The 49020-nt window shown below is 62.0% G+C and carries 51 protein-coding genes; 29 read left to right on the plus strand and 22 right to left on the minus strand.

The window, feature by feature from the left end; translation table 11 throughout:
• The first annotated feature begins 842 nt into the window (after positions 1 to 842).
• The 8 genes from R2676_RS25760 to R2676_RS25795 all read left to right on the plus strand — a co-directional run bounded on the left by R2676_RS25760 (position 843) and on the right by R2676_RS25795 (position 6440).
• The gene (locus R2676_RS25760; protein WP_206271939.1) at positions 843 to 1202 is read left to right on the plus strand and encodes a hypothetical protein; all 360 of its coding nucleotides are present in this window, start codon (positions 843 to 845) and stop codon (positions 1200 to 1202) included.
• Positions 1203 to 1304: 102 nt separating this feature from the next.
• Positions 1305 to 1949, plus strand: coding sequence for a hypothetical protein (locus R2676_RS25765; RefSeq protein ID WP_206271940.1), 645 nt, complete (start codon positions 1305 to 1307; stop codon positions 1947 to 1949).
• Positions 1950 to 1988: 39 nt separating this feature from the next.
• Positions 1989 to 2393 (plus strand): hypothetical protein, encoded by a 405-nt coding sequence (locus R2676_RS25770; RefSeq protein WP_206271941.1) that lies wholly within the window; start codon positions 1989 to 1991, stop codon positions 2391 to 2393.
• 13 nt (positions 2394 to 2406) lie between these two features.
• Positions 2407 to 2856 carry a DUF4304 domain-containing protein gene (locus tag R2676_RS25775; protein ID WP_206271942.1) on the plus strand — a complete coding sequence of 150 codons (450 nt, stop codon included), beginning with the start codon at positions 2407 to 2409 and terminating at the stop codon, positions 2854 to 2856.
• Between the two features lie 35 nt (positions 2857 to 2891).
• Positions 2892 to 3329: a T6SS immunity protein Tdi1 domain-containing protein gene (locus tag R2676_RS25780; protein WP_206271943.1), complete on the plus strand. Its 438-nt coding sequence runs from the start codon at positions 2892 to 2894 to the stop codon at positions 3327 to 3329.
• 585 nt (positions 3330 to 3914) lie between these two features.
• A complete protein-coding gene (locus tag R2676_RS25785) occupies positions 3915 to 4481 on the plus strand; it encodes a hypothetical protein (RefSeq protein ID WP_206271944.1) in 567 nt (188 codons plus the stop codon).
• 407 nt (positions 4482 to 4888) lie between these two features.
• Positions 4889 to 5089, plus strand: coding sequence for a DUF2750 domain-containing protein (locus R2676_RS25790; RefSeq protein WP_206271945.1), 201 nt, complete (start codon positions 4889 to 4891; stop codon positions 5087 to 5089).
• Between the two features lie 847 nt (positions 5090 to 5936).
• Complete coding sequence (locus R2676_RS25795) at positions 5937 to 6440, plus strand: hypothetical protein (protein WP_316857685.1); 504 nt, start codon at positions 5937 to 5939, stop codon at positions 6438 to 6440.
• Between the two features lie 30 nt (positions 6441 to 6470).
• On the opposite strand, the gene R2676_RS25800 is transcribed toward R2676_RS25795, so the two are convergent.
• From R2676_RS25800 to R2676_RS25835, 8 genes are all read right to left on the minus strand, one after another.
• Positions 6471 to 6872 (minus strand): type II toxin-antitoxin system HicB family antitoxin, encoded by a 402-nt coding sequence (locus R2676_RS25800; RefSeq protein ID WP_206271946.1) that lies wholly within the window; start codon positions 6870 to 6872, stop codon positions 6471 to 6473.
• A gap of 60 nt (positions 6873 to 6932) precedes the next feature.
• Positions 6933 to 7115 (minus strand): type II toxin-antitoxin system HicA family toxin, encoded by a 183-nt coding sequence (locus R2676_RS25805; RefSeq protein WP_102066951.1) that lies wholly within the window; start codon positions 7113 to 7115, stop codon positions 6933 to 6935.
• Positions 7116 to 8944: 1829 nt separating this feature from the next.
• Positions 8945 to 9883: an SOS response-associated peptidase family protein gene (locus R2676_RS25810; protein ID WP_206271948.1), complete on the minus strand. Its 939-nt coding sequence runs from the start codon at positions 9881 to 9883 to the stop codon at positions 8945 to 8947.
• 49 nt (positions 9884 to 9932) lie between these two features.
• Positions 9933 to 10226, minus strand: a complete 294-nt coding sequence (locus tag R2676_RS25815; protein WP_206271949.1) for a hypothetical protein — start codon at positions 10224 to 10226, stop codon at positions 9933 to 9935.
• Between the two features lie 10 nt (positions 10227 to 10236).
• The gene (locus tag R2676_RS25820; protein ID WP_206271950.1) at positions 10237 to 10575 is read right to left on the minus strand and encodes a hypothetical protein; all 339 of its coding nucleotides are present in this window, start codon (positions 10573 to 10575) and stop codon (positions 10237 to 10239) included.
• 153 nt (positions 10576 to 10728) lie between these two features.
• Positions 10729 to 11454, minus strand: coding sequence for an Nmad2 family putative nucleotide modification protein (locus R2676_RS25825; protein ID WP_206271951.1), 726 nt, complete (start codon positions 11452 to 11454; stop codon positions 10729 to 10731).
• 14 nt (positions 11455 to 11468) lie between these two features.
• A complete protein-coding gene (locus R2676_RS25830) occupies positions 11469 to 12314 on the minus strand; it encodes an Nmad3 family putative nucleotide modification protein (RefSeq protein WP_206271952.1) in 846 nt (281 codons plus the stop codon).
• Between the two features lie 397 nt (positions 12315 to 12711).
• On the minus strand, positions 12712 to 13104 hold the full coding sequence (locus R2676_RS25835; RefSeq protein WP_027677559.1) for a nuclear transport factor 2 family protein: 393 nt from the start codon (positions 13102 to 13104) through the stop codon (positions 12712 to 12714).
• Between the two features lie 132 nt (positions 13105 to 13236).
• Here R2676_RS25835 and R2676_RS25840 point away from each other — a divergent pair, with 132 nt between their 5' ends.
• Together R2676_RS25840 and R2676_RS25845 are read left to right on the plus strand one after the other, a co-directional pair.
• The gene (locus tag R2676_RS25840; protein ID WP_206271953.1) at positions 13237 to 14967 is read left to right on the plus strand and encodes a dipeptidase; all 1731 of its coding nucleotides are present in this window, start codon (positions 13237 to 13239) and stop codon (positions 14965 to 14967) included.
• 22 nt (positions 14968 to 14989) lie between these two features.
• A complete protein-coding gene (locus R2676_RS25845) occupies positions 14990 to 15301 on the plus strand; it encodes a cupin domain-containing protein (RefSeq protein WP_206271954.1) in 312 nt (103 codons plus the stop codon).
• Positions 15302 to 15643: 342 nt separating this feature from the next.
• Here R2676_RS25845 and R2676_RS25850 read toward each other — a convergent pair whose 3' ends face one another.
• Positions 15644 to 15829 (minus strand): hypothetical protein, encoded by a 186-nt coding sequence (locus R2676_RS25850; RefSeq protein WP_027677557.1) that lies wholly within the window; start codon positions 15827 to 15829, stop codon positions 15644 to 15646.
• A 119-nt stretch (positions 15830 to 15948) separates the two neighbouring features.
• Positions 15949 to 16599: a transcriptional repressor LexA gene (lexA, locus tag R2676_RS25855; protein WP_027677556.1), complete on the minus strand. Its 651-nt coding sequence runs from the start codon at positions 16597 to 16599 to the stop codon at positions 15949 to 15951.
• Positions 16600 to 16852: 253 nt separating this feature from the next.
• Between lexA and R2676_RS25860 the strand changes: the two genes are divergently transcribed.
• The 9 genes from R2676_RS25860 to R2676_RS25900 all read left to right on the plus strand — a co-directional run bounded on the left by R2676_RS25860 (position 16853) and on the right by R2676_RS25900 (position 23686).
• The gene (locus R2676_RS25860; protein ID WP_027677555.1) at positions 16853 to 17629 is read left to right on the plus strand and encodes a ferredoxin--NADP reductase; all 777 of its coding nucleotides are present in this window, start codon (positions 16853 to 16855) and stop codon (positions 17627 to 17629) included.
• A 137-nt stretch (positions 17630 to 17766) separates the two neighbouring features.
• On the plus strand, positions 17767 to 18759 hold the full coding sequence (locus tag R2676_RS25865) for an asparaginase (protein WP_206271971.1): 993 nt from the start codon (positions 17767 to 17769) through the stop codon (positions 18757 to 18759).
• A gap of 93 nt (positions 18760 to 18852) precedes the next feature.
• The gene (gene rpsF / locus R2676_RS25870; RefSeq protein WP_039595966.1) at positions 18853 to 19221 is read left to right on the plus strand and encodes a 30S ribosomal protein S6; all 369 of its coding nucleotides are present in this window, start codon (positions 18853 to 18855) and stop codon (positions 19219 to 19221) included.
• 41 nt (positions 19222 to 19262) lie between these two features.
• On the plus strand, positions 19263 to 19589 hold the full coding sequence (gene priB, locus R2676_RS25875) for a primosomal replication protein N (RefSeq protein WP_027677552.1): 327 nt from the start codon (positions 19263 to 19265) through the stop codon (positions 19587 to 19589).
• A 12-nt stretch (positions 19590 to 19601) separates the two neighbouring features.
• Positions 19602 to 19880 carry a 30S ribosomal protein S18 gene (gene rpsR, locus R2676_RS25880; protein ID WP_037022304.1) on the plus strand — a complete coding sequence of 93 codons (279 nt, stop codon included), beginning with the start codon at positions 19602 to 19604 and terminating at the stop codon, positions 19878 to 19880.
• Between the two features lie 24 nt (positions 19881 to 19904).
• Complete coding sequence (gene rplI, locus R2676_RS25885) at positions 19905 to 20357, plus strand: 50S ribosomal protein L9 (RefSeq protein ID WP_206271955.1); 453 nt, start codon at positions 19905 to 19907, stop codon at positions 20355 to 20357.
• 142 nt (positions 20358 to 20499) lie between these two features.
• Positions 20500 to 21888 (plus strand): replicative DNA helicase, encoded by a 1389-nt coding sequence (locus R2676_RS25890; RefSeq protein ID WP_027677550.1) that lies wholly within the window; start codon positions 20500 to 20502, stop codon positions 21886 to 21888.
• 146 nt (positions 21889 to 22034) lie between these two features.
• A complete protein-coding gene (locus R2676_RS25895; protein ID WP_206271956.1) occupies positions 22035 to 22661 on the plus strand; it encodes a DUF47 domain-containing protein in 627 nt (208 codons plus the stop codon).
• A 14-nt stretch (positions 22662 to 22675) separates the two neighbouring features.
• Entirely contained in the window at positions 22676 to 23686 is a 1011-nt protein-coding gene (locus R2676_RS25900) for an inorganic phosphate transporter (protein ID WP_004626498.1), read from the plus strand.
• A gap of 81 nt (positions 23687 to 23767) precedes the next feature.
• On the opposite strand, the gene R2676_RS25905 is transcribed toward R2676_RS25900, so the two are convergent.
• The 12 genes from R2676_RS25905 to R2676_RS25960 all read right to left on the minus strand — a co-directional run bounded on the left by R2676_RS25905 (position 23768) and on the right by R2676_RS25960 (position 35642).
• The gene (locus tag R2676_RS25905; RefSeq protein ID WP_206271957.1) at positions 23768 to 24517 is read right to left on the minus strand and encodes a C40 family peptidase; all 750 of its coding nucleotides are present in this window, start codon (positions 24515 to 24517) and stop codon (positions 23768 to 23770) included.
• 141 nt (positions 24518 to 24658) lie between these two features.
• Positions 24659 to 25084 (minus strand): hypothetical protein, encoded by a 426-nt coding sequence (locus R2676_RS25910; protein ID WP_027677547.1) that lies wholly within the window; start codon positions 25082 to 25084, stop codon positions 24659 to 24661.
• A gap of 119 nt (positions 25085 to 25203) precedes the next feature.
• Positions 25204 to 26931 (minus strand): PhoH family protein, encoded by a 1728-nt coding sequence (locus R2676_RS25915; RefSeq protein ID WP_206271958.1) that lies wholly within the window; start codon positions 26929 to 26931, stop codon positions 25204 to 25206.
• Between the two features lie 466 nt (positions 26932 to 27397).
• Entirely contained in the window at positions 27398 to 27862 is a 465-nt protein-coding gene (locus tag R2676_RS25920; RefSeq protein ID WP_206271959.1) for a peroxiredoxin, read from the minus strand.
• 94 nt (positions 27863 to 27956) lie between these two features.
• Positions 27957 to 28850, minus strand: coding sequence for a 4-deoxy-4-formamido-L-arabinose-phosphoundecaprenol deformylase (locus tag R2676_RS25925; RefSeq protein WP_206271960.1), 894 nt, complete (start codon positions 28848 to 28850; stop codon positions 27957 to 27959).
• 22 nt (positions 28851 to 28872) lie between these two features.
• On the minus strand, positions 28873 to 29931 hold the full coding sequence (locus R2676_RS25930) for a bifunctional UDP-4-keto-pentose/UDP-xylose synthase (RefSeq protein ID WP_102067067.1): 1059 nt from the start codon (positions 29929 to 29931) through the stop codon (positions 28873 to 28875).
• Between the two features lie 16 nt (positions 29932 to 29947).
• Complete coding sequence (locus tag R2676_RS25935) at positions 29948 to 30889, minus strand: formyltransferase (RefSeq protein ID WP_316887556.1); 942 nt, start codon at positions 30887 to 30889, stop codon at positions 29948 to 29950.
• Positions 30886 to 31881, minus strand: coding sequence for a glycosyltransferase (locus R2676_RS25940; protein WP_027677542.1), 996 nt, complete (start codon positions 31879 to 31881; stop codon positions 30886 to 30888). The genes R2676_RS25935 and R2676_RS25940 overlap by 4 nt, the downstream gene beginning before the upstream one ends.
• 7 nt (positions 31882 to 31888) lie before the next feature.
• Positions 31889 to 33049 carry a DegT/DnrJ/EryC1/StrS family aminotransferase gene (locus R2676_RS25945; RefSeq protein WP_206271962.1) on the minus strand — a complete coding sequence of 387 codons (1161 nt, stop codon included), beginning with the start codon at positions 33047 to 33049 and terminating at the stop codon, positions 31889 to 31891.
• Between the two features lie 39 nt (positions 33050 to 33088).
• Positions 33089 to 33460 carry an SMR family transporter gene (locus tag R2676_RS25950; RefSeq protein ID WP_012761830.1) on the minus strand — a complete coding sequence of 124 codons (372 nt, stop codon included), beginning with the start codon at positions 33458 to 33460 and terminating at the stop codon, positions 33089 to 33091.
• A gap of 126 nt (positions 33461 to 33586) precedes the next feature.
• Positions 33587 to 35257, minus strand: a complete 1671-nt coding sequence (locus R2676_RS25955; RefSeq protein WP_206271972.1) for a glycosyltransferase family 39 protein — start codon at positions 35255 to 35257, stop codon at positions 33587 to 33589.
• Between the two features lie 4 nt (positions 35258 to 35261).
• Entirely contained in the window at positions 35262 to 35642 is a 381-nt protein-coding gene (locus R2676_RS25960) for an Mth938-like domain-containing protein (RefSeq protein WP_206271963.1), read from the minus strand.
• Positions 35643 to 35939: 297 nt separating this feature from the next.
• On the opposite strand from R2676_RS25960, the gene R2676_RS25965 reads away from it, so the two are divergent.
• The 10 genes from R2676_RS25965 (at position 35940) to clpB (ending at position 48312) form a co-directional block, all read left to right on the plus strand.
• Positions 35940 to 37181, plus strand: coding sequence for a pyridoxal phosphate-dependent aminotransferase (locus R2676_RS25965; protein WP_009277534.1), 1242 nt, complete (start codon positions 35940 to 35942; stop codon positions 37179 to 37181).
• A 100-nt stretch (positions 37182 to 37281) separates the two neighbouring features.
• A complete protein-coding gene (locus tag R2676_RS25970; RefSeq protein ID WP_206271964.1) occupies positions 37282 to 38601 on the plus strand; it encodes a homoserine dehydrogenase in 1320 nt (439 codons plus the stop codon).
• A 15-nt stretch (positions 38602 to 38616) separates the two neighbouring features.
• Positions 38617 to 40062, plus strand: coding sequence for a threonine synthase (gene thrC, locus R2676_RS25975; protein ID WP_206271965.1), 1446 nt, complete (start codon positions 38617 to 38619; stop codon positions 40060 to 40062).
• Positions 40063 to 40066: 4 nt separating this feature from the next.
• The gene (locus R2676_RS25980) at positions 40067 to 40684 is read left to right on the plus strand and encodes a uracil-DNA glycosylase family protein (RefSeq protein ID WP_206271966.1); all 618 of its coding nucleotides are present in this window, start codon (positions 40067 to 40069) and stop codon (positions 40682 to 40684) included.
• Positions 40685 to 40765: 81 nt separating this feature from the next.
• Entirely contained in the window at positions 40766 to 42025 is a 1260-nt protein-coding gene (locus R2676_RS25985) for a molybdopterin molybdotransferase MoeA (RefSeq protein WP_206271967.1), read from the plus strand.
• A 12-nt stretch (positions 42026 to 42037) separates the two neighbouring features.
• Positions 42038 to 42295 carry a molybdopterin converting factor subunit 1 gene (gene moaD / locus R2676_RS25990; RefSeq protein WP_009238308.1) on the plus strand — a complete coding sequence of 86 codons (258 nt, stop codon included), beginning with the start codon at positions 42038 to 42040 and terminating at the stop codon, positions 42293 to 42295.
• 16 nt (positions 42296 to 42311) lie between these two features.
• Entirely contained in the window at positions 42312 to 42833 is a 522-nt protein-coding gene (locus R2676_RS25995; RefSeq protein ID WP_147213567.1) for a molybdenum cofactor biosynthesis protein MoaE, read from the plus strand.
• A gap of 15 nt (positions 42834 to 42848) precedes the next feature.
• Positions 42849 to 43229, plus strand: coding sequence for a fluoride efflux transporter CrcB (gene crcB / locus R2676_RS26000; RefSeq protein WP_147213568.1), 381 nt, complete (start codon positions 42849 to 42851; stop codon positions 43227 to 43229).
• A 146-nt stretch (positions 43230 to 43375) separates the two neighbouring features.
• Positions 43376 to 45553: a D-(-)-3-hydroxybutyrate oligomer hydrolase gene (locus R2676_RS26005; RefSeq protein ID WP_206271968.1), complete on the plus strand. Its 2178-nt coding sequence runs from the start codon at positions 43376 to 43378 to the stop codon at positions 45551 to 45553.
• Between the two features lie 170 nt (positions 45554 to 45723).
• Positions 45724 to 48312, plus strand: a complete 2589-nt coding sequence (gene clpB, locus R2676_RS26010; protein WP_027677531.1) for an ATP-dependent chaperone ClpB — start codon at positions 45724 to 45726, stop codon at positions 48310 to 48312.
• Positions 48313 to 49020 lie beyond the last annotated feature (708 nt).

Raw genomic sequence — 49020 nt, forward strand, 5'->3', positions numbered from 1 at the left:
AAGTACTTCGGGTCCGGCATGGCAAGGACTTTGAAACGCTCAAGGTTGAAACGCCTAGTGGTCAGGTTGGGTGGGTCATAGTTGGAGAGGGAATCAAAGTCATATCGCGAGCCAATTGACCACCTTCACCGATGACCGCTCCCGGCCACGAGCAGTCCATGGCCAATGGCCAATGTCCAAGATTGCCAGCCGGACTCAAGTCAGAAAGGCTCCCTTTAACCCGCGATAGTCCTAGGTGGAAATGGTGGGTGTGACAAACCGAGACATTGAAAAGCTGCGTGAGCACTTGCAAGAATGGGTTGGTGGGAACGTATCCTTTAACGCCTTCCATGACGACCATGACAGGCTAATTCTGCGACTTGGGCACCCATCGAATGTCAAAGAATCGGTAGGACTATCTCTGTTTTACTGCACCTATGTGGCCGGCCCTGTGAGATGGACAGATTCCTACCTTGAGCCGAGCCTTTGGGTCCAACCGGACGGAGTTATCGGATTGGAACTCGCCGATGAAAAATCCGGATTCGTTGTGCGGTGTGCGGCGGCCACCTTGTACGGGCAACCTGAAATCACGATTCCACAGTCCTGACCGACATTAGGCGTCGCGGCACATCATGAGCCGACATGCTCGTGGTGGCTCGGCCACAGGCCGCTTCGGGCCAATTGCAGTCGCTCACGTGGGCCAAAGCATCGAGAGCGAGATGACAGCACACCAAACGGCAGTTCCAAGCAGCGAAAGGCGCTTGTTTTTGCTCCAGATGTATTCAGTCATACTTTCCGGTGGCTCGGGTCGATAGGTCGACCACCGGCTGCACTCCAATCACTTAAGTTCGGAGCTTGTACGAATGCTCAGCAGAGAAGACGAAATTTGGAATCGCGCAGCCATGAAGGCAGGTGGTCAGAATCCAGCTGAAGGGGACTTCCATCTTGCGTCAGCCTTACGCCTGCACAGTTTGGCGATGAACGGCGGCGTGCTCCATGCGCTGCAGGTCTTAACGGACCAGCAACGTCTGGCTGCGATAGACGGGTACAGATACTTCGGCTTTCACAAGGTCGCCGACCTCCTTTCGGAGCCTTTTGCGGATACGGATGAAGATGACAAGCGGTTAGAGAATGCTTATTGCATCGAGATTCCCCTGGACGAAACGCTCTTCAATGCGTTCTGTGCGAAGTATGCTGTTGATTCTGGGGCATTTGCTGCCTGACGCTTTTGGCCCGGCCAAGCGCATAGCTGATTTTGGAAATCACGTCAGAGCACGCTCCGGCGAGCGGTTCAAGGCGACCGTTGCTGTATAGACATCCCCAACATGACCTTCACACGCTCGCTGCTCATTGCAATCGCGGCAATGTTCCTCATGCTTACCGGTTGCCGGCGGAACTCGCCCGAAGCCGATTTCTGGCAATGGTTTCAGAAGAACGAAGCATCGCTCTTCGATTTTGAGCGCGACCAACGGGCAGTCTTCGATCGCTTGTCGGCTGAGATGCATAAAGTGGACCCCAGTCTTACATTTGAGTTTGGGCCAAAACAGGGTGGCCAACGTGAGTTCGTCATCAGTGCGGATGGCGTTCGCGCCGCCTTTCCGAGAGTTGTAAGCCTTGCCTCCTCAGCTCCCCCGCTACCTAGGTGGAAGATCATCAAGTTCCGCCCTCGAAGGGAGCCAGCCGATATTCAGTTCCACGGTGTCACTGTCAAAGCGCAGTCCGTCTCGGTGGAAATCCATCCTGACGGCGAAAAGGCTGCACTGACGGTACTCATTCCCGGCTACTCCGCGTCGCAGCGGCAGACGTTTGGAGGCATCGCATTCCTTTTTCTGGACCAAGCGCTAGGGGAGTTTGATGTCGAGACTCACGTAGGAAACGTCGACGTACGGGCGCCGTTACCAGACGATTCGAATGCTATTCCTCTCGAGGCCTTGCCGCGGGCGTTTGATGCTGCTGTTTTGAAGCGATGACGTTGCAGAACCCCTCTCGCTACTCGACCCCAGCCACTGATGCGAAATCCTTCTCTCCCGTATAAATTGGTCTACTGCGTGACGGCGGTCGCCTGCGGCCTGAGTAGCGCTCCCTCTATGGCGGAGCCGATCGACTGGCCAGAGCTACCGAAGACGGGCTTCGTCAGTCGGCGTCCCGCAACCGTGGATGACCTGAATCGTGGCTGCTCCGCCTTCTTGATTGGCGGTCCCGAGAAGTCGGCTGGAACGCCGCTCAATATCCAGATCCCTCAGTATGCGTTTCATGTGGATGGCGCCTCCGGTAAGAAGACCCCTGTCATAGTGGTGCAAGCCGAGGAGCAATCCGGGATAAAGGCCGTGGGCTACAAGGAAGTGAATACGTCAAGGACCGGCGCGGCACTCTTGAGTGAAATGCAGTTGTTGGGCACCAACAAGCCCCACTAACGTAGGAGCAAAATTGCTACCCGTTGAAGCTCAGTTCGCTCCTGGCCTGAAGGCGTTGGGGTTCAAGAAGAATGCAAGCACCTGGACGAGGGAAACGTCAGACGCATTTCAGGTCGTCAATCTGCAGAAGAGTGCGTTCGGCGAGCAGGTGTACGTGAATGTCGCGGTCTATTTGAAGGCGCTGGGCGACGAGACGTCTCCGCCTGAGCATCGGTGCCACATTCGTGCCCGACTGGAGCGTATTGCGCCGGAGAGCGTGTCCGAAGAAATCCGGTCGCTAAACGCTTCGCTCCCGATGCCGGCCTTACTCCTGTCGGCGCTGCTCGACCGCGCCGTGGCCTGGCTAGAACGTGTGTCCAGCCGGCCCGGGTTGGATTCATTTGTTGAGTCGGCAATGGCGAAACTCTGCTTTGTCCACGTCAAAGTGCGTGCTCATTTGACGACATTCACGCCGGAAGGCTGACACTGATCGGATTCTTTTCGGCGGGAGGCCGGCAGATGCAGATCCTTGAAACTGTCCAGAGCGCTTGGGGTTGGACCGGCATCAAGCCGGCGGAACTGATAGACGAGAACGATTTCGGCAATCTCATCATCAAGGACGTGCACGGACAGTACTGGCGTCTTTGCCCGGAAGATAGCTACTGCGAGGTAGTTGCGGCAGATCAACCAGCATTTGAGGTACTGGCCGCCGATAGTGAGTTTTTGGTGGACTGGCAGATGAGTGCGCTGGTGGATCAAGCAACGCAACGGCTTGGTCCGCTCGCGTCAGGGCGAAAGTATTGTCTCAAGATCCCCGGAGTGCTCGGCGGCGAGTACGGCGGCGATAACCTCGGAACAATCTCGACGGAGGAGCTCATACGCTTCTCTGGCGACATAGCTCAGCAGATTGCCAGTCTCCCGGACGGTACGCCGATCAAGCTTTCGGTTGTTGACTGATTGCGCTCGTAGGCCTCATTGCAAACCATCGCCATGTCAGACACGCCAATAGCCCAGCGGCATCGCAGTATCCGACGATTCTGGAATCCGATAGAGAGCAGATATCGGATCTACGAACGCCCGCCAACCATCGAAGTCTTGTGCGACCGATGTGGCCATCCGCTCGTGTTTCGTCCCGACCCGATTCCCACCCATCGTCATGATTCCGAAAGCGGTGGCTACGAGGTGCTACCAGGGAAGATAGGCGGTGTCATCGCGGGCCGCGGGGCCTGCGGAAATTGTGGAAGAGTCTCCAGTTCGACTCAATGGCCGGAGGCGGCGCGTATCAAGATCAGAGTGCCGGAAGGCATCTTATGGTCGTGGAACACAGAGCAGCTATTGGCGATCCGTGCCCTTGTCGCCGGCGACAAGGTTTCGCTGCGAAGGCTGCTGCTATCTGACCGGCGCTTGGCGAGAGTCGTTGGGCGTATTCCAAAGTTCGCTACTCTGAAACGAAACCGCGCCAGAATTCTCCGTTCGATCGATGCACTGCTGCGAGAGTAGGATGATCGGCAAGATTCGATATAAGCCCCGTGGCTGAGCGACATGGACCTGAAAATAGAGGGAAATGCCCATCTCGATGAACTCACAAGCGTCGAGAATCTTCTTCTCGTTACGCTGCGCGGAGATGGCGAAGAGTTTGGGTTTCAACAGAATGAAGTTGGCGAGAAGTTCGTGAGCCGGTTGGTTACAGGGGCATGTCTTCTAACGTCTTCGGAGGCTGCCGTAGTCAATACAGGCAACATGAGTTCTGTGATGGCCAGGCTAACACTTGGCAAGAAGTACGGAGTTCTGTTGCATGGAGGGGAGGCTCTGCATCAAGCCGAACGGGAGATCGCGGGGTATCTGTCAAAGAAGAAGCTGCATGACTTGAGGAAAACGAAGGGACTGGAAGCGGGACCATTGCAATCGCCCCACATCTTCTCGTTTCTCTTTGATGGAACTTCATTTGGCCAAATGGTGCAGAGGATGTTGTCGATATGTGACTATATTTCTATCTGGCCCAGGTATTGGGGGAGATGGGGAGAGCATTGCTATGTTTTGGCAAACGCCCCCGAAACTACGTCCGGCGTCATCAAAAGATTGTGGTTTGCCGTTCTAGAAGATAAATAAGTTTGCGGGCTCTTTTGTCAAGTAGTGGAGTGCCAATGCAATCTTGTCGTTTCGGGTGTCCAAACGACAGCGACAAGGAGTGATGCGTGATGGGGCAAAAAACGGCCTCCCCCGAGTTGGAGTTGTGCAGAAGAGTGGATGAGGTTCTGTACTATGCCTGGGACCCAATTGGAGTGTCATGGTGTCCCGCCGCCCGCGATGAATACCAGGCGTATCTGCCAACGGTGTTGGCCCTGTTGCAGGACGACGTGGGGGCGCCTTCTGTCGCCGCGTACCTGGACGAGGTAGCGACGGCCAGAATGGGGCTGGAAGCGAGGCCAGAGCATTCCCTGCGCACCGCCCAATTACTGCTCGAATGGAAGAGGGAGATCTACAGCAGACAATAGTAATGCCGTGGCGGACCGCTCGTGCAGCCAGCGGCAAGCCATCGTTACGCTTATGCGGACTTCCTGCCCGTTGCTATCTCATGGGCGGAGTTCTGCGAACGTTGGGTGCCCGGCCTGATCCGAGATGGGCTGCTTGCCGGCGTCAATCGGTCTGCGCCCAATGCGATGGGCTTTGACGTCGCTTCCGAGGACCCGCAGTCCAATGTAGAACATCGCCGTTAAGCTAGGGGTCTAACGTGCTTTCTAGAGAGAAACTGGCTTTTGTAGTAGCTCCACTATTTCCGTCGTTTTTTTTGCTGCTTGTATTCCGCGTGGCTGATATAAGACTGGCAGCATTTTTTCTTCTTTTCTCAATCCCGTTTAGCTACCTTCCTTGCCTTCTGCTGGGAATTCCGCTGACAAGGTGCTTGGGCAGGAGGAAATCTCTGACAGTGATAACAGTGACGCTATGTGGGATGCTCTTTGGAGTGCTGGTGTACTACGGCGCCGGATTTGCTATTGCTACCGTTCTCGGGTCGCAGAAATATTTTGTTCCAACATTGATGGACTGGGCGCCCGGCGCGCTGTTTGGATTCCTGGTGGCTCTTCCCTTCAGCCTTATTTCTGGGTTCCCGCTGAGCAGTCCGAAGAGATAGTGCTCCCACGGTGCGGATAGGCAAGCGATGGCGTTACCTTGGTAAGACATCATGTGGCAACCAATTGAAGAAGCAAGGCTGTGGACTCGGGTTCAGGCTGACATTCTGGGGCTGTCGCCAGTTGCGCGATCGCTGGTCCCGACGTTGTCTCGGCCTCTGGCTGCTTTGTATTGCGAGAGAACGAAGGGAAGCGCCGAGTGCCTATTCGTGATCGCTCGCGTAGGCGAGAGGGTCTTGGTGTATGACGACGTAGAGGAGGAATATGCAATCGCACATGTTCCTGAAGGCGGGCATCTGCGCAATTGGGAACTTTACGGTTCTCTCGAGGCGGCGCTCCTTGCGCTCTTTGCTAAACCGTAAGTGTTGCCGTCAACACCTACGCATATTTTGATGGCGGCCGCGCGCTGACGATAGACGCCTCAATTGGAGCATCAATGAAACGCTTGCGGTGGCTCTTCGTGTGCGCCCTTTGGAGTTTGGCCTCCACCAGCGCGCACGCCCTGACACCAGCTGCTGCGCTTTCGCACGTTTCCGACGTGGGTGCCAAACAGGCCGTATTGGACTACTACGAAACCCCGCAGTGGGACCACGTTGTTCGAGGTATCGCCTCGGGTGACAGCGATTGGCTGAAGGTGTACACGGCTTTGCGGGAGGCAGCAGATGCGGGAGCCGGCGAGGACCTTGGGGACGCGATCTACGACGCAGTTCCCAAACGCCCCTTCAATGTTTTGCCTCTGCTTGCGGAAAGCACCGGTAGATCCGCAAGGCAACTTTGCACCTTCACTTTCGAGTCCAAGTTGCCTGAAGGCGGGATCGGTGCATACCTCGACCGCCTCGATCGCGCCCTGGCTCAAGCGTTGAACGGAGAGCAGCGAAGAATGGCGGCAGCCTGCCGCGAGGGTATCAAGGCCACTAGGTGGCAGTTTGAGGCACCGTAGGCTGCCGACGCGACCAACCGGCCGCCCGTCCTACCCATGCGCCATCAGCTCCATGGCCGCGCGAGCCAGAAGCCCGCTGCGTGTTTCATGCCGTTTCTCGGCAAACCGATCCAGCTTTCTGAGCACGAAGCGGGGGAGTGACACGTTGATGCGCTCCGGGGTGCGGTCAAGCTCCTCGTCGTCGATTTCAACGAACGCCCAGATGGCACCCGCGTACTCGTCTTGCTTGGTCAGGTCTTCAATTGTCGAGCAGGTTGCGTCTACGTCTTCGCCGAGCGCTGCCAGTGTCTGCAGATGACCCGCGATGGCCTCCCGCGTGTTGCGGATGGCTTCATCGACGGTATCGCCCCACGAGTGCACGCCGGGAATATCCGGCACCGTGACGCCATAGACGCTCCCCTCGTCTTTGTGAATCGCGATGGGGAATTGCATGGCTTTTCTTCCTAGGTTGTTACGCGACCGGTTTTGCACCTCTGCGAAAAACCGCCGGCCTCACTTCAGGCCGGCGGCTTTCTGGATGCTTCGAACTGTTCCGATTGGCAGATCCTTCTTCGGGTGTGGCACCGTCACAAGGCCCCGCTTTTCCGGATGTTTGTAGTGATGATGGCTGCCAGTGATGCGCACCAACTGCCAGCCGTCATCGAGGAGCATCCGGATTAACTGCCCAGACTGCATGGGGGTCTCCGGTTGTTCTGTGTGTAATTCTACACACGGATGTGGCGGAGGCAAGAGGGAATGTGTAGTTATGTGTGGCTGGGGTGTTTGGGGCACGAGGCGCGGTGGCGGTACGCAGGCGGGCGGCGCGAATGACCCTCAGTTGAGCTGAGAGCGGCCGTCACGCGTTGGCGGCTAGGTGACGGCACGATGACAATTGCTGTTCTGTTTTAATTAACAACAGAATTCAATGTTAGTAACATCACTCTATGGAGCGCGCCGATCACGGCCTGTAGGCTTGTGCGTGACGGTGCAATCTCGCTCTCTCTCCACGTCTCCCGCACCGTCTTCCAGCGCAGCTCGGCTGCGCTTTTTCTTTTTCGCGCACGACGCGGCGACGGCCGATACCGTCGCATCGAGAGCGTCGCGGCGGCAGGATCGCGGAATCTCAAAGTGACATGAAATTGTCACAGATGTGCATTAAGCGCCTCGTGGTTGATTTGTGGGCGTCCCGTGCACAAAATGACTGCTAGGGGATAGTAGGCGGGGAACGTCATGCAAGGTTGGTCAATCCAGCAGTTCAAAGGCTGCTCGATACACGTGCTCGCTGTGCTCGGCCGCGGGTCCGAGTTCAGGTATGCATACACTGGATTCGTGTGCGCTCCGAAAGATGGAGGCACGGCATATCCGCAGATGCAGCGGTTCCACCATACATCTGCTGACTTCGATTCTTTCGACGCTGCGATATCTGCCGGCATGCGCGAGGGTCGCGCAATCGCCGAACGATGGTTTTCTATGGCGCTTGAGGATCAGAGCAAGGCTTTGTGACGCGACACCAGGCTGCTTATCGACGACTGCCGCGTCGCATGGACGTCGCCTGGTTGGTCAGGCGGTATGGACCGCTGTACCAGCGCACTCACTTGTGCACGCGCTCAAGACGCTCCCAATTTGCAAAAAAAAAGCGCCCCTGCACACACGGGCGCTGACGCCCCTACTATCGTAGGAGTCGTCGGAAAACGCGGCAGACGCAAGAGTTGGGACCAATGTGCTGCGCGCGCATCGCCATTTTCGACAGATTTAAAGAAGACTGAACCGCCCATTAGGAGGGGGAATTGACTTTTTATCTAATCATTAAGCGTATGAAATGGTTGTGCGTTAAAAGCGAAACGGAAACGAGTTTAAATGAGGAGCCGCTGTGCCGTTGAAGCTGTCCTACTTCTGATAGCGTGACCTCACCGGAGAACTCCGTAGCTACGGCGAATGCCATGTGGCGTACACGGTGCCCGCCATCGATCCACCCGATGACGGCTTCTATGTTGGTTATCATCAAGCCGATTGGCGTGTGTCTGCGCTGCCGGCCGACGGTGATGCGGGGCATGCTTGAGGCTCCGGCGCAGCAGTAGCGTACCGTTTCGAGAATTGCCCAGAATTTCGCCCGCCATCATGGCTCCCGCGCAGAACCATACGCCTCACCAGCCGGCTACCCCTAGTACGGAGCTTCTCCCTCCATTCTTAGCGTGTGCCGACGCGTGTGAACGCTTGGCTCGGTTGCCGGGCATCTCCGAGGAAATTGCCCTTGCCGCGCTGGAATGTAGCCACGCGTGCTACGTAGCCGCCGCGGTGCGGGCGCCTGATGAGAGGCAGGTTGCAGCGCTGATTTTCCGACAATGTATGCAGCGCTGCGTGGCCCTGGCTTTGGCCTGCGCTTTAGTCAGCGACGCAGCCCAATGCGTGGCGTTGTGTCGGGAATGCGAAGCGCTCTGTCGCGAGCGTTCCCAGCCTACAAAGCGCTGAGCCCGAGCCGCTTAAATACGATCATCGGAGAGAGGAGCAAGGCCTTGTGGCGACACTCATGTGGTGACTTGCCGATGCGCGTAATACGGCCGCAGCTTGTCCTCAAGAATCGCCTCTGACGCGTCTAGGTCGCGCGCTTCCGGGTTCAGCCACGCATCGATGTTCTCGGGCTTGATCGGAATGAGCACGCGGTCGTGGCCCGTCGCGGCAATCTCCGGTGGCGGATCCTCGGTGATGATGGCGAACGACAGCAGATCCTTTTCGCCGGGCTTGGTCGCGCGCCAGTGTGACCACACGCAGGCGACGAGCAGCGTCTGCGGCGGGTCGGGGCGGAATTCGAGCACGACGTTTGTGCCGTCCGGCTGCTTCACTTGTTCATAGAACGCGTCGACCAGGATCAGGCCGTGTGTGTGGCCGTATTGGCCTTTCCAGAAGCCGCGCAGGTTGTCGCGGCGGGCGCAGTAGGTGCCGGGATATTGCGTGTCGTAGAACGCAGGCTTGCCGGCAGGGCGGCAGTGGTAGCGCATCGGTTTGACGATGCGCCGGCCGTTCTCCATGACCATGACGGGCGCGTACCAGCCGGGGAAGATGCGCGAGTCGCGCGGGGCCAGATCGGTGCTCTTGAGTTCTTCGAGCTTGCCTTCGACCCAGGCGACCTTGTTTGAGGCCTTGCGCAGTTCTTCTGTCGCTGTTTTGGTGGCCTTCCGGGCGACTGCCGCTTCGGCCTTCGCCTTTCGCTCGCGCTGCTCGGCCAGCTGCTGCAGTAGCGCCACCTCATCTGCGGCCATGCGCGCGCGGATGACCTCGGCGATTTTCTTTTCTTCGTCAGTCTCGGGCGATTCGAGGAAGTGTGCGGTCATCGCCCTCGGGACGCGCATCTTCGGGTTGGCGAAGTACTCGACCACCATTCGCGTGAAATCGTCGAGCGACATGATGGCGCCGTACTCGTGTACGAACCGTCGATAGTCGGCTTCGATTTGGGCGGAGTAGCACATGGGCGCGGGGCTCCCGAGTGGGCTGTCTCATCATACGCTGCAGGGCGGCTTATCTTCGGTCACCTGGTGGTCGCTCCCCCCTGACCTTGACGATCATCTCTGACAGCCAGCTCTCTTGTTGCAGTGCTGCCCGCAAGGCCAACACCGCAGCGCCGAGCGGGTTGTCCGGGTAGACGAAATACTCTTCCGTTTCGACGCGCCAGGCGTGGTAACCGAGGACGTGGAGCGCGCGGATCTCCCAAAGGAGCCGCATGACGGTTTCGTTGTCGCGGTGCTCTTCGGCCAGCTTGTGGAGGTCGGCAAAAGTGAGCGCGGGAAAGCGCTCGCGGATGGATTTCGACATGGGCGCACCGTCACCATTTGCGAGCGTTACGCCTTGCCCGGCGGTCATGCGGGGAGGGCTCGGCCGGGCGGGACGCGCGTAACGCCTCATCCCGTGCAATGTCCTCGTGGAACCATGTCTCCGCGGCGAGTTCACGGTGCAGCGCTGCGACGGCAATGCCGAACCCGTCTGTTCGTCCGCCCGGGCCGGCCGCCTGAGCGACCTGGTGCACGCGATAGACGAGGTTGCGCAGGGCCTGCACTTCCATCACCAGCCGCCGCACAACGGGGTCGTGGCCATAGCGATCGCCGATGGCCTTCAGTTGCTCGGTGCTGAGCGCGGGGTATTCGATGCGGAGGGGGTAGGGCATGGTACGAGTACTGTATGTTTATACAGTATCGTAGGCCGGATGCTACGCGTCAACGTAGACAATGCAGACGTGGAGCGGGGCGCACTGTGCTGCGTATGCGCTTTGAGACACTTTGCACTTGCCGCTCGCCGGCGGGGTGCGGTTGCTCCCGCCTTACCTGCTGCACGAACTCAACTTGCGGCCCAGTTTCGGTTCTGTGGATGGAACAGTGCTCAGTCTCTTTATGGAACGTAACGCGAGCACGTTTGCTTGCCTAGCCGCGCCTTCCTCCATGAGAGATGGAAGGCCGTGCAGTCCTTCTCCTATGCCTTCCACTTCAAAGTACCGTAGGATCTTTTCGGCGAAGCCTTCGGGGCAGTAGAACGTACGGCCTTCAGACAAAGATGTTCCTGTCACAGCTGCCCAGCCCCCCTCGGGAACAAAGCAATTGCGGCCAAAGTAGTAAAAGCGTTTCGCAATCAGCACGTTCCGGCCAGAGGTGTCGCGCTTCGCATCTTTTCGCGTGTGGAAGCGGTTTTCCAGTTGGCTGTACTGGCCGAGGTGGTCGAGGTAGTAGATGTTGTCTCCGCACAGGTCGATAGCGTTGGCCGACTCGCGCGGCGGTCGCTTGACTGCGAAGCGACTGTCATCAAAGTACTCGTGCAATGCCAAGACCTCACTGATCTGCATTAGGTAAATGAGCCCGCCGCGCGGGATGTCTACCCCCTGCCGCCTGGCAGTGTCTACGAGTTTTTTTGAGGCAAAGCCAGCCACCCATTCGCCTACGCTTCGCTTTGCCCGAATCCTTGGCTTACAGGTTGCAAGGGTTAGAACACCGTGGAACGGATTAGGAGCGAACCCAGTATCGTGGGTCATCTTGTATCCCATCGTGATGCTCATACCAACACCCCTTGTCAGATTCCGTGATCCAGAATTAGACGCTGCAGCCATTTGGCAGCGTCCTGGCATTCCCCGACGTCGATTACAAATTCTTGGCCTTTACCCACGGTTTGGAGAGTGACGTGGTCTTGCTCCGCAAGCCACCGTGCTGGCTTTGGGTGGTAGCTGAGTGTGGGTCGCGAGGGATCGTTGAGTGTCCATCGTGGCAGGCGCCAAATCGAGCGAGTGTGGCCGGGGGCGGTCAACTGCAGGCTGGGCCCCCAATTCCGGAACGTGCCTGCCGCAGGTACTCTGTCGCGCATCCCCGAAAGGCTGTCGCCGGCGACATAGAGTGTGTTGTTCTTGCCGATCACGCTGGCGTGCTGCACGTGCGGATGGTCCTCCAGCCACGCGGGGCATCCGAATGTCCCTACCTCGAGCACTTCTCCTACTTGGAGCCAGCCGAACAAAGCATGAATGTCGGGTGCGCCGCGCACGTATTGCAATTTGCCCGCGGCAAGCTCCGTTTGGCGGAACCACCCAAAAAACAGGAAGACGTCCCCTGGTCCTACGCTTTGATTAGCGAGATGTCTTTGCGCTGAACCGACCTGTCCGAGGGTTGCGCGCCATCCGGGCTTCCGCTCGACAGCGCTGGCACTGAGGTCCGGGTCCAGGTGCACGGAACTGTGCTCAGTGATAGCGCCTTTTGTCAGGTCGCTCGCCAGCTTATCGACCGGGCCCAGAGCGCACTCGAGATCGCCGAGCGGGCGGCCGTAACGAGACGGAATAGGAAAAGAGAGCAGCGAGCCATCCGGAAGGATGGGGCTCGGGACTCGGCCGTACTGGGAGTCGAAACCCTTTCGACTAAAGATGATTCGCAAATGCAACTCCTAGTCGGATAGTGTCGCCGCGTCTTTGACGTTCCTTCCCCACTTTGCCAGCAACTTGCCAACGTAGAAATCCCGGCGCCGGGGGTAATCAAAATTGACGGTTCGGTCCCTTATTGTTGCCGGCCATTGACGAATTGCCCGCGTTGCCAAGGCGTCGAGGCGAGATCCTAAGGTGGCGCCCCGTGGGAATACTGGTCTAGGGACCCGCGTACTGCCTCATAGAGACACGGGTGAGTATTCCCGCGAAACCGCCGTTAAGGCGCGTCCAGCCTGTATCGGTGAGTCAGATTGTGATTCTGGTTGTCGTGGGTTCGAATCCCATCAGTCACCCCAAAGTTTCAGTAAAAAAGCCCGCTTTTGCGGGCTTTTTTACGTCTGGGCGCAATGTCTATGCGTCAGCGACCACCGTGCCTTGGTGGTACACAACCTTCCAGCCATCCGCCGTTCGCCGCCACAACGTCGCCCGCCGTGTCGTCCGGTTCGACTGCACCAGGGTGTAGGTCAGCAAGTAGTTGTCCGGTGCAATCTCCTGGCAGCGGAAATCACGCGTTTGCCAGAAATCCTCGCCGATATGGCCGTGCCGCGCATCGAGAACGCCGAGCACATAGCTGCGGCTGTAGCGCTGGCCCGAGGCACCGGTTTCCCAGAAATCTTCCGTGGTCATGCGCTCGAAGTCTTCGCGGCGCGTGCCGAATTCCGGGCGATGGAAAATGGGCTCACGCCGGCGCAGTTCTTCCAGCACGTTCAGCAGACCGGGGGCGGTATCCAGAGACGGTTCCATGCGGCAAGCCTCCTGGGAAAGCTCCAAGCATACTGCGCAACTGGCGTGGTTTAACGTTTTTCGCGGTGCACAATGCGTAGCTGGCACTTCGCCCCTATGATGGCGCCTTCGCCTTTTCCGGAATCCACTTCGATGCAACGCACTGCCCGTATTGGCCTGTCTTCGCTGACGATCGCACTGTCGCTGGCTTGCGGCGCCGGCGCCTTTGCCGCCACGCTTCAGAAACCGCAACTCGACGCGCTGCTCGCCGCCGAACAATCCAAGGCATCGGCTGACCTGAACAGCTTTCTCGCGGCAGCCGCGAAGGCCGATCCGCAAGTTGCAGGCAGTGTCGCCGCGTATCAGAAGAAAGCCCCGCTTGCCGGCGATGACCTCGTCAATATCGGGCGCCTGCTGGGTCTGTACAACCGCCTGCACAACCAGCAGGCCGTGATTGCTTCGATCGAGAAGATGGTCGCGCTGCCGACAGTGCGCGACGACAAGATTCCGCAGTACGAAAACCCCGCCATTGTCGCGTTTGGCAAGCTGGTCGAAGGCATGGCGCGCGACTTCGGCCTGAAATACCGCAACGTCGACAACCGCGTCTTTGAAGTCACGCTGCCCGGCACCGGCTCGGACGAATTCGGCATCCTGACCCACGCCGACGTCGTGCCCGCAAAGGCTGAGGAATGGGTGCTCGGCGACGGCACCAAGCTCGATCCGTTCAAGGTCACGCGTGTCGGCAATCTGCTGTACGGCCGCGGCACGATTGACGACAAGGGCTCGATTGCCGCCGCGATGTACGCCATGAAAACCGTCAAGGACAGCGGCGTGCCGCTCGCCCGGACCATCCGCCTGATGATCGAAACCACCGAGGAAACCGGGGGCGACGGCATGAAGTATTACCGTGAGCACACGCAATTGCCTGCGTACAACATCGTGCTCGACAGCAAGTATCCGGCCGTGGTCGCGGAGAAAGGTTCGGGTGCGCTCAAGGTGTTCTTTCCCGCGCAGCCTGCCGATGCTTCGCATACGGCCATCGTTTCGATGACGGGTGCGGCGTCGGCCAGCTCCATCCCGCAAACGGCCACCGCCACGCTCAAGGGTGGGGATCTGGGCGTGGCCGCCGCCGCGCTCGAAGCCAAACGCGACGCGTTTGTGAACAGCCTCGCGGCGCAAGGCAAGTTCTCGATCGACATCGCGCGCACGGCGGACAGCATCGTCGTGAAGGTGACCGGCACGTCGGCGCACGGCTCGCGTCCGGAAGAGGGCGTCAACCCGCTGCCGCGCCTGGCGCTGTTCCTGCGCGCAGCCGATCTTGGCTTGGCAGACAACGCCTACGCCCACGCCGTGCGGTATCTGACTGATGTGTACGGCACCGATTACCTCGGCAACACCATGGGCGTCGCCTACAAGGACGACTTCATGGGTCCACTGACCATTTCACCCACCGTGATCGGTGACAAGAATGGCCGCGTGGAGGTGACCGCCAACGTGCGCATGCCGCGCGGCAAAACGCCCGACGCACTGCGCGGCGAGATCGCCGGCAAGATCAACGCGTGGGCCAACGCCAACCATGTCGCCCTCGAGATCAACCACGACCAGGGCAACTGGATGGCGCGCGATCCGAAGGGCGCGTGGTTGTCGACGCTGCTCAACATTTACGGCGACACCACGGGCCTCGATGCCAAGCCCGTGCCGACGGCCGGCAGCACGACGGCCAAGCTGATGCCGAACGCCATCAATTTCGGCCCCGCCATGCCGGGCAAGAAATACACCGCGCACAACGCCAACGAGTACAAGGAGGTGCCGGACCTCGACCTCGATATGCAGATGTTCACCGAGATGCTGGTGCGCATCGGCAATCTCCCGTCGATGCAATAACCGACACCGACGGGCGATCGCCATGAACATCATCCGCGCCAAATCGTTCACTGCCGAGCGTGCCTGGGGCGCGCTCGATATTGCCAATATGGGCGGCATTACCACGCGCCTGCACTGGACGGACCAGCCTTATCGCTGGCACGTAAACGATGGCGAGGAAGTGTTCGTGGTGCTCGACGGCACGGTCGACATGCATTACCGCGAAGCCGGCGAAGAGAAGGTCGCCACGCTGCAGCCCGGCGACATCTTTTTTGCCGGTGTCGGCTGCGAGCACGTGGCGCATCCGCGCGGCGAGGCACGGATTCTCGTTGTCGAAAAAGCGGGGAGTGTTTAGAGCCCCCGGCCGCCGCAGCGAAAAAAAAAAGCCCGCAATCTGCGGGCTTCGAATTCAGCGATCTCATTGCCCCTGAGGGCACTGGCAATACTACTGTCACGTACGCCAAACAACATCGGGGTAAACGTCCGTTTTGCTGGCGGAACACCGTCGAATGTGCCTCTGCGTCAACTTCCGGACAGAAAAAACAGCCCGCTCAAACGGCGGGCCGAAAATCAGTTGAAGAAAGCCCTGTCCTCAGGGCACCGCAAGTGTATGAAATCAGTTGCGGCGGCAGCATTGGGGTATGCCCTGATCGGGCGCCGCAACGCGCTTTGCGGCTCTTGCCCGTCGTTCTTTTCCTCAGCAGCTTTCGGCTCCGGCGGCACGTGAGGCCACCGGGATCGCATCCAGCATGCGGCAGATGGCGGCCATGCTGCCGACCATCGTACGGCGCTGCTCCCCCTGATAGATGCGCACGCCCTGGGTTTGGCGGAAGGGCACCGGCTGTACCGGGCGGCGGCGGGAAGACATCGATCCGAGTCGCATGGCAGACCTCGTGAGTTCGGGTGGAAAAGCGAGTGGCAAGACTCCGCCCTGGCGAGCCCGTGGCTCACCTCCAGGTTGGATCAAACAGCGAAGATTTGGCGCGGAGATGCGCCGAAGACTTATGGAGCGGCAGGCCTGATCAGACCGACGGCCAAGCCCTCCAGGTGAAACTCATCACGATCCAGATCAACGTGGATCGGTTCGAAATCCGGATTCTCGGCAATCAGTTCGACATGGCGGCCCTTGCGCTGGAAGCGCTTGACCGTCACGTCGTCGCCAAGTCGGGCCACGACGATCTTGCCGTTGGTGGCTTCGGCGGCTCGTTGCACGGCCAGGAGGTCGCCATCCAGAATGCCGGCGTCGCGCATGCTCATGCCGCGCACCTTCAACAGAAAATCGGGCTGCGCCGAGAACAGCGACGGATCGACCTGATACTGGCGATCGATGTGCTCTGCAGCCAGGATCGGACTACCGGCGGCCACGCGGCCCACCAGCGGGAGTGTCAGTTGCATCAACCCCATCGACGGCAGCGAGAACTGATGCTGCGCCGTGTCGCCTGCCGCCCGCAGCCGAATGCCACGCGAGGCGCCCGGCGTCAGTTCGATCACGCCCTTGCGTGCCAGCGCGCGCAGGTGTTCCTCGGCCGCATTGGGCGACGAGAAGCCGAACTCCGCGGCGATCTCGGCGCGCGTGGGCGGAAAGCCCGTGCGCTGGATCGTCTGGCGGATCAGGTCGTAAATCTGCTGTTGGCGGGGGGTGAGGGTGGCCATTGGCGTACTGTATATTTGAACAGGTGCTGTGATTTTATACAGTGACGCAGGAAGCGCAAGTGATTTTGTTGTGACCTGTTGCGCGCGCGCCCAGTCCTTCTGATCGGCGTCAAAACCTACGCGACTGGTTAGAAGCTTATGCGCAATCCATGCAGGCGCGGCCGCAGGGAATCGCATAAAATCAAGGCCTTGACCGATTTTTGCATCGCCACATAACCCGATTGAGCTTCATTGGGTTGGCCCGAATGTCACCATGTCCGCCTTCAATCAAGAGACCGTTCTGAGCGTCCATCACTGGAATGACTCGCTGTTCAGCTTCAAGACCACGCGCGACCAGGCGCTGCGCTTCCATAACGGCCACTTCGTCATGATCGGGCTGGAGGTTGAAGGCAAGCCGCTGATGCGCGCCTACAGCATCGCAAGCCCGAACTACGAAGAGCACCTCGAGTTCTTCAGCATCAAGGTGCAAAACGGTCCGCTGACGTCGCGACTGCAGCATCTGAAGGTGGGCGACAAGCTGCTGGTGAGCAAGAAGCCCGTCGGCACGCTCGTGCTGGATGACCTGCTGCCCGGCAAGAACCTGTACCTGTTCGGTACCGGCACGGGTCTCGCGCCGTTCATGAGCATCATCCAGGACCCGGATACCTACGAGCGCTTCGAGAAGGTCGTGCTGCTGCACGGTGTGCGCCAGGTGAGTGAATTGGCTTATGCCGACTTCATTACCAGCGAGCTGCCGAACAACGAATTCTTCGGCGATCAGGTGCGCGAGAAACTGATCTACTACCCCACCGTCACGCGCGAACCGTTCCGCAACATGGGGCGCCTGACGGACCTCGTCGACAGCGGCAAGCTGTCTGCCGACATCGGCCTGCCCCCGATGGACCCTGCAGTCGACCGCGCCATGATCTGCGGCAGCCCGGCCATGCTGGAAGACACCTGCAAGCTGCTCGACGCCCGCGGTTTCAAGATCTCGCCACGTATGGGCGAAGCGGGCGACTACGTGATCGAGCGCGCCTTCGTCGAGAAATAATCGATACGGCTTCTGCTGCAAACGCCGGCCTGTGTGCCGGCGTTTTGTTTTTGTGGGCGCCCCGGGCAATCCCGCGTCGGCAAAGGCGCGGCGGGCGGCTACAATGCGCGCCTTGCCCACCACGCATGTCTGCAACGATGTCCTTGCCTACCATCGCCATCCTCGCCACCGGCGGCACGATCGCCGGCTCTGCCGACGACGCTGGCTCCGCCGCACGCTATCGCGCTGGCGCCGTCCCCATCGATCAACTGCTCGCGGCCAGCAAGCTTGGCTTGGAGCGCCTCGCCAACGTGCGTGCCGAGCAGGTCGCACAGATCGACAGCAAGGACCTGACGTTCGACGTATGGGAAAAGCTGGTGGCCCGTATCCGTCATTGGATCGACGTCGAGCGTGTGGACGGCGTGGTCATCACGCACGGCACCGACACGCTGGAAGAAACCGCGATGCTGCTGCACCTGACCCAGCAGACCGATACGCCGATCGTCCTGACGGCGGCGATGCGGCCGTCGACCTCGCTGTCGGCGGATGGTCCGTTGAATCTGCTGAATGCGGTGCGGCTGGCGGCCAGCCCGTCTGCACGCGGGTGCGGTGTTCTCGTCGCGCTTAACCAGCGGGTGCATGCCGCCCGCGATGTGCAGAAGGGTCACACCTACGCAGTGGAGGCGTTTGTTTCGCCGGATGCGGGGCCGTTGGGTTTCGTGCTCGACGCCCAGGTGCAGTTCCAGCGGGCGGCGCAGCGTGTGGCTGCGGAAGACGTCTTGCCGATGCCGCCAGCGGGCCAGTGGCCATGGGTTGAAGTGCTGGCGAGCTATGCGCAGCCTGATGCGCGTCTGGTCGATGCGTTGGTCGATGCCGGGGTGAAGGGATTGGTGATTGCCGCAACTGGGGCCGGCTCCATCCACGCCAATCTTGAAGCGGCGCTGAACCGGGCCAGTCAGCAGGGTGTTTTCGTTGTGCGCTCAACCCGTACCGGTGCCGGCGTGGTGCCCGCGCAGCCGGGCGCGGAACGCTGGGCTGCAAGCGGCTCGCTCAATCCATATAAGGCGCGTGTGCTGCTGACGTTGCTTCTGGCATCGGGCCGCGCCCAGGCAGAAGTTGCCTCCCTGCAGCAAGTCATTGATCGATATTGAAAAAATCGCCAAAGCCTGCGTATAATGGCAGGCTAACCAACCTTGCTGCACCGGAGTGTGACGCCCGGGCGGCTTAATCCACAAGGAGCGTCAATGCGTCATTACGAAATCGTATTCATCGTCCATCCGGACCAGAGCGAGCAAGTGCCCGCGATGATCGAGCGCTACAAGAGCACGGTCACCACGCAAGGCGGCCAAGTGCACCGCGTCGAAGACTGGGGCCGTCGTCAACTGGCCTACATGATCCAGAAGCTCGCGAAGGCTCACTACGTGTGCATGAACATCGAGTGCGGCAAGGAAACCCTGGCTGAACTCGAACACGCGTTCAAGTTCAACGACGCCGTGCTGCGTCACCTCATCGTTCAGACCAAGAAGGCTGAAACGGCTCCGTCGCCGATGATGAAGGAAGTCGCACGCGAAGAGGCCAAGAAGGCCGCTGCTCAGACCGAACAGGCCGCCTGATGCCGCGCGGTGCTGCGCAAGCCTGATCGCGCATCGCCAGCATGAACGAAGCCCACGGGGACAACGCCATCAACCATCTGCAGCTCGTCGCCACTTTGGTCGAGCGCGAGGTGATGCGATACACCCCAGCCGGCGTGCCGATCGTCAATTGTCTGCTTGCATACAGCGGACAGGTGATCGAAGCGCAGACAGTGCGACAGATCGAGTTTTCGATGGAAGCACTGGCCGCCGGCAAGATGGCTTCCGTTCTGGATCGCATCGCTCCGGGCACCGTCCTGGATTGCGTCGGATTCCTGGCCCGCAAGCACCGCAGCAGTAAGGCACTGGTCTTTCACATCTCCGGATGTAACGTATTCGTAAAGGATTGAATCATGGCATTCATGAACAAGAAGCAGCGCGACGCGAAGAACAAGAAGCGCTTCCAGCAGCAAAACCCGTTGTTCAAGCGCAAGAAGTTCTGCCGCTTCACCGTGGCCGGCGTTGAGCAGATCGACTACAAGGATCTGGACACGCTCAAGGACTTCATTGGCGAGAACGGCAAGATCACCCCGGCCCGCCTGACCGGCACGCGCGCGATCTATCAGCGCCAGCTGGACACGGCCATCAAGCGCGCACGTTTCCTCGCGCTGATGCCGTACACCGATCAGCACAAGCACTAATCAGCGGGATAAGGAGAACTCACAATGCAAATTATTCTGCTCGAGAAGGTCGTCAACCTGGGCAACCTGGGCGACGTGGTGCGCGTGAAGGACGGTTACGCTCGTAACTTCCTGATCCCGAACAAGCAAGCCCGCCGCGCTACCGATTCCGCCATCAAGGAATTCGAAGCCCGCCGCGCTGAACTGGAAAAGCTGGCTGCTGAAAAGCTGGCTGCTGCGCAAGCCGAAGGCGAAAAGCTGAACGGCCTGACGCTGCAACTGTCGCAAAAGGCTGGTGTGGATGGCCGTCTGTTCGGCTCCGTCACCAACCACGACATCGCTGAGGCACTGGTTGCACAAGGCTTCAAGGTCGAGAAGGCGCAAGTGCGCCTGCCGAACGGCCCGCTGAAGACCGTGGGCGACCACCCGGTCGTCGTGTCGCTGCACACCGACGTGGCAGTTGACGTGAACGTGTCGGTGCAGGGCGAGTCGGTCTAAGCACGCACGCAGTACCTCGCGGCGCCCGGGTCACCCGTCGACGCGAGTCAAGAAGGCAGGGACGAAAGTCTCTGCCTTTTTTTGTTGTCCTTTGTGTCAGGGGTTCAGATTGAAGACTGAGCAGCGCCGTTATAATCCCGCCATGAACGCGCCCTCCGATCCCCAGCTCGATTCCCTCAAGGTGCCGCCGCACTCCATCGAGGCCGAACAATCGGTGCTCGGCGGGTTGCTGCTGGATAACGCCGCCTGGGATCGCATTGCCGATTTCATCAACGAGCACGATTTCTACCGCTACGACCACCGGCTGATTTTCCACAACATTGGCAAGCTGATCTCGCAGGCCAAGCCGGCCGACGTGATCACGGTGTACGAGCAGTTGCAGGCTGCCGGCAAAGCGGAAGAGGTGGGCGGTCTGGCCTACCTGAACGCCCTGGCACAGAACACGCCGAGCGCCGCTAACATCCGCCGCTATGCGGAAATTGTTCGTGACCGCGGTGTGCTGCGCCAGCTGGTGACGATTGCGGATGAGATCTCCGCCGGCGCTTTCAACCCGCAGGGCCGCGACGTGCGGCAGCTGCTGGACGAAGCCGAATCCAAGGTATTTGCGATTGCGGAAGAGGGCTCCCGCGGGCAGAAGGGCTTCCTGGAAATCCAGCCGCTGCTGACGCAGGTGGTCGAGCGCATCGACGAGCTGTACCACCGCGACAATCAGAGCGACATCACCGGTGTGCCAACCGGCTTCGTTGACCTCGACCGCATGACCAGCGGTATGCAGGGCGGCGATTTGATCATCGTTGCCGGTCGCCCCTCGATGGGTAAGACGGCGTTCTCGCTCAATATCGGCGAACACGTTGCGGTGGAGCAGGGCCTGCCGGTGGCCGTGTTCTCGATGGAAATGGCGGGCACGCAGCTCGCCATGCGTATGTTGGGTTCCGTCGGCCGATTGGATCAGCACCGCCTGCGTACCGGCCGACTGCTCGACGAGGATTGGCCGCGCCTGACGCACGCCATCCAGAAGATGAATGACGCGCAGCTCTTCATTGATGAGACCCCTGCGTTGAACCCGATGGAATTGCGGGCGCGTTCGCGCCGGCTTGCACGGCAGTGCGGGCAGCTGGGCCTGATCGTCATCGACTACCTGCAGCTGATGTCGGGCTCGGGCGGCGGCGAAAACCGGGCGACTGAAATTTCCGAAATCTCGCGTTCGCTGAAGGGCCTGGCGAAGGAACTCAACTGCCCGGTGATTGCGCTGTCGCAGTTGAACCGAAGCTTGGAACAGCGTCCGAACAAGCGTCCGGTGATGTCGGACTTGCGTGAATCCGGCGCTATTGAACAGGATGCCGACGTGATCCTGTTCATTTATCGTGACCAGGTCTACAACCCCGATTCTCCGGACAAGGGGACGGCCGAAATCATCATCGGTAAGCAGCGTAACGGCCCGATTGGTACCGTTCGTCTCACGTTCCTGGGTGAATACACGAAGTTCGATAATTTCACCGGGGGCAATGCCTTCTTTGACAACGATACGTAACGTGTAATACGTGTCGGCCGGTCACAACGTGCCGCGTGTCGCGGTGCCGGTTCCGGTAAAATATTGCGTTTTAATGACAGCGCCGGCGGTGATCCCGTCCGGCGTTGTTTTTACGACTCCTGCTTTTCCCGTTCCCAAGGATCATCATGTTCGGTCGCTTCATGCCCACCGAAGGCAAGTTTTTTGAGTACTTCAACCAGCACGCCGAGTGCGCCGTCAAGGCGGCCCACGCGCTCACGGAACTGGTCAATGACTTGCCCAATGCCGAAATGCATGCACGCAATGTGCAGAACTTTGAAAAGAAAGCCGATCGCATCACGCATGACACGATCGAGCTGCTGCACAAGACCTTCATCACGCCGCTCGACCGTGACGAGATCCACAAGCTGATCACGACGATGGACGACATCCTCGACCTGATGGAAGACGTGTCGCTCACCATCTCGTTGTACGACGTGACCAACCTGACGGACGAATCGCGCCAGCTTGCGACGATCTGTGTGGCGTGCTGCGAGGAAGTCCGCAAGGCGGTCGCGCTGCTCAGCGACATGAACAACGGCCGTCAGATTCTGACCATCGCCCAGGAAATCGACCGCCTTGAGTCGGAAGCCGATCGTGTGATGCGCGCTGCGATGGCCAAGCTGTTCCGCACCGAAAACGACATCAAGCTGCTGATCAAACTGAAGGCTATCTACGAGCAGCTGGAAAGCATCACCGACCGTTGCGAGGATGTCGCCAACATCATCGAAGGCATCGTGCTCGAAAACGCCTGACGAGACGACGCCTCATGCATACGCTTCAGATCAGTCTCTGGGTGGTCGTTCTACTGGTGGCGCTGGCCATCGTGTTCGACTTCATGAATGGTTTCCACGACGCCGCCAACTCCATCGCGACGGTGGTGTCGACCGGCGTGCTCAAGCCACAACAGGCAGTGGCGATGGCTGCGGCCTGCAACGTGATCGCCATTTTCATCTTCCACCTCAAGGTGGCAACCACGGTGGGGCGCGACACGATCGATCCGTCCATCGTCGACCACTACGTCATCTTCGGAGCGCTGGTGGGCGCGATCGCGTGGAACATCATTACGTGGTACTACGGCATTCCGTCAAGCTCGTCGCATGCGCTGATCGGTGGCCTGGTCGGCGCGGCTGTGGCCAAGTCTGGCACCGGCTCGCTGGTGGCCAGTGGTTTGCTCAAGACCGTGGCTTTCATCCTGATTTCGCCGTTGCTGGGTTTTATTCTCGGCTCGCTCTTGATGGTGGCGGTGTCCTGGCTGTTCTTCCGAACGCCGCCATCCAAGGTGGACCGATGGTTCCGGCGCTTGCAGTTGCTGTCGGCGTCGCTGTACAGCCTTGGCCACGGCGGCAACGATGCGCAGAAGACGATCGGCATCATCTGGATGCTGCTGATTGCCGGTGGGTACGCCTCCGCTACTGCAACCGAACCGCCGATCTGGGTCATCGTCTGCTGCTATGTGGCGATTGGCCTGGGTACGCTGCTGGGCGGCTGGCGCATTGTGCGCACGATGGGCCAGAAGATCACCAAGCTCAAGCCGGTGGGCGGTTTCTGCGCTGAAACCGGTGGCGCCATGACGCTGTTCTTCGCGTCGGCGTTGGGCGTGCCGGTGTCGACCACGCATACCATCACGGGCGCCATCGTCGGTGTCGGTGCGGCGCAAAAAGCTTCCGCCGTGCGTTGGGGGGTGGCAGGCAACATCGTCTGGGCGTGGGTGTTGACGATTCCCGCATCAGCGTTCATGGCCGCCATCGCCTGGTGGATCGGCCGACACGTCCTGTAATGAAAGTCGGCTGCTGATTCACAGCGAAAAACGAAACGCCCACCAAACCGGTGGGCGTTTTGCATTGGCGCGAGCGATGCGCTATTGCGTGGCGAAGCGCGCGATGGGGTCGTCGTCCGCTGGCGGCGTTGCAGCCGGCGGTATGCGCGTCGACATCAGGCGCTCAGCCTGGGCCTCGCGCGTGCGGGCGAGGGTGCCGAGCGGGTCATCGTCGATCGGGCGGGCAGGGCTGGCAGGTGCCGGTGTGATTGGCGTGTTGGCGGGCGCCGGTGCATCCGGCAGGTTGCTCGCGGCGACGACGCGGCGCGCGCCCATATAGCGGCTTGCCCAGTACGACTTGGTCATGTCTTCCAGGCGCACCGTGCCACCCGTGGCCGGCGCATGAACGAACCGATTCTGGCCGACATAGATGCCCACGTGCGAATTGGGCTGGCCGGTCGTGTTGAAGAAGACGAGGTCGCCCGAGGCAACTTCGCGACGGTCAAGCGAGGTGCCGCGGCGGCCCATTTCGGCGGCGGTGCGCGGCAGGTTCACGGAAGCGGCGCGCTGCACGACGTAGCGCACGAGCCCGCTGCAATCGAAGCCGCTGTCGGGCGTATTGCCGCCGTAGCGGTAGGGCGTGCCAACCAGCGCCATGGCTTCGATGGAAATCTCTTCCAGACCCGCGCTCGGATCCTGGATGGGCGCGCCGCGTGTGCGCAGTCCTTGGTCGCGGGAGGCAGTGGAACGCGTGGGCGTCGACGAGCAGGCGGACAGCAGGCAGACCAGTGCAAGCAGAGCCGCGCCTGCGAGTCGGGTAGTGCCATCGGAAGAGCTGTACCGCGTCAGCATGCGCCATCAGGAGAGTCCGGATAGCGAGCATGCTATGCGCGCCGCGTCAGAAAGCCAAACTGCGTGTTGGCGAGGCGCAACGCCAAGCAGGGCGCGGGTCTGTGAATTTTGCCCTGATGGCGTCGCGTTTTGCGGGCAGTTTTACCAGCGCAGTTGGACGTTGCGCGTGCTGCCGGTCTGCACCGTTGCTCGTTTGGTGGTGCCTTGGTATGTGGCGATGACGTTATAGCTGGCCGGCGGTGCCTTGATCAGACAGCGCGGGCCGTCGGCGCGAAAGCTTGCGACCTCCTTGCCGTGCCGCGTGAGTTGGACGTCGACATCGGCCAGATACTCGCCGCGCGCGCCTTGGGTGAATAGCAGAGAGAGGTTGTAGTTGCGAGACTCACTGTTCAGCGCCTGCTGTTCGTCCTGTGCAACGCCGCCGCAGACGTAGCTGATCTGGCCGGCGGTCTTCGGCGTGAGGTCGTCGGCGAGCGCAACGGATGCGCCGGCGGACAGCATCATCGCCAGCGCGGCCGACGTCAGGGTCAAGCGCGATCGGGTCTGCAGGTTTGGCTGCATGGGCATCTTTGTCCTCCATCGGGAAAAAAGACAGGTGCCCGGAGTGCAGCAAAAAAAAGGCCGCGCAAAAGCGCAGCCTGATGGCACAACGGTTTGCGGCAGACGATTTTGCCGCGGCGTGATTTTTACAGCACGTCGGAGGCGTGATCTGCGAGTCGCGAGCGCTCGCCGCGCGCCAGCGTGATATGCCCGCTGTGGCTCCATCCCTTGAAGCGATCCACCACGTAGGTCAGGCCCGACGACCCTTCGGTCAGATACGGCGTGTCGATCTGCGCAATGTTCCCCAGGCAGACGATCTTGGTGCCGGGGCCCGCGCGCGTGACCAGCGTCTTCATCTGCTTGGGCGTCAGGTTCTGCGCCTCGTCGATGATCAGGAACTTGTTGACGAAGGTACGACCGCGCATGAAGTTCATGCTCTTGACCTTGATGCGCGAGCGGATCAATTCCTGCGTGGCTGCGCGGCCCCATTCGCCGGCGTTGTCGTCGGACTTTTGCAGCACCTCGAGGTTGTCGTCGAAGGCGCCCATCCACGGCTGCATCTTTTCTTCTTCCGTGCCGGGCAGGAAGCCGATGTCTTCACCCACGGGCACCGTGGCGCGCGTGATGATGATCTCGTTGTAGAGCTTCTGATCCAGCACTTGCTCCAGGCCCGCCGCCAGTGCCAACAGCGTCTTGCCTGTGCCGGCCTGACCCAGCAGCGAAACGAAGTCCACTTCTGGATGCATCAGCAGGTTCAGCGCGAAGTTTTGCTCGCGGTTGCGCGCGGTCACGCCCCAGACGTTGTTCTTCTGGTGCGTGTAGTCCTTGAGCGTCTGCAGCACGGCGGTCTTGCCGTTCAGCTCCTTCACCTGCGCATACAGCGGCAGGCTACCGTCATTCGGCTCCAGGAAGACAAACTGGTTGACCAGGAACGATGGCACCAGCGGTCCCGACAGGCGGTAGAACGTCGTGCCCGTCTTCGGGTCCTGCCAGCTCTCTATGTTCTTGCCGTGCTTCTGCCAGAAGTCCGCCGGCAGCGCCATGATGCCGCTGTAGAGCAGGTCGGTGTCTTCCAGCACGCGGTCGTTGAAGTAGTCCTCCGCCGGCAGGCCGAGGGCGCGCGCCTTGATCCGCATGTTGATGTCTTTGGACACCAGCACGACCGATCGGTCCGGACGCTGCTGCTGCAACGCGGCCACCACGCCCAGGATCTGGTTGTCCGCCTTGCCCTGCGGCAGGCCATCGGGCAGCTTGATGTCGTTCAGGCGCGTCTGGAAGAACAGGCGCCCCTGCGCATCGCGATTACCCAGCTTGGCGAGCGGCAGGCCGTCGTCCATGACGCCATCGGTGCCCGCCACGAGCTGGTCGAGCGTGCGGCTCACGGTGCGAGCGTTGCGCGCGACTTCGCTCATGCCCTTCTTGTGGTTGTCGAGCTCTTCCAACGTCATCATCGGCAGATAGACGTCGTGCTCTTCAAAACGGAAGAGCGATGTCGGATCGTGCATCAGCACGTTGGTGTCGAGCACGAATAGCTTAGCCGGGCCTTCGTCGCGGCGGGTGCGGCGGCGGGCAGCGGTTTCGGTCGATTTGCCCGTCGGGCTTACTTTGTCGACGGCCTTGGCGAGAATGCCCGCATGTTCGCGCGAAGTGTCTTTCGCCATAGGGGACGCTTCACCCGAGCGGGCGCGGGCCGTGCTGGCTGCATTGCGTTTAGGTTGCGCACGGCCGGTTTCTGACAGCGCCTCGCGCTCGAGCGCTGGCACCGGTTTTCGAGGTTCCTGACCCGCCTTCGGCTTTCCGGCTTTGCCGAAAGGCTTGAATTCAGCCGGGTCAAGCAATTGGGCTGGCTGGGTGGGCATGGTCGGCAGCGGCATGCTTCGATTACCTCTCTGGGTGGAACAACGACGAACCACCGCCCGCGCACATGGCGAGGCGGTGCTGGCGGAAAGCATGGGAAAACGGATGGGCGCGTCGCAGGGTTCGATGCATGGGCGACGGCCACAAAAAAGCCGCCATGACCTGCGAGAGGTGAGGCGGCCTGGATGAACGCCACGACAAGCTGCACGATTCGGACGTTCTGCCCAGCCTGTTTGCCGGGAAAAACGCAGAAGCGGTATCAGGCCAACTTGGCCGCCGGTACCGTCGTGGGCTATCGGAATGGCATCCGGATTTCGTACTCATCGGTTCCGACTGTATCGGAAGCTTTTGTGATTTGCAATCCGTCACACATGACGTGTGGCGCCGTCCAAACTGCGCCACGATTGATGACGAAATCAACGGAAAAGCAAGCGCCTGCATGCCGAGCACGGCGCTTTCGTGCGCGATCGGCTTTACGCGCAGTTATAACGCGCGCACCGCCGCCAGCACATCGTCCACGTGGTTGGGCACCTTCACGCCCCGCCATTCCTGGCGCAGCACGCCCTTGCTGTCGATGAGGAATGTGCTGCGCTCGATGCCGCGCACGTCCTTGCCGTACATCTTCTTCATCTTGATCGTGTCGAAGATGTTGCAGACGGCTTCGTCGGCGTCGGAAATCAGCTCGAACGGCATCTCGAGTTTCGCCTTGAAGTTTTCGTGCGATTTCAGGCTGTCGCGCGAGATGCCGAACACCACCGCGCCGGCCGCTTCAAAGGCGTCGTACTGGTCGCGGAAATTCATCGCCTCGGTGGTGCAGCCGGGCGTGTTGTCCTTCGGATAGAAATACAGCACGACGATCTTGCCGCGCTGCGATGCCGGCGAAAACGTGATGCCGCTGGTGGCTGGTGCGGAGAAATCTGGAAGAGGCTTGTCGATCGTGACGGGCATGGTGTGTTCCGGAAAACCTCGGGAAGAGACAGGAAGCTCGTGGACGAGCAATGCTGAGGCACTGCGCCAGCCGCCAAACCGGCGATCGGAAGGATCAGGCCGGTTGAACGATCAGGCTGCCGCTGCGGCCGGCAACTTCGCCCCACGTAACGGGCTGCACGGGCAGGGTACTGCGATCGAGCGTTGCGTAGTAATCGCCCATCGACCCAAGCCGATGGCCTTGCGCGCGCCAGCCTCGCAGCAACTCGCGGAAGATCGGGGCGAGTTTCTGCCCTTCAAGTTCCGCATGCAACGTAAAGACCTGGTCGCGGTCGGACTCGGTCATCTTCAGGATGTGCCGGGCGACGTTGTCGAGGGTGATGTCTTCCACGCCGATCAGCTCGTCGAGCGTGGGCAGCGTGGTCGGCAATTGCACGTGGTTCAGCGCCTTGCCGTCAACGCTCGGGATGTACGGATGCGTGCCCCGGCCGTCGGAGGCGTAGGCCATGCCCCAGTGGTCGATCTGGCGGAACGCGTGGTCGTTCATTTGCCAGCCGGCGGCACCGTGCGTCACGGGGGGCTTGCCGAATACCTGGATGAAGCGCGCATGAGCGGCGGCCATTTGGCGGACGGTCCAGCCGGCATCGCGCTGGCGCACGTTGTCTTGCCAGAGCACGTGATCCCACGTGTGGATGCCCGTCTCGAAACCTGCCTCGGCAATGGCTCGCATTTCGGCAGCGGCTTTGCGGCCGATGTCGGGGCCGGGCAGCAGCACGCCATACATCAGCGTACGAAAGCCGTAATGCTCGACGACCGACGTGCGGGAAACCTTTTTCAGGAAACCGGGGCGAAAGGCCCGGCGCAGCGCCCAGCCGGTGTGATCCGGTCCGAGGCTGAAGAGGAAGGTCGCGCCCGCCTCGTGCTCGCGCAACATGCGCGCGAGGTTGGGCACGCCTTCGCGGGTGCCGCGCAGGGTGTCGACGTCGATCTTGAGAACGATGAGAGCCATGAACCTGCGCGGGGTGTTGCCTTTACTTGTTGCCGTTGCCGTCTTCGACCAGGCTGCGGGCTTCAGCCACGTGCGTGCGATACGCTTCGAAGATGTTCGCCAGCGCGTCCTTCATCACCGTGGTCGGCTTCCAGCCGAGGTCTTCCATGGTGTTGGCGATCTTCGGCACGCGGTTCTGCACGTCCTGGTAGCCGGTGCCGTAGTAGGCGCCGGAAGTCGTTTCCACCAGCTGGACCTGCTTGGCGGTGTCTTTGTACTCGTCGATCTGGGCGGCCTGTTCCAACATCATGTTGGCCAGTTCACGCACCGAGTAGTTGTTCGACGGGTTGCCGATGTTGTAGATCTTGCCCGAGGCCACGCCGTCCTTGTTGGCGATGATGCGCACCAGCGCGTCGATGCCGTCGTCGATATACGTGAACGCGCGTTTCTGGCTGCCGCCGTCGACGAGCTTGATGTTCTCGCCGCGCACGATGTGGCCGAGGAACTGCGTCACCACGCGCGACGAACCTTCCTTCGGGGTGTAGATCGAGTCGAGGCCCGGGCCGATCCAGTTGAACGGACGGAACAGCGTGAAGTTCAGGCCTTCCATGCCGTAGCCCCAGATCACGCGGTCCATCAGCTGCTTGGAGCAGGCGTAAATCCAGCGCGGCTTGTTGATGGGGCCGTAGATCAGCGGCGAGGCTTCCGGATCGAACTCCGAATCGCTGCACATGCCGTAGACCTCGGAGGTCGACGGGAAGACGAGGTGCTTGCCGTACTTGGCAGCCGAGCGAACGATCGGCAGGTTGGCTTCAAAGTCCAGCTCGAACACGCGCAGCGGGTCTTTGACGTAGGTCGACGGCGTGGCGATGGCCACCAGCGGCAGGATCACGTCGCACTTCTTCACGTGATACTCGACCCACTCCTTGTTGATGGTGATGTCACCCTCGAAGAAATGCATGCGGGGGTGATTGACCAGGTCGCCCAGACGCTCGGTCTGCATGTCCATGCCGTAGACCTCCCAGTCGGTGGTCTCCAGGATGCGCTTGGACAGGTGGTGGCCGATGAAGCCGTTGACGCCGAGGATCAGTACTTTTTTCATGAAGGCAAACTCAAGATCAGGAGAGGGCGAGCTGGCTGGCGAGCTGCTGCGCGGTCACGACGGACGTTCCGCCGGCAGCTTGGGGCTCGACGCGCCAGAGCTCGTGAATGGCGATGGCTCCCCCATCGCCGCACACGCCGAACATCGCATTATCCACGACGTGCAGGCCCGGCGGCAAATTCGTAAAGGTTTGATGCGCCAGACGGGCCCGTGCGACGATGTAGCGTTCGCTGCCGGCGTCCGTAAAGGCGCCGGGGTAGGGCGGCGCCACGGCGCGGATCAGGTTATAGACCTGCTGGGCCGGCTTGGACCAGTCGATGCGGCCGTCTTCGGGCTTGCGGCCGCCAAAATAGCTGCCGTTGGCCAGATCGTTCGGGTGCTGCGGGATTTGCCCGGCAATCATCGCGGGAAGCGCACGCCACAGGGTTTGCTCGGCCGCAACAGTGGCCTTTTCGAACACTTCGTGCGAGGCGTCGTCCGGCAGGATCGGCACGATGGTCTGGTCGACGATGTAGCCGGCATCCGGCTTTTCGACCATTTCGTGCAGGGTGGCGCCGGTTTCGGTCTCGCCGTGCAGGACCGCCCAGTTGATGGGCACGCGGCCGCGGTACTTGGGCAGCAGCGAACCGTGCATGTTGAACGCCCCAAATTTGGCGAGGCTCAACAGGCGCATCGGGATCATGTGCCGGTAATAGAACGAAAAGATGAAGTCCGGCGCAATGGCGGCGATGCGCGCTTGCAGGTCTTCGCCGTTTGCGTTGTCCGGCGTGATGAAGGGGATACCTAATTCCTGTGCGGTGGCGCGCACGCTGCCGAACCAGATGTTCTCCGCAGCGTTGTCTTCATGCGTGACGACGAGTTCGACCTGGATGCCGCGCGCGGCCAGCACGCGCAGGCAACGCACGCCGACGTTGTGATACGCGAAAACGACGGCGCGCCGTGGGGTGTCAGCACTCATGCAACACCTCGCTGCGTGCCCGTCTTCAGGTCGGCGGCACCGGCTTCATGCAGGTGCGACGTTTCTTCCAGCACGCCCTGCACCAGATAGCGCGGGCGCTCGCGCACTTGTTGATAGATCCGGCCGATGTATTCGCCCAGCAAGCCGATACCGAACAGCAGTACGCCCATCAGGAAGAACGTGATGGCGAACAGGGTGAACACGCCCTGGACTTCCGCGCCCAGGACGAAGCGGCGTATCACCAGCAGAATGAACAGGACTGCAGAGGCGAACGAGAGCAGCATCCCGATCGCCGAGAACCACTGCAGCGGCACCACCGAGAAGCCCGTCACCAGGTCGAAATTCAGGCGTACGAGCTTGTACAGCGAGTACTTCGACTCGCCCGCGAAGCGCTCTTCGTGGTCGACTTCGATTTCGGTGGGATTCTTGCTGAAGGTGTAGGCCAGCGCCGGGATGAAGGTGTTGACTTCGCGGCAGCGGTTGATGGTGTCGACGATGGTCCGGCTGTAGGCGCGCAGCATGCAGCCCTGGTCGGTCATCTTGATGTGCGTGATGCGCTCGCGAAGCGAGTTCATTGCGCGCGACGCGGTGCGGCGGAACCAGCTGTCCTGGCGCACGCGGCGAATGGTGCCGACGTAGTCGTAGCCTTCGTCGAGCTTTTCGACTAGGCGGCCGATTTCTTCCGGCGGGTTCTGCAAGTCGGCATCGAGCGTGACGACGCGTTCGCCGCGCGCATGTTCGAAGCCCGCCAGGATGGCCATGTGCTGGCCGTAGTTGCCGTTGAACAGGACGACGCGCGTGCTGTCCGGGCGCGCGCGGAACTGTTCGGCCAGCATGGCGGCGGAGCGGTCGCGGCTGCCGTCGTTGACGAACACGACCTCATACGAGATGCCGAGCGCGTCGAGTGCGGGATACAGACGCGCAAACAGCGCGGCGAGCCCGTCTTCTTCGTTGTAAACAGGAATGACGACCGAGAGAGCGGGTGTCTTCATTATTGGATTATCGGTACTGGGCGCAAAGTTGGCGGACCGCGCTGACCACGCGATCCACATCGGAATCTTCCATGCCGGCAAACATCGGCAGCGTAACGATGGCACGGCCAATGCGCTCGGCCACCGGGAACATGCCCGGCTTCCAGCCGAGTTCGCGATAGAGCTTGAACAGGTGGATCGGTGGATAGTGCACGCCCGCGCCGATGCCCAGCGTCTTCAGGCCGGCCATGAAGCCGGCGCGATCGACCTTCAGGCGGTCCAGCGGCAGCACGATCTGGAACATGTGCCAGTTGGTATTCGTGAAGTTCTCCACCGGCAGTTCGACGCCGAACGACTCGATGTCGGCCGCGCGCATGCCGGCAAAGTAGCGGCGGGCCAGTGCAGCCCGGCGGGCAGTGACGGCTTCCAGCTGAGCGAACTGCCCCAGGCCGATCACCGCATTCACGTCGGTCAGGTTGAACTTGCCGCCCACCAGATCGACTTCCATGCCGTCAAAGCCGGTACGCACGACGCCCTGCAGGCGATATTTTTCGGCCAGCACGGCTTCTTCGGGTGTGTTGAGCACCAGCGCGCCGCCTTCAATGGTCGTGATGTTCTTGTTGGCCTGGAAGCTGAAGCTGACGAGATCGCCGATCTCGCCGATGCGCTTGTCGCCCCAGCGCGAACCAATGGCCTGTGCGGCGTCTTCCACCACGCGCAGCTTGTGGCGGCGGGCGATGTCGTACAGACGGTCCATGTCGACGGGCAGCCCCGACAGATAGACCGGAATGATCGCCTTGGTGCGCGGCGTGATGGCGGCTTCGACCTTGTCCAGGTCGATGTTGCGCGTCACGGGGTCGATATCGACGAAGACAGGCTTGGCGCCGACCGTCAGCACCACGTTGGAGGTGGCGACCCACGAGATCGGCGTGGTAATGACTTCATCGCCGGGGCCGATACCGGCGATGCGAAGCGCGACCTCCATCGTGGCCGTGCCGTTGGCGAATGTGCGGACGATACGGCCGCCGAAGTATTCCGACAGCGCGGCTTCGAATGCGGCGACCTTGGGCCCCGACGTGATCCAGCCCGAACGCAGCACATCGGCCACGGCAGCGATGGTCGCTTCGTCAATGGTCGGGCGCACGAAGGGCAGGAAGGGAAGCTCGGCAGTGGCGGTGGTTTGCGTCATGACTTGAATGAGGTTGGGGGCCGGTGTGGGCAGATCGGCTCACGAACGAGCCAGCACAAGGACGCCGACGAGAATGATGGCGATGCCGATCAGGCGCTGCACCGTCAGCACTTCGCCAAACAGATACCACGCCAGGAAAGCGTTGACCACGTAGCCCAGCGACAGCATCGGATACGCGATGGTCACATCCACGCGTGACAGCCCGAGAATCCACACCACCACCGAGATGACGTAGCACGACAGCCCCCCAATGATGGGCCACTGCGTTGCAAGCTTGATGCCGATCGGCAGGATGTTGTCAGCCGAAAACGCAAAGCGGCCGATGTTGTTGACGCCCGCCTTGAGCAGCAGTTGGGCGCAGGCATTGAGCATGACGCCCGTCAGGATCAGCCCGAAAGTGACCAGATTCATGTGTTCTTTTGATGTTTTGCAGACTGCGGCGGTTTCCCCGTACGAACATTCTCAATCCCGCCGCCGGGGCGCATGTTACGACAATTCCGCTTGCGCGCCCCTTTCGAGAATCCGTGGCGGTAAAACCTAGTTGCGCCGGACGATGACGCGGCGGGCATCGCGGGCGATCACGATCATCGGTACGCCTTGGGCCGTCAGTCGATCATAGGTCCCCGGCCCCATCATGGCGACGGCCTGGCCGCCCGCTTTCCAGCGCGCCACGAACGCTTCGGTGGTCGGCACCCACTTGGTCGGCTCCTGCGCCACGCCGAAGGCCAATTCGTCGGGCTCCTGCACCATGATGGTGGGCCTGCCGAGGTAAAACGGCATTGTATGGTCCAGACGCTCCACCGCATAGAACGGCACGTCGGGCTTGAGCCAAGGCCGGACGGCAGGCACGAGATCGATACCCGACATCGAGCGCCCGAACGCTTCGTGGCCGAGCATCGCCGCCGTAAACGTCAGGAACCACGCGCACGCAAACGCGGCGACGCTCTCGAAGCGCCGGCCCGCCAAGCGAATGGCGAGCCACGTGAACGCAGCTCCCGCCGCAAATGCCACGGCCAGGAATACCGCAAAGCGGGAAAACACTGCATTCGGGTACATGCCGGACGACATCGTCGCCACGTAACCGCTGGCTGCGAGGCCGACCAGCGCAAGCGCCAGGAAGGCCCTGAGTTGCCAGCGCCACGCGCGCTCGCTGGTGTGTTCGAGCACCAGGGCCGCCAGAATCGCCAGCGCGGGAATGATCGGGAAGATGTAGCCCGGCAGCTTCGAGTCGGAAATGCTGAAAAACGCGAAGATCAGAACGGCCCACAGGCCAAGCACCAGCGTCGGGCGGAAGCCGTTGCTGGCGGTTTCGGCACGCGCCATGGTCAGGCGCGCGGCGCCGGGCAATTGCGCCAGCCAAGGCAGGAAACCGGCCACCAGCAGCGGCACGAAATACCAGAGCGGCGCATTGCGGTTGTGGACGGTCGACGTGAAGCGCTGGAAATGCTCGTGCACGAAAAAGAACCAGGCAAATTCCGGGTTGCGCATCGAGATCAACACGAACCAAGGCGCGCCCACGGCAAAGAAGATGATCAGCCCGGTCACGAGATGAAGGCGCTTCCAGAGCGCCCAGTCGCGCGCGACCACCGTGTAGACCACCAGCACGAAGCCTGGCAGCACCACGCCGATCAGGCCCTTGCTCAATACCGCAAGCGCCATCGACGCCCAGCAGGCCCACATCCAGCCGCGCTGCTGCGCGCGCGTCGCATCCGGATGTTGCGCCAGCAACAGCGCGCCCAGCGCCATGGTCATGCAGCCGGCCACGCCCATGTCGAGTGAATTGAAGTGCGAGCCGACATTCCATAGAGGCGCGCTCACCAGCACCAGGCCGCTGATGACGGCCGTCCGCTTGCCCCACCACCGCGCCGCCGCCAGCATCGTGAAAACAATGCCGACGATGCCGGAAAGCGCGGTGAATAGCCGTGCCTGCCAGTCGCCGATGCCAAAGAGCGTATAGGCGAGCGCGGTGCCCCACATCTGCAGCGGCGGCTTCTCGAAATACTTCAGGGCGTTGTAACGGATGGTCACCCAGTCGCCGGAGACGAACATCTCGCGCGCAATTTCAGCGTAGCGGCCTTCGTCGGTGGGAATCAGGTGCCGGTAGCCCAGCGTACCGAGCCAGACGGCCAGGAACGCAGCGGCCAGCAGCCAAAGGGAAGCGTTGCGCCAGGGGAGGGTGGGCGCTTGGGCGGTGCGGTCGATCGGCATGCGGTCAGGCACGCTCGATCAGCAGGGCGGCGGCCACCTTGCGGCCTTCCAGCATCAGGATGTTGTATGTGCGGCCGGCGGCCTGCAGGTCCATGGCGTCCACGCCGATGCGCTTCTCGGTGAGCGGCACCGTCAGCCTCGGGTGCGGGAAGCGCAGCTTGTTGCCTGTCCCGAAGATCACCACTTCGGCGCCGAGTTCGAGCAGGCGGGAGAAATGCTCGGGCGTCAGGTCCTCAAAGCGCGCAAGGTCCCACGGCACCACGGCGCCCTCGGGCATCACCAGCACGGAGTGCTCGTAGCGCACCTTGTTGATTTCGATATAGCCGTCGCCATAGCCGGTGACGGTATTGAGGATGGTCGACGAATCGGATGTATGGAGCTTCAAGGCGGGAATCCCATCGGGCGCGATGCCTGCGGCGCATGCGGCGGCACGCTGGCAGAGGCGCTAGGTTTCAGACGTCCGGGCGGGTTTCGCTGCGTTGCAAAAATGCCCGCCTAAGTCTGTCATAATGGGCTAAATTATATCTTTTTCTCTCCTTCGCCCGCCGCGCCATAAGCGATGCCCGGCAAGGAATAAGCGCAGCGGTGCCTGCCGCTGTGTGGCGTTACCGTCGCCGCTGTGCTGTGCCACAGAATGCCCGTAGTTCAAGCCCGTTCAACGTCGCCCATCGCCGCCTTGCCCGTGAAAACGATCCAGAAATCCGCCAAGCTCAACAACGTCTGCTATGACATTCGTGGCCCCGTGCTCGAAAAGGCCAAGCAGATGGAAGAAGACGGCCACAAGATCATCAAGCTGAATATCGGCAACCTCGCCCCATTCGGTTTCGATGCCCCGGAAGAGATCCAGCTGGACATGATCCGTAACCTGCCGAATTCGGCCGGCTATTCAGATTCCAAAGGCATCTTCGCGGCGCGCAAGGCGGTGATGCACTACACGCAGGAACAGGGCATCAAGAACGTCACGCTGGACGACATCTATCTGGGCAATGGCGCGTCAGAGCTGATTTCGCTCGCCACCAACGCGCTGCTCGACGCCGGCGACGAGCTGCTGCTGCCGGCTCCCGACTATCCGCTGTGGACCGCCGTGACGAGCCTTTCGGGTGGCACGCCGGTGCACTACACCTGCGACGAAGCCAACGGCTGGATGCCGGACCTCGACGACATTCGCGCCAAGATCACGCCCAACACCAAGGGCATCGTCGTCATCAACCCGAACAACCCGACCGGCGCGCTGTATTCGGACGAACTGCTGCTTGGCATCGTCGCCATTGCGCGCGAGCACGGCCTGGTGATCTTCGCCGATGAGGTGTACGACAAGGTCTTGTTCGACGACAACAAGCACACGGCGATCGGTTCGCTATCGGAAGACGTGCTGACGGTGACGTTCAACAGCCTGTCGAAGAGCTACCGCTCGTGCGGCTACCGCGCGGGCTGGATGGTCGTGTCCGGCGACAAGCGCCCGGCCAAGGATTACATTGAAGGCCTGAACATGCTGTCGTCGATGCGCCTGTGCGCCAACGTGCCGGGCCAATGGGCGATCCAGACTGCGCTGGGCGGCTACCAGAGCATCAAAGACCTGGTGGCGCCGGGCGGCCGCATGCGCCGTCAGCGTGACCTGGCGCACGAGCTGATCACGGCGATCCCCGGCGTGACCTGCGTGAAGCCCAAGGCTGCGCTGTACATGTTCCCGCGCCTGGACCCGGCCGTGTACCCGATCGAAGACGATCAGACCTTCATCCGCCAACTGCTGGAAGAAGAGCGTGTGCTGCTGGTGCAGGGCACGGGCTTCAACTGGCACTCGCCAGACCACTTCCGCATCGTCTTCCTGCCGCACGAAGACGATCTTCGTGAAGCGATTGGCCGAATTGCGCGCTTCCTGGAGCGGTACCGTCAACGTCACGGTACTGGCATCCGGGCCGCATAAGATCGGTCTTCCGCCAGATCAGTAATTGCGGGGCAGACCGAGGCGTCTGCCCTGTGTGTTTTTTGCTTCTCCGCTTTTTCGTTTCTCTACGACACGTCTCATGAATCCCATCAAGATCGGCCTGCTCGGGCTCGGTACCGTCGGTGGCGGTACCCTCAAGGTTCTGCAACGGAACCAGGAAGAAATCCGCCGTCGCGCGGGTCGCGGCATTGAAGTCGCCATGATTGCCGTGCGCAATCTCGACCGCGCGCGCGCCATCGTGCAGGAAGCCGGTGCGACCGTGCCGGTGGTGAACGACCCGTTTGCGATTGTGGATTCGCCCGAGATCGATATCGTCGTGGAGCTGATCGGCGGCTATGACCTGACGCGCGAACTGGTGCTGCGCGCCATCGCCAATGGCAAGCACGTTGTCACCGCCAACAAGGCGCTGCTGGCCGTGCATGGCAACGAGATCTTCAAGGCCGCGCAGGACAAGGGTGTGATGGTGGCATTCGAAGCCGCCGTGGCCGGTGGCATCCCCATCATCAAGGCACTGCGCGAAGGCCTGACGGCCAACCGCATCGAGTGGATCGCCGGCATCATCAACGGCACCACGAACTTCATCCTGTCCGAGATGCGCGACAAGGGCCTGGACTTCGACACCGTGTTGAAGGAAGCCCAGCGCCTGGGCTACGCCGAGGCCGATCCGACCTTCGACATCGAGGGCTTTGACGCCGCGCACAAGCTGACGCTCATGAGCGCCATCGCGTTCGGCGTGCCGGTGCAGTTCGACCGTGCCTACGTGGAAGGCATCACCAAGCTGGAAGCCGTCGACATTCGCTATGCCGAAGAACTGGGCTATCGCATCAAGCTGTTGGGTATCACACGCCGTGCCGAGGCCGGCATCGAGCTGCGCGTGCATCCGACGCTGGTGCCGGCCAAGCGCCTGATCGCCAACGTCGAAGGCGCGATGAACGCCGTGGTCGTCAACGGCGATGCCGTCGGCCCGACGCTGTACTACGGCAAGGGCGCCGGCGCCGAGCCGACCGCTTCGGCCGTCGTCGCCGATCTGGTGGACGTGACGCGCCTGCACACGGCCGACCCGGAACACCGCGTGCCGCATCTGGCGTTTCAGCCGGACGCGCTGTCCGATACGCCCGTGCTGCCGATCGACGAAGTGCGTTCGAGCTACTACCTGCGCATGCGCGTGGCGGATGAAACCGGCGTACTGGCCGACATCACGCGCATCCTGGCCGAAGGCGGCATCTCGATCGACGCCATGCTGCAGAAGGAATCGCGCGAAGGCGAGCCGCAGACCGACATCATCATGCTGTCGCACGTGACGGTCGAGAAGCGCGTGAACGCCGCCGTCGCCGCCATCGAAGCGCTGCCGACCGTGCTGTCGAAGGTCACGCGCATCCGCATGGAAGAACTGAACTAAGCGCAGGACACGAGCATGCAATACCGATCGACCCGCGGCCACGCAGAGCCGCAAAGTTTCTCCCGCATCCTGCTGGGTGGCCTGGCGCCGGATGGTGGCCTGTACCTGCCCGAGCAGTATCCGCAAGTCAGCGTTGAAGAGCTGACCCGCTGGCGCGACCTGCCGTACGCCGACCTTGCCTTCGAGATCCTGCGCAAGTTCGCCACCGACATTCCTGAAGACGACCTGCGCGCACTGACCCGCCGTACCTATACCCCCGAGGTCTACTGCAACGCACGCGCGGGCGACAACACCGCCGACATCACCCCGCTGCACAAGCTGGGCGAGGAGGGCGGCACGTCGCTGTCGCTGCTGTGCCTGTCGAACGGCCCGACGCTGGCTTTCAAGGACATGGCGATGCAGCTGCTGGGCAACCTGTTCGAATACGCGCTCGACCGTGAGCACGCCGAGCTGAACATCCTCGGCGCCACTTCCGGCGACACGGGCAGCGCCGCCGAATACGCCATGCGCGGCAAGCGCGGCGTGCGCGTGTTCATGCTGAGCCCGCATCGCAAGATGAGCGCGTTCCAGACCGCGCAGATGTTCAGCCTGCAAGACAAGAACATCTTCAACATCGCCATCGAAGGCGTGTTCGACGACGCGCAGGACATCGTCAAGGCGGTGTCGAACGATCTCGACTACAAGGCCCGCCAGAAGATCGGTACGGTCAACTCGATCAACTGGGCGCGCGTCGTCGCCCAGGTCGTTTACTACTTCAAGGGCTACCTGCTGGCCGCCCCGAAGATTGGCGACAAGGTGTCGTTCTGCGTGCCGTCGGGCAACTTCGGCAATGTTTGCGCGGGCCACATCGCACGCATGATGGGTTTGCCGATCGACAAGCTCGTCGTGGCCACCAACGAGAACGACGTGCTCGACGAGTTCTTCCGCACCGGCACGTACCGCGTGCGTTCGGCCGCCCAGACGTACCACACCTCCAGCCCCAGCATGGACATCAGCAAGGCGTCGAACTTCGAGCGCTTCGTGTTTGACCTGCTGGATCGTGATCCGGCGCGCCTCGCGCAACTCTTCCGCGACGTGGACGAAAAGGGCGGTTTCTCGATGACGGGCAAGCCGGAGTTCGACCGCATCGCCGAGTTCGGCTTTGTCTCGGGCCGCAGCTCGCACGAGGACCGCGTCGATACCATCCGCGATGTGTTTGCCACCTACGGCACGATGATCGACACCCACACCGCCGACGGCGTGAAGGTGGCGCGCGAGAACCTGACGCCGGGCGTGCCGATGGTGGTGCTGGAAACGGCGCTGCCGGCCAAGTTTGGCGACACCATTCGCGAAGCGCTGGACCGCGAGCCGGAGCGCCCGGCTGGCTACGCCGATATCGAATCGCTGCCGCAGCGCTTCGAAGTCATGCCGGCAGACGCTGACCGCATCAAGGTCTACATCGCCCAGCACACCGGTCTCTAAAGCGATGGAAGCAGTGCCGGATGACGTCGCCGGAGCAGCGTTCGAGCGCTGCCTGCACGACATCCGCGCCTGCCGCGAGTGCCAGGGCGCATTGGCACACGAGCCTCGCCCTGTTGTCGTCGCGGACCGCCGCGCCCGCGTCCTGATCATCGGGCAGGCCCCGGGCCGCATCGTCCACGAGACGGGTATTCCCTGGAACGACCGCTCGGGCGACCGCCTGCGTCAGTGGCTGCAAATCTCGTACGACGATTTCTACGCCGACCGCCGCATCGCCGTGGTGCCGATGGGTTTCTGCTTTCCGGGCACCGGCGCGAACGGCGATTTGCCGCCCCGCCCGGAATGCGCGCCCAAATGGCACCGGCCGCTGCTGACGGCGATGCCCGATGTGCGGCTCGCGCTGCTGGTGGGCACCTATGCCCAGCGCAACTACCTTGATGTGCCGCGCGACTGGTCATTGACCGACGTCGTGCGCAACGGGCCCCTGCACGACGCGGACGGCCGCGTGCTGTTTCCGCTGCCGCATCCGAGCCCACGCAACCTGGCCTGGTTCAAACACAACCCGTGGTTCGACGCGCACATCGTGCCGGCACTGCGGGCGGCGCTGGCCGACGCATTCGCTTGATACGCCTGGGCTGATGCATGGCATCGGCCTGGAACCGATACAATCGAAATCTCCTTTTCGATTCTGCCTTCCCATTCCCGCATGTCCGCCAACGATGCTCCCGCCGTCAAACCGTCCTTGCTGACGCTCGATGCGGCGCTGTCGCAACTGCTTGCCGCAGTGCGCGCTTTGCACGAGACCGAAACCGTGTCGACGTTGCATGCCAACGGGCGCGTGCTCGCTGAGTCCGTGCGCAGCAGCCTGAACGTGCCGCCCGCCGACAACACGCAGATGGACGGATACGCCGTGCGCGCCGCCGACATCACCGCGCCGGGCACGCGCCTGAAGGTGGCGCAGCGCATTCCCGCCGGCCATGTCGGCCAGCCGCTGAATGCGGGCGAGGCGGCGCGCATCTTCACCGGCGCGCTGATTCCGCCGGGCGCCGATGCGGTCGTCATGCAGGAGCAATGCAAGGCTGACCCCGACACGGGCACCGTCGTCATCGACCACGTGCCGGAATCCGGCGAGTGGATCCGTCGCGCCGGCGAGGACATCGCCGACGGCGCCGAAATCCTGCCGCGTGGCACGCGCCTCGGCCCGCAGCAACTGGGCCTGGCGGCTTCGGTCGGCTGCGCCAATCTGCACGTCGTGCGTCGTCCGCGGGTGGCCGTGTTCTTTACCGGCGACGAACTCGCCATGCCCGGCGAGCCGCTCAAGCCGGGCGCTATCTATAACTCCAACCGCTTCACGCTGCGCGCGCTGCTGGAAAACCTCGGTTGCGACATCACCGATTTCGGCATCGTGCCCGACACGCTGCAAGCCACGCGCGACACGCTGCGCGAAGCGGCCGAGGCGCACGACCTCATCATCACTTCCGGCGGCGTGTCGGTGGGCGAGGAAGACCACATCAAGCCGGCGGTGGAAGCCGAAGGGCGTCTGAACCTCTGGCAGATCGCCATCAAGCCGGGCAAGCCGCTGGCCTTTGGAGAGGTACGCCGCCCCGAAGGCATGGTGGGCGGCCCGACCGCATTTTTCATTGGCCTGCCGGGCAACCCGGTGTCGAGCTTCGTCACCTTCCTGCTGTTCGTACGGCCGTTCATCCTGCGCCTGCAAGGCGTGGCCGACGTGGCACCGAAGCGCATCCCGATGCGCGCCGACTTTGCGCTGCCCAAGGGCGATCGCCGCAACGAGTTCCTGCGTGCGCGCATCAATGCCAACGGCGGGCTGGACCTCTTCCCGAACCAAAGTTCGGGCGTGCTGACCTCCACCGTGTGGGGCGATGGCCTGATCGACAACCCGCCCAATCAGCCGATTGCATCGGGCGATGTCGTCAGCTTCCTGCCGTTTGCAGGCCTGGTGTAAGGAGCGATGGCCATGCAGATCGAGCTTCGTTTCTTTGCCAGCGTGCGTGAACAGCTGGGAACCTCGCAGGAGCAGGTGGTTGTGCCGGAAGCGGTGCGCACCGTGGGTGATGTGCGCCGCTGGCTCGCGCAGCGCGGCCCGGTCTGGGGCGAAACGCTGGCCGAAGGCCGTGCGCTGCGCATGGCGGTCGACCACCAGATCGTGCCGGCCGATACCGCCGTGCACGACGGCTGTGAAGTCGCTTTTTTCCCGCCGGTGACCGGCGGCTGAGCGCGGGAGACCAAACATGTCCGTCCGCGTGCAGGAAGCCGACTTCGACCTCGGCGCCGAGATTGCAGCGCTCCGTGCCGGCCGCCCGAACATTGGCGCGGTGGCCAGCTTCATCGGCACCGTGCGCGACATCAACGACGGCACGGGCGTGTCGGAGATGGAGCTGGAGCACTATCCCGGCATGACCGAAAAGGCGCTCGCCGACATCGTGAGCGCGGCCATGCAGCGCTGGGAACTGATCGACGCGCTCGTCATCCACCGCGTGGGCAAGCTCAAGCCGCAAGACCAGATCGTGCTGGTGGCGGTGGCGTCCAAGCATCGCGGCGAGTCCTTTGCCGCGTGCGAATTCATCATGGATTACCTCAAGAGCGAGGCGCCGTTCTGGAAGAAGGAACAGACGCCCGAAGGCGCGCGCTGGGTCGACGCGCGTGTCACCGACGACAAGGCGCTCGCCCGCTGGGGCATTGCCACCTCCAACGCGGCGACACGCACGGCTGATCAGCCCGGCGCATCGGCGCAACCCAACGACTACGAATAACAAGGACGCGACCGCATGAGCGGAATGGGCTTTCTGGCAGTTGGGGTGGGTGCTGCGCTGGGAGCCTGGTTGCGCTGGGCGCTCGCCGTCTTGTTGAACGCCATCAATCCGGCCTTGCCGTACGGCACGCTGGCGGCCAATCTGGTGGGGGGCTACCTCATTGGCGTTGCGGTGGGTGTTTTCGACACGCACGCGGGGCTGCCCCCGGAATGGCGTTTGCTGGTCATCACCGGTTTTCTGGGCGGGCTGACGACGTTCTCGACGTTTTCCAGCGAGGTTGTCGCCAACATCCTGGCCGGCGACCACCTGATGGGCGCGCTGCACATCGTGGCGCATCTGGGCGGCTCGCTGTTCCTCACGATGCTCGGTCTCTGGACGGTGCGCACCTTCAGTTGATCGCAAGCCCCGCCTGCAAATCGAGTTGCGAATGAGAAGTTTGGTTCACATACTGGTAGTGCCTGCGGTGGCGTAGGGACGTGCAGTATCGAAGGCCGCCGCGGGTTTGCTTTGTGTTGTTCCATCCATAACGAGAAGGAGACGCAATGAAACCCACCCGAACGGCGCGCCTGCGACGGCACGTCTCGCCTAGCAACCTGATCGCCGCCGGTGCCGTGCTGCTGGCCGGCTGCGGCGTGTTGAGCGCCTGCGGCGGCAGCAATGACGGCAACAACGTGCCGGGCAATACCAAACCGGCCTTTGCCGGCAAGGTGACCGTCACGCGGTACGACGGCGTATCGGACGACCTGCTGACCGCCGGCCTCGGCGCAAGCGGCCTGGCTTCGGCCACCGCGCCCACCATCGCCAACCCCACCGCGCCCACGGCAGCCGAGCTGCGCCGCCTCGCGATCTACGCCAACTACCGGGCGCTGGTCGACACGGCGGCCAAGGGCGGCTACGGCACGCTCTATGGCCCGAACGTCGACGCGAGCGGCAACGTCACACAGGGCTCCGGCATGATCGCCGGCACCGAATACGTGACGTACTCCGATGACGGCACCGGCCAGCAGAACGTGGTGCTGCTCGTGCAGATTCCGGACAGCTTCGACGTCAACAACCCCTGCATCATCACCGCCACCTCGTCGGGCTCGCGCGGCATCTACGGCGCGATTTCCACCGGCGAATGGGGCCTCAAGCGCAAGTGCGCCGTCGCCTATACCGACAAGGGCACCGGCGCCGGCCCGCACGACCTGGCCACCGATACCGTCGCCCTGCAGGACGGCACGCGCACCACGCGCAGCGCAGCCGGGTCGAACGCGCACTTTGCCGCGCCGCTCACCAGCAGCCAGCTTTCTGCCTTCAACGCGGCCACGCCGAACCGGCTGGCGTTCAAGCACGCGCATTCGCAGCGCAACCCCGAGAAGGATTGGGGCCTGTTCACGTTGCAGGCCGTGCAGTTTGCGTTCTGGGCGATCAACGACAAGGTCTCGGCGACGAGCGGTGCGCTCGTGGGCAGCGCGTTGCCGGTGCGTCCGGACAACACCATCGTCATCGCGTCGAGCATCTCCAATGGCGGCGGCGCAGCCATCGCGGCGGCCGAGCAGGACACCGGCGGGTGGATCGACGGGGTGGCCGTCGGCGAGCCCGGCCTGAACCTGCCCCCCAACACCGGCGTGCAGGTCGTGCGCGGCGGCACCACGCTGCCGACGACCGGCAAACCGCTGTTCGACTACGTGAGCTACGCCAATGTGTTCCGGCTGTGCGCGGCGTCGTCTGCGAGCGTTGCCACGGCACCGGCGCAGGCGTTCTTTGGCAGCCTCACGACGTTCCCGGCGGGCGCCCAGGCCAACCGCTGCGCAGCGTTGAAAGCGGCGGGGCTGCTGACCTCCACCACGGCGGCCGCCCAGGCCGACGAAGCGCTGCAGAAGATGCGCGCCTACGGCTGGGAGCCCGAGTCCGATCTCGTGCATGCCTCGATGTCGTTCTACGAGATCGACCCGTCCGTGGCGACAACCTTTGGCAACGCCCTCTCGCGCGCCAGCGTGACCGACAACCTGTGCGGATTGAGCTTCGCGGCAACCGACGCGTCGTTCCACCCGACGGCGGTGAACGCCACGGCGCTCGCGCAGATGGCGGCGGTTGGCAACGGCATTCCGCCCACCTCCGGCGTGCAACTGGTCAACAACAACGCCCAGGGCGGCCCGACGCGCAGCAACCAGTCGGTCGACTCCACCGGCACGCAGGCCGCCAACCTCGATGGCGCGCTGTGCCTGCGCAACCTGCTGACGGGCGCCGATGCCGCGTCGCAGTCGCTGCAGACCGGCATCAGCCAGACGCTGCGCACCGGCAACCTGCAGGGCAAGCCGGCGTTGATCGTGCAGGGCCGCAACGACGCGTTGCTGCCGGTCAACCATGGTTCGCGGCCGTACCTGGGGCTGAACGCCAAGGTGGAGGGCGGCTCGAGCAAGCTGTCGTATATCGAGGTGATGAACGCGCAGCATTTCGACGGCTTCATCGACCTCGTGCCTGGCTACGACACGCTGTTCGTACCGCTGGTGCTCTATGAACAGCGCGCGCTGGACGCCATGTACGCCAACCTGAAGAACGGCACGCCGCTGCCGCCTTCGCAGGTGGTGCGCTCCACCCCGCGAGGTGGCACGCCCGGTGCTGCCCCAGCCATCAACGCAGCCAACGTGCCGAACTTCACGAGCACACCGGCGGCCGGCGACCGCATCTCGGTGACTGTGTCGGGCGGTGTGGCGACGGTCTCGGTGCCCAACTGATGCGCTAGCCACGACGGTTTTGATGCACTTCGGACGGCGGCGTTGCCGACAGGCGCGCCGCCGTTTGTTTTGGCGCAAATCTGCATCAAAAGCCGCGTTTCCACGCTTGAAATGGCACCGAAGCTCCCTATCTTTCGGAGCAGTGAAACATTTTCCGCAAGGGGTTTTTAATGCGTTTGGACAAACTGACCACCCGCTTCCAGGAAGCGCTGGCCGACGCGCAGAGCCTGGCGCTGGGCAACGACAATCCGTACATCGAACCGGTCCACCTGCTGCTGGCCATGCTGCGCCAGCCGGATGGGGCCACCAAGAACCTGCTGGCCCGTGCGGGCGTCAATACCGGCGCCCTGGACACGGCGCTGGACCGCGCCATCAAGCACCTGCCGCAGGTGCAGGGTGGCGAACAGGTGCAGGTGGGGCGAGACCTCGGCAGCCTGCTGCAGGCGACCGAGAAAGAAGGCATCAAGCGCGGCGACCAGTTCATCGCCAGCGAGCTGTTCCTGCTGGCCGTGGCTGACGACAAGGGCGAGGCCGGCCGCATTGCGCGCGAACACGGCCTGTCGCGCAAGCCGCTCGAAGCCGCCATCGACGCCGTGCGCGGCGGCCAGACCGTCGGCAGCGCCGAGGCCGAGAGCCAGCGTGAAGCGCTCAAGAAGTACACCATCGACCTCACCGAGCGTGCACGCATCGGCAAGCTCGACCCCGTCATCGGCCGCGATGACGAGATCCGCCGTGCCATCCAGATCCTGCAGCGCCGCACCAAGAACAACCCGGTATTGATCGGCGAGCCGGGCGTCGGCAAGACGGCCATCGTCGAAGGCCTGGCGCAGCGCATCGTCAACGGCGAAGTGCCCGAGAGCCTGAAGAACAAGCGCGTGCTGGTGCTGGACATGGCGGGCCTGCTGGCCGGTGCCAAGTACCGTGGCGAGTTCGAAGAGCGCCTGAAGGCCGTGCTGAACGACATCGCCAAGGAAGAGGGCCAGACCATCCTCTTCATTGACGAGATCCACACCATGGTCGGCGCGGGCAAGGCCGAGGGCGCGATGGACGCCGGCAACATGCTCAAGCCGGCGCTGGCACGTGGCGAGCTGCATTGCATCGGCGCGACCACGCTGGACGAATACCGCAAGTACATCGAGAAGGACGCCGCGCTGGAGCGCCGCTTCCAGAAGGTGCTCGTGGGCGAGCCGAGCGTGGAGGCGACCATCGCCATCCTGCGCGGCCTGCAGGAGAAGTACGAACTGCACCACGGCGTGGAGATCACCGACCCGGCGATCGTGGCCGCGGCTGAACTCAGCCACCGCTACATCACCGATCGCTTCCTGCCGGACAAGGCCATCGACCTGATCGACGAGGCTGCGGCGCGCATCAAGATGGAAATCGACTCCAAGCCCGAGGCGATGGACAAGCTCGACCGGCGCCTGATCCAGCTGAAGATCGAGCGCGAGGCCGTGAAGAAGGAAACCGACGAAGCCTCGCAGAAGCGCCTGGAGCTGATCGAGCAGGAGATCGAACGCCTGCAGAAGGAATACGCCGATCTGGACGAAATCTGGAAGGCCGAGAAGGGCGCCGCGCAAGGTGCGGCTGCGCTCAAGGAAGAGATCGACAAGATCAAGCTGGAGATCACCAAGCTGCAGCGCGAAGGCAAGCTCGAGAAAGTGGCCGAACTGCAATACGGCAAGCTGCCCGAGCTGGAAGGCAAGCTGAAGGCCGCAACCGCCGCCGAGTCGGCCGGCCAGAAGCAGCCGAATAAGCTGCTGCGCACGCAGGTGGGTGCCGAAGAGATTGCCGAAGTCGTCAGCCGCGCCACGGGCATCCCCGTGTCGAAGATGATGACCGGTGAGCGCGAGAAGCTGCTGAAGATGGAGGACCGCCTGCACGAGCGCGTGGTCGGCCAGGACGAGGCCGTGCGCCTGGTGTCGGATGCCATCCGCCGCTCACGCGCCGGCATTGCGGACGAGAACAAGCCGTATGGCTCGTTCCTGTTCCTGGGGCCCACGGGCGTCGGCAAGACCGAGCTGTGCAAGGCGCTGGCAGGCTTCCTGTTCGATTCGGAAGACCACCTCATCCGCATCGACATGAGCGAGTTCATGGAGAAGCATTCCGTGAGCCGACTGATCGGCGCGCCGCCGGGCTATGTCGGCTACGAGGAAGGCGGTTACCTGACCGAAGCCGTGCGCCGCAAGCCGTACAGCGTGGTGCTGCTCGATGAAGTGGAGAAAGCGCACCCGGACGTCTTCAACGTGCTGCTGCAGGTGCTGGACGATGGCCGTCTGACCGACGGTCAGGGCCGCACGGTCGACTTCAAGAACACGGTGATCGTGATGACGTCGAACCTCGGCTCGCAGCTCATCCAGCAGATGGCGACCGAACCGGCGGACGTGATCAAGGGTGCCGTGTGGCAGGAAGTGAAGACGCATTTCCGCCCCGAGTTCCTGAACCGGATCGACGAGGTGGTGGTGTTCCACGCACTGGACCAACGCAACATCGAATCGATCGCGCGGATCCAGCTCAAGCGTCTGTCGGCACGCCTGGCGCAGATGGACCTGGCGCTGGAGATCAGCGACGAGGCGGTGGCCAAGCTGGCATCAGCGGGTTACGACCCGGTGTTTGGGGCACGGCCGCTGAAGCGGGCGATCCAGCAGCAGCTTGAGAATCCGGTGGCACGGATGATCCTGGAGGGCAAGTTCGCGCCCAAGGATGTGGTGCCGGTGGATTATCGGGACGGGGCGTTTTCGTTTGAGAGGGTTGTGCACTGAGGCTGTGTAGTGGTGCGTTAAAAAGCCGCTCTGGAGGATTCCGGAGCGGCTTTTTTGTTTTTGGCTTTTTGTTTTTGGCTTTTTGTTTCTGTTGGTGGGGCATCTCTGTTTCACCCCCTGCCGGGGGCGACTCACTTTCTTTGTCTTGCCAAAGAAAGTAAGCAAAGAAAGGCGCGCCCGAGATGGCGACTTCCCCTTGGATTTGTGTCGCGGGGAGGGGAAGGAGCCAAACTCGCTGCGCTCAGACAAGGCTCCTTCCTTTTTCCTCCCCGCAACAAAAGTCCAAGGCGCCATCAAGGGCAGGAACGTCAAAGGCCACACCGACGGTGTGCTGGCCTCGGTGGCGCTTATTTTTGCTGTTGTTGCTCGCTTTGCTTCGCGTTGTGCTGTTGGTGCCTGCTGCCATGGTGATCGACGGTTTGGCCTTTACCTGCCCTATGCGGCGCCTTGAATTTCTGTTGCAAGGAGGAAAAAGAGGGGAGGCCTGTCTGAGCGCAGCGAGTTTGCCTCCCCTCCCTCCTTGCGACATAAATTCAAGGAGGGGGTCGCCGCATCGGGCGCGCCTTTCTTTGCTTACTTTCTTTGGCAAGACAAAGAAAGTTGTCGTGGTCAAGTAATTTCGGACACGTCACTAGGTTGTTTCGCTGTTCGTTTAGCCTCGTAGGCGCAGGGCGACAGGTAGCCCAAGGTTGAGTGCAAACGCACGGG

It is taken from the genome of Ralstonia flatus (assembly GCF_958439105.1).
GTDB lineage: Bacteria > Pseudomonadota > Gammaproteobacteria > Burkholderiales > Burkholderiaceae > Ralstonia > Ralstonia flatus.

Excerpts from the sequence above, each read along its gene's own strand:
- R2676_RS25915 (WP_206271958.1), bottom strand. The coding sequence starts at position 26,931 with ATGCCGCTGCCGACCATGCCCACCCAGCCAGCCCAATTGCTTGACCCG.
- R2676_RS26005 (WP_206271968.1), top strand. The coding sequence starts at position 43,376 with ATGAAACCCACCCGAACGGCGCGCCTGCGACGGCACGTCTCGCCTAGC.
- R2676_RS25940 (WP_027677542.1), bottom strand. The coding sequence starts at position 31,881 with ATGAAGACACCCGCTCTCTCGGTCGTCATTCCTGTTTACAACGAAGAA.
- R2676_RS25925 (WP_206271960.1), bottom strand. The coding sequence starts at position 28,850 with ATGGCTCTCATCGTTCTCAAGATCGACGTCGACACCCTGCGCGGCACC.
- R2676_RS25850 (WP_027677557.1), bottom strand. The coding sequence starts at position 15,829 with ATGCGACTCGGATCGATGTCTTCCCGCCGCCGCCCGGTACAGCCGGTG.
- R2676_RS25810 (WP_206271948.1), bottom strand. The coding sequence starts at position 9,883 with ATGTGCTACTCCGCCCAAATCGAAGCCGACTATCGACGGTTCGTACAC.
- R2676_RS25845 (WP_206271954.1), top strand. The coding sequence starts at position 14,990 with ATGAACATCATCCGCGCCAAATCGTTCACTGCCGAGCGTGCCTGGGGC.
- R2676_RS25905 (WP_206271957.1), bottom strand. The coding sequence starts at position 24,517 with ATGCTGACGCGGTACAGCTCTTCCGATGGCACTACCCGACTCGCAGGC.
- R2676_RS25795 (WP_316857685.1), top strand. The coding sequence starts at position 5,937 with ATGAAACGCTTGCGGTGGCTCTTCGTGTGCGCCCTTTGGAGTTTGGCC.
- R2676_RS25785 (WP_206271944.1), top strand. The coding sequence starts at position 3,915 with ATGGACCTGAAAATAGAGGGAAATGCCCATCTCGATGAACTCACAAGC.
- R2676_RS25820 (WP_206271950.1), bottom strand. The coding sequence starts at position 10,575 with ATGCCCTACCCCCTCCGCATCGAATACCCCGCGCTCAGCACCGAGCAA.
- R2676_RS25770 (WP_206271941.1), top strand. The coding sequence starts at position 1,989 with ATGCGAAATCCTTCTCTCCCGTATAAATTGGTCTACTGCGTGACGGCG.
- R2676_RS25825 (WP_206271951.1), bottom strand. The coding sequence starts at position 11,454 with ATGAGCATCACGATGGGATACAAGATGACCCACGATACTGGGTTCGCT.
- R2676_RS25945 (WP_206271962.1), bottom strand. The coding sequence starts at position 33,049 with ATGACGCAAACCACCGCCACTGCCGAGCTTCCCTTCCTGCCCTTCGTG.
- priB (WP_027677552.1), top strand. The coding sequence starts at position 19,263 with ATGAACGAAGCCCACGGGGACAACGCCATCAACCATCTGCAGCTCGTC.
- R2676_RS25930 (WP_102067067.1), bottom strand. The coding sequence starts at position 29,931 with ATGAAAAAAGTACTGATCCTCGGCGTCAACGGCTTCATCGGCCACCAC.
- thrC (WP_206271965.1), top strand. The coding sequence starts at position 38,617 with ATGCAATACCGATCGACCCGCGGCCACGCAGAGCCGCAAAGTTTCTCC.
- clpB (WP_027677531.1), top strand. The coding sequence starts at position 45,724 with ATGCGTTTGGACAAACTGACCACCCGCTTCCAGGAAGCGCTGGCCGAC.
- R2676_RS25910 (WP_027677547.1), bottom strand. The coding sequence starts at position 25,084 with ATGCCCATGCAGCCAAACCTGCAGACCCGATCGCGCTTGACCCTGACG.
- lexA (WP_027677556.1), bottom strand. The coding sequence starts at position 16,599 with ATGGCCACCCTCACCCCCCGCCAACAGCAGATTTACGACCTGATCCGC.
- R2676_RS25835 (WP_027677559.1), bottom strand. The coding sequence starts at position 13,104 with ATGGAACCGTCTCTGGATACCGCCCCCGGTCTGCTGAACGTGCTGGAA.
- R2676_RS25950 (WP_012761830.1), bottom strand. The coding sequence starts at position 33,460 with ATGAATCTGGTCACTTTCGGGCTGATCCTGACGGGCGTCATGCTCAAT.
- R2676_RS25765 (WP_206271940.1), top strand. The coding sequence starts at position 1,305 with ATGACCTTCACACGCTCGCTGCTCATTGCAATCGCGGCAATGTTCCTC.
- R2676_RS25805 (WP_102066951.1), bottom strand. The coding sequence starts at position 7,115 with ATGCAGTCTGGGCAGTTAATCCGGATGCTCCTCGATGACGGCTGGCAG.
- R2676_RS25840 (WP_206271953.1), top strand. The coding sequence starts at position 13,237 with ATGCAACGCACTGCCCGTATTGGCCTGTCTTCGCTGACGATCGCACTG.
- R2676_RS25760 (WP_206271939.1), top strand. The coding sequence starts at position 843 with ATGCTCAGCAGAGAAGACGAAATTTGGAATCGCGCAGCCATGAAGGCA.
- R2676_RS25970 (WP_206271964.1), top strand. The coding sequence starts at position 37,282 with ATGAATCCCATCAAGATCGGCCTGCTCGGGCTCGGTACCGTCGGTGGC.
- R2676_RS25985 (WP_206271967.1), top strand. The coding sequence starts at position 40,766 with ATGTCCGCCAACGATGCTCCCGCCGTCAAACCGTCCTTGCTGACGCTC.
- R2676_RS25800 (WP_206271946.1), bottom strand. The coding sequence starts at position 6,872 with ATGCAATTCCCCATCGCGATTCACAAAGACGAGGGGAGCGTCTATGGC.
- R2676_RS25860 (WP_027677555.1), top strand. The coding sequence starts at position 16,853 with ATGTCCGCCTTCAATCAAGAGACCGTTCTGAGCGTCCATCACTGGAAT.
- R2676_RS25935 (WP_316887556.1), bottom strand. The coding sequence starts at position 30,889 with ATGAGTGCTGACACCCCACGGCGCGCCGTCGTTTTCGCGTATCACAAC.
- R2676_RS25890 (WP_027677550.1), top strand. The coding sequence starts at position 20,500 with ATGAACGCGCCCTCCGATCCCCAGCTCGATTCCCTCAAGGTGCCGCCG.
- moaD (WP_009238308.1), top strand. The coding sequence starts at position 42,038 with ATGCAGATCGAGCTTCGTTTCTTTGCCAGCGTGCGTGAACAGCTGGGA.
- R2676_RS25815 (WP_206271949.1), bottom strand. The coding sequence starts at position 10,226 with ATGTCGAAATCCATCCGCGAGCGCTTTCCCGCGCTCACTTTTGCCGAC.
- R2676_RS25895 (WP_206271956.1), top strand. The coding sequence starts at position 22,035 with ATGTTCGGTCGCTTCATGCCCACCGAAGGCAAGTTTTTTGAGTACTTC.
- R2676_RS25995 (WP_147213567.1), top strand. The coding sequence starts at position 42,312 with ATGTCCGTCCGCGTGCAGGAAGCCGACTTCGACCTCGGCGCCGAGATT.
- R2676_RS25920 (WP_206271959.1), bottom strand. The coding sequence starts at position 27,862 with ATGCCCGTCACGATCGACAAGCCTCTTCCAGATTTCTCCGCACCAGCC.
- R2676_RS25900 (WP_004626498.1), top strand. The coding sequence starts at position 22,676 with ATGCATACGCTTCAGATCAGTCTCTGGGTGGTCGTTCTACTGGTGGCG.
- rplI (WP_206271955.1), top strand. The coding sequence starts at position 19,905 with ATGCAAATTATTCTGCTCGAGAAGGTCGTCAACCTGGGCAACCTGGGC.
- R2676_RS25780 (WP_206271943.1), top strand. The coding sequence starts at position 2,892 with ATGCAGATCCTTGAAACTGTCCAGAGCGCTTGGGGTTGGACCGGCATC.
- R2676_RS25865 (WP_206271971.1), top strand. The coding sequence starts at position 17,767 with ATGTCCTTGCCTACCATCGCCATCCTCGCCACCGGCGGCACGATCGCC.
- rpsR (WP_037022304.1), top strand. The coding sequence starts at position 19,602 with ATGAACAAGAAGCAGCGCGACGCGAAGAACAAGAAGCGCTTCCAGCAG.
- R2676_RS25980 (WP_206271966.1), top strand. The coding sequence starts at position 40,067 with ATGGAAGCAGTGCCGGATGACGTCGCCGGAGCAGCGTTCGAGCGCTGC.
- R2676_RS25955 (WP_206271972.1), bottom strand. The coding sequence starts at position 35,257 with ATGCCGATCGACCGCACCGCCCAAGCGCCCACCCTCCCCTGGCGCAAC.
- rpsF (WP_039595966.1), top strand. The coding sequence starts at position 18,853 with ATGCGTCATTACGAAATCGTATTCATCGTCCATCCGGACCAGAGCGAG.
- crcB (WP_147213568.1), top strand. The coding sequence starts at position 42,849 with ATGAGCGGAATGGGCTTTCTGGCAGTTGGGGTGGGTGCTGCGCTGGGA.